At 69.0% G+C, this 54422-nt stretch carries 54 protein-coding genes and 1 riboswitch (2 of these 55 running past the window's edge); of the genes, 19 read left to right on the forward strand and 35 right to left on the reverse strand.

Annotated features, from left to right (window positions below; all coding sequences use genetic code 11):
* Window positions 1–257, forward strand: the 3' portion of a protein-coding gene (locus AC3WQY_RS11105; RefSeq protein ID WP_285234851.1) for a hypothetical protein. 136 nt of this gene lie to the left of the window's left edge; only the last 257 of its 393 coding nucleotides appear in the window; its start codon lies off the left edge, out of view; the stop codon is at window positions 255–257.
* Here AC3WQY_RS11105 and AC3WQY_RS11110 read toward each other — a convergent pair.
* The 4 genes from AC3WQY_RS11110 to AC3WQY_RS11125 all read right to left on the reverse strand — a co-directional run bounded on the left by AC3WQY_RS11110 (window position 254) and on the right by AC3WQY_RS11125 (window position 4981).
* Entirely contained in the window at window positions 254–1258 is a 1005-nt protein-coding gene (locus AC3WQY_RS11110) for an NAD-dependent epimerase/dehydratase family protein (protein ID WP_492708306.1), read from the reverse strand. The genes AC3WQY_RS11105 and AC3WQY_RS11110 overlap by 4 nt on opposite strands.
* A 70-nt stretch (window positions 1259–1328) precedes the next feature.
* Window positions 1329–1688 (reverse strand): hypothetical protein, encoded by a 360-nt coding sequence (locus AC3WQY_RS11115; RefSeq protein WP_492708308.1) that lies wholly within the window; start codon window positions 1686–1688, stop codon window positions 1329–1331.
* Between the two features lie 21 nt (window positions 1689–1709).
* Window positions 1710–4427 (reverse strand): serine/threonine-protein kinase, encoded by a 2718-nt coding sequence (locus AC3WQY_RS11120; protein ID WP_492708310.1) that lies wholly within the window; start codon window positions 4425–4427, stop codon window positions 1710–1712.
* Window positions 4424–4981, reverse strand: a complete 558-nt coding sequence (locus AC3WQY_RS11125; protein ID WP_492708312.1) for an ECF-type sigma factor — start codon at window positions 4979–4981, stop codon at window positions 4424–4426. The genes AC3WQY_RS11120 and AC3WQY_RS11125 overlap by 4 nt, the downstream gene beginning before the upstream one ends.
* Window positions 4982–5200: 219 nt before the next feature.
* Here AC3WQY_RS11125 and AC3WQY_RS11130 point away from each other — a divergent pair, with 219 nt between their 5' ends.
* The gene (locus AC3WQY_RS11130; protein ID WP_492708314.1) at window positions 5201–5743 is read left to right on the forward strand and encodes a diguanylate cyclase domain-containing protein; all 543 of its coding nucleotides are present in this window, start codon (window positions 5201–5203) and stop codon (window positions 5741–5743) included.
* Between the two features lie 20 nt (window positions 5744–5763).
* Window positions 5764–6615 (forward strand): AraC family transcriptional regulator, encoded by an 852-nt coding sequence (locus AC3WQY_RS11135; RefSeq protein ID WP_492708317.1) that lies wholly within the window; start codon window positions 5764–5766, stop codon window positions 6613–6615.
* On the opposite strand, the gene AC3WQY_RS11140 is transcribed toward AC3WQY_RS11135, so the two are convergent.
* On the reverse strand, window positions 6554–7456 hold the full coding sequence (locus AC3WQY_RS11140) for a LysR family transcriptional regulator ArgP (protein ID WP_492708319.1): 903 nt from the start codon (window positions 7454–7456) through the stop codon (window positions 6554–6556). The genes AC3WQY_RS11135 and AC3WQY_RS11140 overlap by 62 nt on opposite strands.
* An 88-nt stretch (window positions 7457–7544) precedes the next feature.
* On the opposite strand from AC3WQY_RS11140, the gene AC3WQY_RS11145 reads away from it, so the two are divergent.
* Window positions 7545–8168, forward strand: coding sequence for a LysE/ArgO family amino acid transporter (locus AC3WQY_RS11145; protein ID WP_492708321.1), 624 nt, complete (start codon window positions 7545–7547; stop codon window positions 8166–8168).
* A 49-nt stretch (window positions 8169–8217) separates the two neighbouring features.
* Window positions 8218–9177, forward strand: a complete 960-nt coding sequence (locus AC3WQY_RS11150; RefSeq protein ID WP_492708324.1) for a DMT family transporter — start codon at window positions 8218–8220, stop codon at window positions 9175–9177.
* Here the strand turns inward: AC3WQY_RS11150 and AC3WQY_RS11155 are convergent.
* From AC3WQY_RS11155 to ypfJ, 7 genes are all read right to left on the reverse strand, one after another.
* Window positions 9164–10699, reverse strand: a complete 1536-nt coding sequence (locus AC3WQY_RS11155; protein WP_492708326.1) for a methyl-accepting chemotaxis protein — start codon at window positions 10697–10699, stop codon at window positions 9164–9166. The genes AC3WQY_RS11150 and AC3WQY_RS11155 overlap by 14 nt on opposite strands.
* A gap of 116 nt (window positions 10700–10815) precedes the next feature.
* Window positions 10816–11436, reverse strand: coding sequence for a CDP-diacylglycerol--serine O-phosphatidyltransferase (gene pssA, locus AC3WQY_RS11160; protein ID WP_285234862.1), 621 nt, complete (start codon window positions 11434–11436; stop codon window positions 10816–10818).
* Between the two features lie 44 nt (window positions 11437–11480).
* The gene (locus AC3WQY_RS11165) at window positions 11481–12596 is read right to left on the reverse strand and encodes a nucleotidyltransferase domain-containing protein (protein ID WP_492708328.1); all 1116 of its coding nucleotides are present in this window, start codon (window positions 12594–12596) and stop codon (window positions 11481–11483) included.
* A complete protein-coding gene (locus AC3WQY_RS11170; RefSeq protein WP_492708330.1) occupies window positions 12593–13531 on the reverse strand; it encodes an HprK-related kinase A in 939 nt (312 codons plus the stop codon). The genes AC3WQY_RS11165 and AC3WQY_RS11170 overlap by 4 nt, the downstream gene beginning before the upstream one ends.
* Window positions 13525–13806, reverse strand: coding sequence for a hypothetical protein (locus AC3WQY_RS11175; RefSeq protein WP_492708332.1), 282 nt, complete (start codon window positions 13804–13806; stop codon window positions 13525–13527). The genes AC3WQY_RS11170 and AC3WQY_RS11175 overlap by 7 nt, the downstream gene beginning before the upstream one ends.
* A 28-nt stretch (window positions 13807–13834) precedes the next feature.
* On the reverse strand, window positions 13835–14410 hold the full coding sequence (locus AC3WQY_RS11180) for a hypothetical protein (protein WP_492708334.1): 576 nt from the start codon (window positions 14408–14410) through the stop codon (window positions 13835–13837).
* A 227-nt stretch (window positions 14411–14637) separates the two neighbouring features.
* On the reverse strand, window positions 14638–15516 hold the full coding sequence (gene ypfJ, locus AC3WQY_RS11185) for a KPN_02809 family neutral zinc metallopeptidase (RefSeq protein WP_492708336.1): 879 nt from the start codon (window positions 15514–15516) through the stop codon (window positions 14638–14640).
* A gap of 141 nt (window positions 15517–15657) precedes the next feature.
* On the opposite strand from ypfJ, the gene AC3WQY_RS11190 reads away from it, so the two are divergent.
* Window positions 15658–16461 carry a head GIN domain-containing protein gene (locus AC3WQY_RS11190; protein ID WP_492708338.1) on the forward strand — a complete coding sequence of 268 codons (804 nt, stop codon included), beginning with the start codon at window positions 15658–15660 and terminating at the stop codon, window positions 16459–16461.
* An 18-nt stretch (window positions 16462–16479) separates the two neighbouring features.
* On the opposite strand, the gene AC3WQY_RS11195 is transcribed toward AC3WQY_RS11190, so the two are convergent.
* From AC3WQY_RS11195 to AC3WQY_RS11240, 10 genes are all read right to left on the reverse strand, one after another.
* Complete coding sequence (locus tag AC3WQY_RS11195; protein ID WP_492708414.1) at window positions 16480–18309, reverse strand: ABC transporter ATP-binding protein; 1830 nt, start codon at window positions 18307–18309, stop codon at window positions 16480–16482.
* 14 nt (window positions 18310–18323) lie between these two features.
* On the reverse strand, window positions 18324–20084 hold the full coding sequence (locus tag AC3WQY_RS11200) for an alkaline phosphatase family protein (protein ID WP_492708340.1): 1761 nt from the start codon (window positions 20082–20084) through the stop codon (window positions 18324–18326).
* 276 nt (window positions 20085–20360) lie between these two features.
* A complete protein-coding gene (glcF, locus tag AC3WQY_RS11205; RefSeq protein WP_492708342.1) occupies window positions 20361–21611 on the reverse strand; it encodes a glycolate oxidase subunit GlcF in 1251 nt (416 codons plus the stop codon).
* The gene (gene glcE, locus AC3WQY_RS11210; protein WP_285234871.1) at window positions 21611–22690 is read right to left on the reverse strand and encodes a glycolate oxidase subunit GlcE; all 1080 of its coding nucleotides are present in this window, start codon (window positions 22688–22690) and stop codon (window positions 21611–21613) included. Before glcE ends, glcF begins: the two co-directional genes overlap by 1 nt.
* Window positions 22690–24159: an FAD-linked oxidase C-terminal domain-containing protein gene (locus AC3WQY_RS11215; protein WP_285234872.1), complete on the reverse strand. Its 1470-nt coding sequence runs from the start codon at window positions 24157–24159 to the stop codon at window positions 22690–22692. The genes glcE and AC3WQY_RS11215 overlap by 1 nt, the downstream gene beginning before the upstream one ends.
* Window positions 24160–24180: 21 nt before the next feature.
* On the reverse strand, window positions 24181–25839 hold the full coding sequence (locus tag AC3WQY_RS11220) for an L-lactate permease (RefSeq protein WP_492708345.1): 1659 nt from the start codon (window positions 25837–25839) through the stop codon (window positions 24181–24183).
* A gap of 159 nt (window positions 25840–25998) precedes the next feature.
* On the reverse strand, window positions 25999–26880 hold the full coding sequence (locus AC3WQY_RS11225) for a LysR substrate-binding domain-containing protein (RefSeq protein WP_492708347.1): 882 nt from the start codon (window positions 26878–26880) through the stop codon (window positions 25999–26001).
* On the reverse strand, window positions 26877–28058 hold the full coding sequence (locus AC3WQY_RS11230) for an FIST signal transduction protein (protein WP_492708349.1): 1182 nt from the start codon (window positions 28056–28058) through the stop codon (window positions 26877–26879). Before AC3WQY_RS11230 ends, AC3WQY_RS11225 begins: the two co-directional genes overlap by 4 nt.
* Before the next feature lie 16 nt (window positions 28059–28074).
* On the reverse strand, window positions 28075–28767 hold the full coding sequence (locus tag AC3WQY_RS11235) for a PhaM family polyhydroxyalkanoate granule multifunctional regulatory protein (protein ID WP_492708351.1): 693 nt from the start codon (window positions 28765–28767) through the stop codon (window positions 28075–28077).
* A gap of 24 nt (window positions 28768–28791) precedes the next feature.
* The gene (locus AC3WQY_RS11240; RefSeq protein WP_492708353.1) at window positions 28792–29769 is read right to left on the reverse strand and encodes a TraB/GumN family protein; all 978 of its coding nucleotides are present in this window, start codon (window positions 29767–29769) and stop codon (window positions 28792–28794) included.
* A gap of 43 nt (window positions 29770–29812) precedes the next feature.
* Between AC3WQY_RS11240 and AC3WQY_RS11245 the strand changes: the two genes are divergently transcribed.
* The gene (locus AC3WQY_RS11245) at window positions 29813–30226 is read left to right on the forward strand and encodes a VOC family protein (protein WP_492708355.1); all 414 of its coding nucleotides are present in this window, start codon (window positions 29813–29815) and stop codon (window positions 30224–30226) included.
* Here the strand turns inward: AC3WQY_RS11245 and AC3WQY_RS11250 are convergent.
* The 3 genes from AC3WQY_RS11250 to AC3WQY_RS11260 form a co-directional block, all read right to left on the reverse strand.
* Window positions 30223–32523, reverse strand: a complete 2301-nt coding sequence (locus tag AC3WQY_RS11250; RefSeq protein WP_492708357.1) for an ATP-binding protein — start codon at window positions 32521–32523, stop codon at window positions 30223–30225. The genes AC3WQY_RS11245 and AC3WQY_RS11250 overlap by 4 nt on opposite strands.
* A gap of 127 nt (window positions 32524–32650) precedes the next feature.
* On the reverse strand, window positions 32651–32938 hold the full coding sequence (locus tag AC3WQY_RS11255; RefSeq protein ID WP_285234880.1) for a BTH_I0359 family protein: 288 nt from the start codon (window positions 32936–32938) through the stop codon (window positions 32651–32653).
* A gap of 171 nt (window positions 32939–33109) precedes the next feature.
* On the reverse strand, window positions 33110–34108 hold the full coding sequence (locus AC3WQY_RS11260) for a DUF3108 domain-containing protein (RefSeq protein ID WP_492708360.1): 999 nt from the start codon (window positions 34106–34108) through the stop codon (window positions 33110–33112).
* 47 nt (window positions 34109–34155) lie between these two features.
* On the opposite strand from AC3WQY_RS11260, the gene AC3WQY_RS11265 reads away from it, so the two are divergent.
* From AC3WQY_RS11265 to AC3WQY_RS11280, 4 genes are read left to right on the forward strand one after another with little or no spacing between them, the layout of a single operon-like run.
* Entirely contained in the window at window positions 34156–35097 is a 942-nt protein-coding gene (locus AC3WQY_RS11265; protein WP_492708362.1) for a fumarylacetoacetate hydrolase family protein, read from the forward strand.
* Complete coding sequence (locus AC3WQY_RS11270; protein WP_492708364.1) at window positions 35094–36029, forward strand: nucleoside hydrolase; 936 nt, start codon at window positions 35094–35096, stop codon at window positions 36027–36029. Before AC3WQY_RS11265 ends, AC3WQY_RS11270 begins: the two co-directional genes overlap by 4 nt.
* 22 nt (window positions 36030–36051) lie before the next feature.
* A complete protein-coding gene (locus AC3WQY_RS11275; RefSeq protein ID WP_492708366.1) occupies window positions 36052–36717 on the forward strand; it encodes a DUF4197 domain-containing protein in 666 nt (221 codons plus the stop codon).
* Window positions 36714–37355, forward strand: a complete 642-nt coding sequence (locus AC3WQY_RS11280; protein WP_492708368.1) for a pyridoxamine 5'-phosphate oxidase family protein — start codon at window positions 36714–36716, stop codon at window positions 37353–37355. The genes AC3WQY_RS11275 and AC3WQY_RS11280 overlap by 4 nt, the downstream gene beginning before the upstream one ends.
* A 10-nt stretch (window positions 37356–37365) precedes the next feature.
* On the opposite strand, the gene AC3WQY_RS11285 is transcribed toward AC3WQY_RS11280, so the two are convergent.
* Window positions 37366–37944: a general secretion pathway protein GspB gene (locus AC3WQY_RS11285; RefSeq protein ID WP_492708370.1), complete on the reverse strand. Its 579-nt coding sequence runs from the start codon at window positions 37942–37944 to the stop codon at window positions 37366–37368.
* 10 nt (window positions 37945–37954) lie between these two features.
* The gene (locus AC3WQY_RS11290) at window positions 37955–39589 is read right to left on the reverse strand and encodes an ExeA family protein (RefSeq protein WP_492708372.1); all 1635 of its coding nucleotides are present in this window, start codon (window positions 39587–39589) and stop codon (window positions 37955–37957) included.
* Window positions 39590–39655: 66 nt separating this feature from the next.
* On the opposite strand from AC3WQY_RS11290, the gene AC3WQY_RS11295 reads away from it, so the two are divergent.
* Complete coding sequence (locus AC3WQY_RS11295) at window positions 39656–40720, forward strand: homocysteine S-methyltransferase family protein (protein WP_492708374.1); 1065 nt, start codon at window positions 39656–39658, stop codon at window positions 40718–40720.
* Here AC3WQY_RS11295 and AC3WQY_RS11300 read toward each other — a convergent pair whose 3' ends face one another.
* Both AC3WQY_RS11300 and AC3WQY_RS11305 read right to left on the reverse strand, forming a co-directional pair.
* Window positions 40721–41452 (reverse strand): substrate-binding periplasmic protein, encoded by a 732-nt coding sequence (locus tag AC3WQY_RS11300; RefSeq protein ID WP_492708376.1) that lies wholly within the window; start codon window positions 41450–41452, stop codon window positions 40721–40723.
* A gap of 51 nt (window positions 41453–41503) precedes the next feature.
* Window positions 41504–42700, reverse strand: a complete 1197-nt coding sequence (locus AC3WQY_RS11305) for an HD-GYP domain-containing protein (protein ID WP_285234890.1) — start codon at window positions 42698–42700, stop codon at window positions 41504–41506.
* 126 nt (window positions 42701–42826) lie between these two features.
* Window positions 42827–42925: riboswitch (S-adenosyl-L-homocysteine riboswitch) on the forward strand.
* A 53-nt stretch (window positions 42926–42978) separates the two neighbouring features.
* On the opposite strand from AC3WQY_RS11305, the gene metH reads away from it, so the two are divergent.
* The 4 genes from metH to AC3WQY_RS11325 all read left to right on the forward strand — a co-directional run bounded on the left by metH (window position 42979) and on the right by AC3WQY_RS11325 (window position 47456).
* Window positions 42979–45714, forward strand: coding sequence for a methionine synthase (metH, locus tag AC3WQY_RS11310; RefSeq protein ID WP_492708379.1), 2736 nt, complete (start codon window positions 42979–42981; stop codon window positions 45712–45714).
* A 107-nt stretch (window positions 45715–45821) separates the two neighbouring features.
* The gene (locus tag AC3WQY_RS11315) at window positions 45822–46328 is read left to right on the forward strand and encodes a glycine zipper 2TM domain-containing protein (RefSeq protein ID WP_492708381.1); all 507 of its coding nucleotides are present in this window, start codon (window positions 45822–45824) and stop codon (window positions 46326–46328) included.
* Window positions 46328–46834 carry a phosphoglycerate mutase family protein gene (locus tag AC3WQY_RS11320; protein WP_492708383.1) on the forward strand — a complete coding sequence of 169 codons (507 nt, stop codon included), beginning with the start codon at window positions 46328–46330 and terminating at the stop codon, window positions 46832–46834. Before AC3WQY_RS11315 ends, AC3WQY_RS11320 begins: the two co-directional genes overlap by 1 nt.
* Window positions 46835–46922: 88 nt before the next feature.
* Window positions 46923–47456: a PEP-CTERM sorting domain-containing protein gene (locus AC3WQY_RS11325; protein WP_492708385.1), complete on the forward strand. Its 534-nt coding sequence runs from the start codon at window positions 46923–46925 to the stop codon at window positions 47454–47456.
* A gap of 4 nt (window positions 47457–47460) precedes the next feature.
* Here AC3WQY_RS11325 and AC3WQY_RS11330 read toward each other — a convergent pair whose 3' ends face one another.
* Together AC3WQY_RS11330 and merR are read right to left on the reverse strand one after the other, a co-directional pair.
* Window positions 47461–48057, reverse strand: a complete 597-nt coding sequence (locus AC3WQY_RS11330) for an ATP-binding protein (RefSeq protein WP_492708386.1) — start codon at window positions 48055–48057, stop codon at window positions 47461–47463.
* Between the two features lie 416 nt (window positions 48058–48473).
* Window positions 48474–48887: a mercury resistance transcriptional regulator MerR gene (gene merR / locus AC3WQY_RS11335; RefSeq protein WP_492708388.1), complete on the reverse strand. Its 414-nt coding sequence runs from the start codon at window positions 48885–48887 to the stop codon at window positions 48474–48476.
* On the opposite strand from merR, the gene AC3WQY_RS11340 reads away from it, so the two are divergent.
* The 3 genes from AC3WQY_RS11340 to AC3WQY_RS11350 are packed head-to-tail and all read left to right on the forward strand — an operon-like array spanning window position 48886 to window position 49818.
* Window positions 48886–49302, forward strand: coding sequence for a mercuric transporter MerT family protein (locus AC3WQY_RS11340; protein WP_492708390.1), 417 nt, complete (start codon window positions 48886–48888; stop codon window positions 49300–49302). The genes merR and AC3WQY_RS11340 overlap by 2 nt on opposite strands.
* Window positions 49303–49310: 8 nt before the next feature.
* Window positions 49311–49598, forward strand: a complete 288-nt coding sequence (gene merP / locus AC3WQY_RS11345) for a mercury resistance system periplasmic binding protein MerP (RefSeq protein WP_492708392.1) — start codon at window positions 49311–49313, stop codon at window positions 49596–49598.
* 1 nt (window position 49599) lies between these two features.
* The gene (locus AC3WQY_RS11350; protein WP_492708394.1) at window positions 49600–49818 is read left to right on the forward strand and encodes a GDCCVxC domain-containing (seleno)protein; all 219 of its coding nucleotides are present in this window, start codon (window positions 49600–49602) and stop codon (window positions 49816–49818) included.
* Here AC3WQY_RS11350 and AC3WQY_RS11355 read toward each other — a convergent pair.
* The 4 genes in view from AC3WQY_RS11355 to AC3WQY_RS11370 are tightly spaced (at most 3 nt apart) and all read right to left on the reverse strand, a layout consistent with a single transcriptional unit that may run on beyond the window.
* Window positions 49785–52022, reverse strand: a complete 2238-nt coding sequence (locus AC3WQY_RS11355) for an AAA family ATPase (RefSeq protein WP_492708396.1) — start codon at window positions 52020–52022, stop codon at window positions 49785–49787. The two genes, AC3WQY_RS11350 and AC3WQY_RS11355, sit on opposite strands and share 34 nt — an antisense overlap.
* Window positions 52019–52516, reverse strand: a complete 498-nt coding sequence (locus tag AC3WQY_RS11360) for a hypothetical protein (protein ID WP_492708398.1) — start codon at window positions 52514–52516, stop codon at window positions 52019–52021. Before AC3WQY_RS11360 ends, AC3WQY_RS11355 begins: the two co-directional genes overlap by 4 nt.
* A gap of 3 nt (window positions 52517–52519) precedes the next feature.
* Window positions 52520–53047 (reverse strand): hypothetical protein, encoded by a 528-nt coding sequence (locus AC3WQY_RS11365; protein ID WP_492708400.1) that lies wholly within the window; start codon window positions 53045–53047, stop codon window positions 52520–52522.
* Window positions 53044–54422, reverse strand: the 3' portion of a protein-coding gene (locus tag AC3WQY_RS11370; protein ID WP_492708402.1) for a hypothetical protein. The gene runs 880 nt beyond the window's last position; only the last 1379 of its 2259 coding nucleotides appear in the window; its start codon lies off the right edge, out of view; the stop codon is at window positions 53044–53046. The genes AC3WQY_RS11365 and AC3WQY_RS11370 overlap by 4 nt, the downstream gene beginning before the upstream one ends.

Genomic DNA, 54422 nt, shown 5'->3' on the forward strand with positions numbered 1-54422 from the left:
GTCTCTACCCCGATTTGTTCTCCGCCATGTTCGTCGTCTCGGCCACGCATATGGCGGTGTCGCGCGAGATGCTGGCGATGGCGCTGAAGCAGTTCCGGCCCGATGCCGCGGCGCTCAGCCAGGAGGACGTGCAGAGCCTGCTGGTCAGCATCGTGAATGGCGCCAACCAGGCCTTCGAGGCGGTGCTGCGCACGCGCAAGAACCAGGAGCGCAAGGGCGGCGGCGCGGCGCTGCCCTGGGGGCGGGACACTGATTAGTCCAGGCCCAGCAGCGCCCGTTCGCGCTCGCGCGCCAGACCCTGCGGCGCCTGCGCCGGTTCACCGCGCAGCCAGGCGGCGGTGTCGTGCAGCGTCTCGGCCAGCGGCCGATACTGCAGGCCGGCGGCCAGGGCGGTGGTGTCGCGGATTTCCATCATCGCGTTGTCGGCCTCGGGCAGCCAATAGGGCAGGTCGGCAAAGGGCTGCACGCCGGCGGCCAGCAGCTCGGCGTCGCTGCGCCAGTGCAGCTGCGCGCTGGCGCCGCAGGCGATGTTGGCGGCCTGCAGCAGCTGGCCCATGCTGAGGCCGTCGGCGCCGGCGGTGTTGAACACCCCGGAGCGGCGCTGGGCGGCCTGCCGCAGCGCGAAGTCGGCGATGTCGCGCGCGTCGATCATGCGCACGGCGCGCTCGGGCCGGCCCGGTGCCAGCACCGCGCCGCCCTCGGCCAGGCGCGTGAGCCAGTAGCGCAGGCGCGGGCTGAAGTCGTAGGGGCCGACGATGAAACCGGGGCGCAGCACCAGGGTGCGGTCGGGCAGCAGGGCCTGCACGGTCTGTTCGCACAAGGCCTTGAGGCCACCATAGGCCGCGCCATAGCCACCGCCGTTCTGCGAGGAGCCGCTGCTGGCCTGGGCCTCGGCGGCCTCCAGTTGCGCGGCGCTGAGCGTCGCCACAGGCGAACTCTCCACCGTGTCGGCATCGATGTGCGGATAGACCGAGATGCTGCTGATCAGGCAGTAATGCTCCACCGCATCGCGCAGCGTCTCGGCGGCGCGCTGGGCGGCGCTGGGCAGGTAGCAGCCGGCGTCGAACACGGCATCCCAGCGGCGGTCGTGCAAGGCGCTCAGGTCCTGCAGGCGGTCGCCATGCAGCTGCTCGACCTCGGGGAAGAGGCCGGCGCGGCTGCCGCGGTTGAAGAGCGTGAGCTCGTGGCCGGCCGCCAGCGCGGCGTCAACGAAGTGGCGGCCCAGGAATTGGGTGCCGCCAAGGATCAGGAGTTTCATGGGCAAGGGCGGAAGTGGTAGCGACGGCGCATTGTCCGGCGCGGCCTTGCCTGCCCAGGCGCTCGGCAGCTCAATCCGGATCGTTGTTGATGCCGGGGTCGTAGATTTCTTCCTTTCCAGAGACTGAATCGGTGACGTAAACCGTGTACTTGAAGTAGGCCTTCTTGGTGTTGTTGTCCAGCACCGATGCCTGGCTGTCGCTGTTGCGGATGACGGGGCCGAATTCGGTGCTGGCGCCGTCACCGCTGATGACGATGGGCTTGGTGGTCGAAAGCACCCAGGGCGCCGGTGCAAGCAGATTGAACAACAGGGTCACCCCCTTGTGCTTGACGGTGAGCGGATCCGGATTGGCGCTCCACGGCTGCGGGCTGCCGGGCGAATAGTTCACCGTGATCGACTGGGTCTTCTTGGCTTCGCTGTCGGCTGTCATGGACATCTCGCTGGTTGGGGGCTAAGGGGGTGCCGCCGCCAGCTGCAGGCGCTCTCTCAGCCATAGATTCATGGGATGCAGGTAGCTGGCGGATAAGGCGTTTTCGGCGAACGGACGCGCTTCTTGAGGGCGCCCCAGCCGCAGCAGCGCATGCGCCGTTAGGCAATTGACGCGGGGCTCGGCGTTGCCGTCAGGATCGACCATTTGCCGGCTGATCTTGTAGGCACGCTCCCAATGCAGCGCGGCGTCGCCAGGCGCCGCGCCTTGCGCGAAGGCATCGCCCAGGGCCAGTTCGGCGCTCGCAAACGCCCATAGCTGCTTGCTGTCGGCCGCCAGGGGGCTGCGCTCTTGCAGGAATTGACTCAATGCATTGCGCTGGGCGGCAAGCTCGGCGTCGTTGCTGAGCTGCACTCTGATCGTTAGCCAGCGTGCTGCCAGGGTGGTGCGGCGGGCGGGCATCGGGCCGGATGCCTGGCGCAGCTGCAGAACGCTGGCGGAAAGTTCCTGCGCAAGCGCGCGGGCCGGCCCACCATGGCCGGTGGCGAGCCAGACTTCGGCCAACTGCAGGCCGGCCAAGGCCAGGTTTTCCGAGGCCTCGACATTGCTCGAGTCCAGCGCCGCCAGGCTTCGATAACCATCCCAGGCCTGCTTGGCAGCGTCCACCGCTTCATCGGGGCGTCCCACGCTGAGATAGAGCCGGCTCATCGCGACCTGCGTGGCATGCAGCAGTTGCTGCGACTCGCGGTGCCGATCCAGCTCGGGCAGGCCGCGAATGGCAGCCAGTTTTTCTTGGTTCGTCTGCAAGGCGTTGGTGAACTGCCCCAGCACCTCCTGGGCCTCCGCGAGCCAGCCCAGGGTCCGGATCAGGTCGTTCGCGACGGACGCGTCCTGGCGCATGAGTGCGACCCAGTCCGCCTTGGCCTCCAGCAGCGCGTCCAAAGCCTGCCGCGGCTGGCCGCCCCGCACCAGCAGTACGCCGATATTCCAGCGCGCAAATGCCTGTTCCTGCCGCCACTTGGGATTGGCGGGGTCAATGCCATGCAGACGGTTGGCCAGGTTCAGATAGGCATCGAACTGGGTGCGCGCGGCGTCCATGTGGCGGCGCTGCCAGGCGATGTCGCCCAGCCAGTAAAGGCTTTGCGCGTGGTCGAAGATGCGCTGCGGATTGTCTGGGTCGCGGCCCAGCAGCTCGCCGGTGCTATCGGCGGCCTGCGCGAACAGCTGCGCCGCGGGCTCGAACTTGCGCTGCTTCAGTGCCACTTCACCCATCAGATGGAGAGCCCTTGACCTGCGCCCCAGCGAGTCGGCGTCCGTGCGACCCAGGTCCTGCTGCGCGTAATAGTCCAGCGCCTTTTCGCCCACCGCGTCGAGCACGTCGAGCCGACCCACCGGCTCGAGCTTCTTGCGCAGATCGCCGAGCATGAACTCGATCAGGCTCTCGGCCTGCACGCGCTGCTGATGCGCTTCGCGGGCCTTCCAAAGCGCCACGCCGGCGCCGGTCGCAACCGCCAAGCCGGCCAAAGTGCCCGCGGCCACGCCGATGCGGTGCCGCCGCACGAACTTGGCAATCCGGTAGCCCGCGCTGTCCGGCCGCGCCTGGATGGGCTCGTGCGCCAGCCAATGCTTCAAATCCGCGGCCATCGCCTCGGCGTTGGCATAGCGCTCGGCCGGGGCCTTCTTGAGCGCGCGTGCGACGATGGTGTCGAGGTCGCCGCGCAGCTCGCGCGCGCGCCTGGCGTCCAGCGTGCCACGCGCCTGCTCGGACAGGCGCCGCGGCTCCACGTCCAGCACCGCCTTCATGCGTGCCAGCGGGCTGTCGTCATTGGCAATCGCGCCCGCGGTGGGGTGCTGGCCGCTCAGCAGCAGGTAGAGCAGCACGCCCAGCGCATAGACATCGGTGGCGGTGGTGACATCGCCGCCCTGCACCTGTTCGGGCGCGGCGTACTGCAGCGTGAAGGCGCGCCCGGCCTGCTGGGTGAGTTCGGTGGCCGCGGCGGGCTGGGTGGCGTCGCCCAGCAGCTTGGCGATGCCGAAGTCCAGCAGCTTCACCTCGCCGGCCTGGTTCACCAGGATGTTGGAGGGCTTCAGGTCGCGGTGCAGGATCAGGCGGTTGTGCGCGTGCGCCACGGCGGCCAGCACGTCCAGGAACAGCGTCACGCGCGCCCGCACATCGAGGGCCTGCTGCTCGCAGAAGCGGTCGATGGGCTGGCCGTCGATGTATTCCAGCACCAGATAGGGCGGGCCGGCGTCCTGCGCCACACCGGCGTCGAGCAGGCGGGCGATATGCGGATGGGCCAGGCGGCCGAGGATCTGGCCCTCGCGCGCGAAGCGGCCGCTGTCGCCGCGGCCCAGCAGGCCGGAGGTGAGGAACTTCACCGCCACCTGTCCCTCGTAGCGGCCATCGGTGCGGCGCGCCAGCCAGACCGTGCCCATGCCGCCCTGGCCGATCTCGCGCTCCAGGGCATAGGGGCCCAGTTGCTGGCCGGGCTTGAGGGTGGGCAGCTGGGCCAGCTGCGCGAGCACCGGGCTGTCGAGCACGGGGGCGCGGGCCATCGCGGCGTCGCGTGCCAGCAGCTCTTCCAGGTCCTCGGCCAGGGCCAGGTCTTGCGCGCGCAGCTGGGCCAGGCGGGCGGCGCGCGCGGCCGGCTCCTCCAGGTCTAGCAGCTCGTCCAGCAGCGGGCTCAGCTCGGGCCAGCGGGATTTGTCGATTTCGCGCTTGGGCGCAGGCGTGGCGCTCATTGCAGTGAGAGGGAGAGGAACAGGCGCGCCTTTTGCCAGTCGCGCTGCACGGTGCGTTCGGTGATGCCCAGGGCCGCGGCGATCTCGGCCTCCAGCAGGCCGCCAAAGTAGCGCATCTCCACCACCTGGGCCAGGCGCGGCTCCAGGCGCGCCAGCTCTTCCAGCGCCTCGTGCACGCGCAGGATCTCGTCGTCGCGCTGCGGCGGCAGCTCGGCGATGGCGGTGTTGAGCGTCACATGCGCGGCGCCACCGCCGCGGCGCTCGGCCTCGCGGGCGCGCACCAGGTCCACCACCACGCTGTGCATCACGCGCGCGGCGTAGGCGAGGAAATGGTTCCGATCGGCGAAGTCCAGCTTGCCCTGTTGCTGCTGCAGGCGCAGATAGGACTCGTGCACCAGGCCGGTGGCATCCAGCAGGGTCAGCTCGCCGCTCTGGCGCAGGCGGCTGCGCGCCAGGCGCTGCAGGTCGGCGTAGAGCAGGGCGATGGCCTGGTCGGCGGCCCGGGCGTCGCCGGACTGGGCGGCGCGCAGCAGGGTGGTGATCTCGGAAGGCATGGGCAAGCGGGGAAGCTGAGCGCACTCTAGCCGCCCCCGCCGCCCGGCCTGACCGGCAGTGGAAAAAAAATTGGCTGCGCCTGTCGGGTTTGGGTGCGGCGCTGCGTTTTATCAAGAGAGAGCGGAGTGGTGGGCCGGACAGGGAGGTCCCGGGCACGGCTCAGGGAATGCTGGTCGGCCGTTTCGTTCTCACCCGTCTTGATCCAACAAGGATTGCCCGTGAGCGCCAGCCCTTCCTCCAGCCCCGTCATGCCGGTCGCCTCGCCGCCGGAGGCCCGCCAGGCCCAGGCGGTGGCCTGTGAGCCGATCGTCCTGCCCGATGGCGAGCATTTCGCCGCGCTGGTGAGCCGCGAGCTGGCGCAGAGCCGGCGCTTCGGCAAGGGCATGGGCGTGCTGCTGATCGACGCCTGGCCGCATCCGCCGCAGGGCGATGCGCTGGCCGGCACGGCCCTGCTCAAGCTGCGCCAGGCGGTGGCGGCGCGCCTGCGTGCACGCGTGCGTGGCAGCGATGTGGTGGCCACGCTGGGCGAGCAGCGCTTTGGCGTGATCCTGATGAATGCCGGCCGCAAGGAGGCCGAGCTGGTGCAGGCGCGCCTGCACAAGGCGCTGGGCGGGCCCTATGGCGTCGACGAGCACCACCTCTACGTCCGCCTGGTGATGGGGGCTGCCGCGTTCCCGGAGATGGGTGCCAGCGGGACCGAGCTGGTGCGCGGCGCCGAGGCCGCCCTGCTGCGCAATACCGGGCTGCCGCTGCGCGCCTGACGTATCTGCCATGATGCGGCATGGCCGCGCCGCATCCACCGTTTGAAGAGGCCACCGACCGGGCCCAGTACCGCCGCCCCGCGCACCGCGCCGGGGTGGAGCTGTACCACGCCAGCATCCTGCACCATCGCTTCGAACCCCATGTGCACGAGGCCTATGGGCTGGGCGCGATCACCGCCGGGGTGGGGCGCTTCCTGTGGCGCGGCGGCCAGCATCTGGCGCCGCGCGCCACCCTGATGCTGATGAATCCCGAAGACCTGCACACCGGCCAGGCCGAAACCGAGGCCGGCTGGGGCTACCGCATGCTGTACCTGGACGAGCCGGTGCTGCGCGAGCTGAGCGGCGGCGAGGCCTGGTGGTTTGACGCCGCGGTGGCGCACGACGCCGGCAGCGCGGCCGAGGTGGCGGGGCTGATTGCCGGGCTCTGGCATGCCGAGGAGCCGCTCGCCTTCGACAGCCAGCTGCTGCAGCTGGTGCAGGCCTTGCACCGTCATGCGCGGGTGGGCGGCCGCAGCGAGGGCAGCGCGGCGGCGCTGCGCTACGGCGCGGTGTTCGACTACATGCGTGCCCATCTGCATGAGCGGCTGAGCCTGGAGCAGCTGGCCGCGGTGGCGGGGCTGAGCCCCTTCCACTTCCTGCGCAGCTTCAAGGCGCAGCGCCATGCCACGCCGCAGCAGGCGCTGATGGCCTTGCGCCTGTTCGAGGCCAAGCGGCTGTTGAGCCAGGGCGAGGCGCCCGCTGCGGTGGCCGCGGCCGTGGGCCTGACCGACCAGGCGCACCTGAATCGCACCTTCCTGCGGCGCTATGGCGTCACGCCGGGGCGCTACCAGGCTCAAGTGTGGCCCGGGCGGCGGCCAGCACCCGGGCCGTGATGCGTTCCAGCATCGGCAGGGCCAGGCGGCTGGCCTGCCAGTAGAGCGGCACCCGCAGCGGCGCGCCCAGCGCCACCAGCCGGCCATCGGCCAGTGCCTCGCGCACCAGGCTCGCCGGGTTCATGCCCCAGCCCAGGCCGGCGCAGGCGGCGTCCACAAAGGCCTGGCTGGCGGGCAACCAATGCGTGGGCAGGGTCAGGTCTTGCCCAAGCTCCTGTTGCACCCATTGCGCCTGCAGGCGGTCCTGCCGGTTGAAGCTGAGGCAGGGCGCGGCGGCCAGGGTCTGGGCCGTCAGGCCGGCGGCGAAATGCTGGCGCGCGAAGGCGGGGCTGGCGGTGGCGATGTAGCGCATCGCGCCCAGCGCATGGCTGCGGCAGCCCTGCACCGGCGCGGCCAGGGCGGTGACGGCGGCCAGCACCTCGGCGCTGCGCAGCCGCTCGGCGGTATGTTCCTGGTCCTCCAGGCTGAGGTCCAGCAGCACCGGTTCGCTGGCGGCGATCTCGGCCGCGGCGGCGATGAACCAGGTGGCCAGGCTGTCGGCATTGATGGCCAGGCGCAGGGTGATGCGGCCCTGCGCGTCGGGGGCCAGCGCGGGCAGATCGGCCAGCAGGTCCTGCTCCAGCATGCCCACGCGCTCGGCGTGGCGCGCCAGGCGCAGGCCGGCCTCGGTGCCCGTGCAGGGCGGGCCGCGCTGCACCAGCACCTGGCCCATGCGCTCTTCCAGCAACCTGATGCGCTGCGAAACCGCCGAGGCGCTCAGATGCAGGCTGCGCGCGGCGCGCTCGAAGCTGCCCTCGCGCAGCACGGCGGCCAGGGCGGCGAGCAGGGAGTAGTCGAGCATGCCAGGGCCTGGATTCGTTAGCGTTGCTGCAGCGGGTGAAGCAAGTCTAACTGGCGCCCCGCTGCCGCCGCGGGCATGCTGCGCCCCCATGCATCCCCCTTCCGAACTCGCTTCCAGTGCCCTGAGCGGCCTGGCCCTGAGCCTGAGCCTGATCGTCGCGATCGGTGCGCAGAACGCCTTTGTGCTGCGCCAGGGCCTGCGGCGCGAACATGTGTTTCCTATCGTGCTGGCCTGCGGCCTGAGTGACGCGTTGCTGATGGCCGCTGGCGTGCTCGGCCTGGCGGCGATGATCAGCCAGCAGGCGGCGCTGGCACGCTGGCTGACGCTGGGCGGTGCGGCCTTTCTGATCGTCTACGGCCTGCGCGCACTCTGGCGGGCGCGGCGGCCGGAGAGCCTGCGGGCCGGTGCCGGCCCCTCGGTGACGCTGCGCCAGGCCCTCATGCAGCTGGCCGGCTTCACCTTTCTGAACCCGCATGTCTACCTGGACACGGTGCTGCTGGTGGGCTCGGTGGGCGCCCAGCAGCCCGGCGCAGTACGCGCGCTGTTCCTCACCGGCGCGGCCAGCGGCAGCCTGCTGTGGTTTGCCGCGCTGGGCTTTGGCGCGCGCTGGCTGGCGCCCTGGTTCGCCAGGCCGCGCGCCTGGCAATGGCTGGACGCGCTGGTGGGCCTGACCATGCTGGTGCTGGCGGCGCAGCTGCTGCGTCAGGCCTGAGCGCAATCCCGTACAAGACGCCGCCGGCCCGGGCGGGCAAGATCGGCGCATGTTTGCTGGTGTCCTGTTTGCCCTTGCGGCCGGCCTTCTGTGGGGTCTGGTCTTTGTCGCGCCCCTGATGTTGCACGAGTACCCGGCGGCCATGCTGGCGGCCGGCCGCTATCTGGCCTTCGGCCTGATCGCGCTGCCGCTGGCGCTGATGGACCGGCGCGAGCTGCGCGCGCTGGGCCGCGCTGACTGGCTGGAGGCCTTCAAGCTCAGCGCCATCGGCAACTTCATCTACTACCTCTGCCTGGCGGCCGCCATCCAGCGCGCCGGCGGGCCCCTGCCCACCGTCATCATCGGCACCCTGCCGGTGGTGATCGCGATCAGCTCCAACATCCGCGACCATGCGCGCGACGGCCGCCTGCCCTGGCTGCGCCTGCTGCCCTCGCTGGCCCTGATCGCCGCCGGCATCGCCTGCGTCAACCAGGTGGAGCTGGCGGCGCTGGCCGGCAGCAGCGCCGGCGACATGCGGCGCTATGCGCAGGGCGCCGGCCTGGCGGTGGTGGCGGTGGCCTGCTGGACCTGGTATCCGATCCGCAATGCCGACTGGCTGCGCGCCCATGCCGAGCGCAGCCCGCGTGCCTGGGCCACGGCCCAGGGCCTGGTGACCCTGCCGATGGCCCTGCTGGCCTTCGCGCTGATCGCGCTGCTGCAGGCCGTGGGCCTGCCCCTGCTGGCGCGCGAGTTCACCCTGCCCCTGGGGCCGCGCCCCTGGGCCTATATGGGGCTGATGCTGGCGGTGGGCCTGTTCGCCTCCTGGATCGGCACGCTGTGCTGGAACGAGGCCAGCCAGCGCCTGCCCACCACCCTGGTGGGCCAGCTGATCGTGTTCGAGACGCTCTCGGCCCTGGCCTATGCCTTTGTGCTGCGCGGTCAGGCGCCGCAAGCCCTGACCCTGGCCGGCATCGCGCTGCTGGTGGCGGGCGTGATCTGGGCGCTCAGGATCAGGCCTAGCCGAGCTTGAAGGAGCCGACGATGTCGGCCAGCGCGCGCGCCTGCTGCTTCAGGCTCTCGGAAGCGGCGGCCGATTCCTCCACCAGGGCGGCGTTCTGCTGGGTGTTGTGATCGAGCTGCGAGACGGCGGTGTTGACCTGGGCAATGCCGGCGCTCTGCTCGCGCGTGGCGGTGGAGATCTCGCCCAGCATGGTGGTCACATGCCGCACCTGACCCACCAGTTCTTCCATGGTGCGGCCGGCCTCGGCCGCCACCTGCGAGCCGCTCTCGACCTTGCTGACGCTGTCGCCGATCAGGGCCTTGATCTCGCGTGCGGCCTGCGCGCTGCGCTGGGCCAGCGTGCGCACCTCGCCGGCCACCACCGCGAAGCCACGGCCCTGCTCGCCGGCACGCGCGGCTTCCACCGCGGCATTCAAGGCGAGGATGTTGGTCTGGAAGGCGATGCCGTCGATCACGCCGATGATGTCGGCGATCTTCTTCGAGCTGCCATTGATCTCGTCCATGGTCGTGACCACGCGGCCCACCGCCTCGCCGCTGCGCTCGGCGGTGCGCGAGGCCTGGTGCGCCAGCTCGTTGGCCTTGCCGGCGGTCTCGGCATTGTTCTTCACCGCGGCGGCCATCTGGTCCATCGAGGCGGCGGTTTCCTCCAGCGAGGCGGCCTGCTGCTCGGTGCGCGCGCTCAGGTCATTGCTGCCCAGCGAGATTTCGCCCGAGGCGCCCGACACCGCCACGGCGCTGTCGCGGATCTGGTTCACCGTCTGCGCCAGCTGCTGCTGCATGCTCTGCATGGCGGCCAGCAGCTGGCCCATCTCGTCGTCGTTGCTGATTTGGATGCGGGCGCTGAGATCCTTGTTGCTGATCATGCCGGCCACCTGCAGGGCCTCGCGCAGCGGCCGCGTGATGGAGGCGATGATGCGCCAGGCCAGCAGCACGCCCGCCGCCAGCGCCACCGCGAAGGTGATCAGCACCACCCAGATCGAGAGCTTGTAGGTCTTCTCGCCTTCGGCGAATTCCTGCTCGGCGACCTTGAGCTGCTCGTCCACCAGATCCGAGACGGCGCCGGTGAAGGGGTCGATGGCGGGGTAGAGCTCCTTGCTGGCGAAGGTCTCCAGCGCGTCCGCGTTCTGCGCCTGCAGGATCTCCTTGAGTTTGGCGGTGGCGGCCTGGGCGGCGGCCTTGAGCGACTGCGCCTTGGCCAGCAGCAGCGCCTCATTGCCCTCGATCTTGGTGGCCGTATAGGCGGCCCATTGCTTGGCCACCAGTTGCTCGGCCTCGTTCACCAGCTTCAGCCCGCTGGCCGCATCCAGGCTCTTGGCGCGCACCTTGTGTGTGGTGTCCACCACGTTCACCGCGTAGGCGTCCGAGACCTGCTTGAGCTGCTTGAGCGGCACCACGCGGTCGCTGTAGACGGTGTCCAGCGCGGCCTCCATCTGGCCTAGCGCCCTGATGCCCCAGCCGCCCACCAGGGCCAGCAGGATCAGCAACAGGAGCGCAAGCATCACCAGACGTGTCTTGATGCTATTCATCCGCATGGCGAACTCCTCAAGATGGCGTGCTCCGACTCTAGCGCCATCGGGCTCACCCAAAAGGGGGATATGCGCGGACTGTGTCAATTCGGCTGCAGCGCAGCCAGGCCCTGGAGCTCGGCCTAGAGCTTGGGGATGCGCAGCCGGCTCACCATCAGCGAGCCCGAGACGGCGAACATCAGCACCAGCGGGTGCAGGGTGAAGCCGCCGATGAGCAGCTTGCCGCCCCAGAGTTCGCTGCTGCCCACCGCACCCTGTGCGGCCGCGAACCACAGCGCCAGCACCAGCAGCAGCGAGGTGGGGATGGGCGTGCCCTCGAAGTACTTGACCTTGTCGCCACCCTCGGACAGTGCCTCGGCGGTGACGTTGAAGCGTGCCAGGCGCGAGACGCCGCAGGCGACGAAGAACACCAGGATGATGCGGTCCCACAGGCCCTGCATGCCGAAGCCGTAGGCGATGGCGGCGGGCGCGACGCCGAAGGAGATCACGTCCGCCAGCGAATCGAGTTCGCGCCCCAGCACCGAGCTCTGCTGGCGCCAGCGCGCGATGCGGCCATCGAGGATGTCGAACACCAGCGCGGCCGGGATCAGCGCGCAGGCGTAGTGCAGGTGCAGCAGCTGCTGCGTCTGCAGATAGGTCATCACCGAGAACAGTGCGCCCATGCCGCAGAAGGCATTCGCGAGGGTGAACCAATCGGCGAGGTGGAACTCGCGGATCATCGAGAAGGGCTTGGGTCGGTTCATGTGAGCAGAATAACTGACCGTGGCCCCGCCGGCCCACTGCCCTGCTAGGGCGCGGCGGTGGCGGGGGCCGGCTTGTCCGGGCTGAGCCGCTTCCAGGCCTTGACGCTCAGATGCCGGGCCAGCATCAGCGGCGGCATGCGCAGCCAGTGTGCACGCATGTACAGCGCCAGCTGGGCCGGCCCGGTGCCGGGCAGGGAGGCGCTGGCGTGCGGCGTGCGCAGGCCGCGGCGCCAGAGCATGGGCATCCAGGTGGAGACCGGCCAGGACGGGCCCATGCCGCGGCAATGCGCCGCGAAATCGGCGGGCATGGGCGTGTCGAAAAAGGTCTGGGTGGCCCAGGCGCCGTAGTGCAGCGAGCGCTGCAAGCCGAGCGCAGCGGCGCGTGCCAGCAATTGCTCCCAGAAGCCGGGCAGGGCGGAGAAGTGGCGCAGCAGCGCATCCAGATCCGAGAGGTCGCGCAGGCCGTGGCTCAGGTCGTCGTTGTGGAACAGATGGGTCATGCTGTGCAGCACCATGTCGGGCGGCGCGAGCACGCTGGCACCCGGGCATGACTCGACGCGGCGGGCGTCGCGCAGCAGCAGCGCGGCATCCGGTGGATGGCGCGTCGTCAAGGGCAGGATGTTGTGATGCACGTCCAGCACGGTGTGCCGCTGCACATGCTCCATCGGCGGCAGCTCGTGCATCCAGACGCGATAGTAGTGCTGGTCGTAGTCGTCATGGTGGCCGCCCATCCAGCCGTGCATCATCAGATGCCCTTCGACCGCCTGGATGGACTGCCTGGGCACGAGGATGTCGGTGTCCGAGAACAGCCGGCCTTCGGCGGCGGGCAGGCCGGCCAGCACATAGGCCGCGCCCTTGAGGAAGATCAGCGGGATGTCGAGCTGGCTGAGCGCGGCGCAGATGAGCATGGCCTCGCGCCGGACTTCGCCGGCCTGGGCCCGGGCCAGGGTCAGCGCCGTCTGCAGATGGCTGCGGGGTGCCGCCGGCACGGCCTCGAGCAGGCCGTGCGCTTGCAGGCGTGCCGCAACGCGCGCCAGCACATCGGCGCGGCGCGCCTGGCGGATCAGCAGTTCCCAGCTGGGCATGTCGAGCGTGGGCAGGCGCTCGGGGTGCTTGAGTGCCCACAGGGCCAGGTCCGCGCGTGGTGTCAGCCCGCTCATGCCAGCGCCTCCGTCACGGGCGCGCCGCTGGCGAGCCTGTCAAACAGCGCGACGGCCTCGTCCAGCGAGCCATAGCTGAACTCGTGGCAGTCGCTGGCGGTGACGAATTCCGCCAGGCGTTCGAAGCCGGCGCGCTGCTGTACGTTGTAGTTGAAGGCGTTGTCGAGCAGGCGCATCAGGCAGCGCCCCTTGGACACGGGCGTCAACAGTGCCGGCGCCTCTGGCACGTAGCGCGGGAACACCACCCAGCCGGGGCGGGCCAGCTCCTCGGCGCGGCGCAAGGCTTCGGCGGGGGCGCTGAAATGGCCGACCACGCCCTTGCTGGTGTCGTGCACGATGGAGCCGAACTGCAGGTCGGGGCCGGCGAAGCGCTGGATGACATCGATGGAGGCGTTCTTCAGGCTCACCGCGCGCGGCAGGGGCACCAGCTGGCCGTGGCCCATGTCGATCAGGGCCAGTTCGTCCGAGAGCAGGCGCCAGCCATGGAACAGCAGGGCCGCGCACAGCGTGCTCTTGCCCGAGCCGGAGGGGGCGGGCATCACCAGCGCGCGGCCGTTGCGCTCCAGTACCGCGGCATGGAGGATCAGGTATTGATGGCAGGAGCCCGAGATGCACCAGTTCATGCCCCACTCGAGCATGGGCATGCCCTGATCGCCAGGAAGGGGCGCGAAGGCATCGTCGCCATCGATCAGGAAGGACAGCTGCGGGCGCAGCCAGCGCCGCAGGCCGGCACGGTGTTGCACGGCGATGTGGAAGTCGGCAAAGGTGTCGGCATCGACCACCTCGTAATGCCCGTACAGCTTGGTGAGGCCTTGCAGGACCTCGGGCACTTTTGAACGGATGCAGAACACCAGGGGGCCGGTGCGCAGACGCAGCCCGTCACCGCTCAGACGGTGGCGCAGCATGCCTTCTGGCAACTGGGCCAGTGTCAGCATGGGGTTTCGGCCAGCACGTTCAGGCGCAGCAGTTCCTGCAGCAGGGTCTCGAGCGCAGCGATTTCGTCCGGGGCTGCCGCCTGATCCGGCTCATCGCTGCCGAGCAAGACCTGTCGAAGCGCGTCGAAATCGCGCGGCTGGTCCAGGCAGTCGAGCACCGCACCGGCGGCCCAACTCAGCAAATGGGTTTCGAAGCGGGATTCGACGTAGACGACGGTGTCGTCGTCCAGCTTGCGCCAGCTCACGCCCGGTGCAATCAGGTAGCAGCCCGCCATCGCGGTGAGATCGCTCCGGGGAGATGGCTCAGGCGGACATCTGACTCTTCAGCCAGATCAGGGCCAAGGGCTCGTCCCAGGCCGGCACCACGGTGGGATAGGCACTGATGCCGGCGGGCAGGGTCGTGCCTTTGATCGTCGCCCAGAAACCGCGCGCCTGGTTGACGGTGATCGAGAAGCCCCCCGCGCTGGCATTCAGGTATGCGGCGACGCAGTAGCGATCAAACTCGGTGGTGGCCCCGTTCAAAACGTCGGAGAGTTTCACGCTGTTTGAATAGCTGCCTCCGAATACGTCCTTGAACTTGCTCGTGTAGGGGGCGCTGTTGGTGATCTTGCCCTTCCAAAAGCTCGGGCCGTTCGTGGTGCAAACCGTCGCGCCGGGGTGGCGGCTGTTGAAGGTCGTAACGGAAATAAAGCCGGAAGGATTGACGCAGGTGCCGGCCGCATGCACGGGGCGGCTGACGGCGGTGAGCACAACAGGCGTGATCGCCCCCAGCTTGATCAGCCGACGCCGGCGCGCGGAAGCCAAGGTCTGAGCCTCAGCGACCTCTGCCGGAGCGGTGTCGGGCTCTTGCGGCTTGTGATTTTCGCTAGGAATGTTCATGACTCTGCTTTCGACAGCTATGGTGCGGTCCGCCGAGGGCTAACCTGATGAAGACGATGCTAAACCGAGCGGACCGACTCTTGATGGCAGTGTTTCACACAAAGCCTCACCGAGATAGCCGAACTCACCCCTCGAACGGGTGGTGAACTTTGCGCTGTGCCAAGGCGTGCACGGTTACTCAAAACGATACCGAGGGTTTACCCTCAGTATCGTTTGATGTTGATCAGTCAGAGCTGTTTCGCCCTGAACGTGTCGCAGGCCGCGAGTTCGCCCTGCGCGAGCCCGCGCTTGAACCAGCTCACGCGTTGCGCGCTGCTGCCATGGGTGAAGCTCTCCGGCACCACCCGGCCCTGGGCCTGGCGCTGCAAGGTGTCGTCGCCGATCTTTGAGGCGGCATTCAGGGCCTCGGCAATATCGCCCTGGTCCAGCCAGTCCTTGCTGCGCTGTGAATGGAAGGCCCAGACACCCGCATAGCAGTCGGCCTGCAGCTCCAGCTTCACGCTCAAGGCGTTGTAGACGGTCTGCGACACGCGCGCACGTGCCTGCTCAAGCTTGTCCGTGGTGCCCATCAGGTTCTGCAGGTGGTGGCCCACCTCATGGGCAATCACATAGGCCTGGGCAAAATCGCCGGGTGCGCCCAGCCGGTCGCGCAGCGTGGCATAGAAGTTCAGGTCGATATAGACCTTGCGATCTGCCGGGCAGTAGAAGGGGCCCATGGCCGCCTCGCCGGTGCCGCAGCCGGTGGGCCAGTGATCCCTGAACAGCACCAGCTTGGGTGCCTCGTAGCGTTGCTGTTTGCTGCCGAAGTAGCCGCCCCAGACGTCTTCGGTATCGGCCAGCACGGTGGCGACGAAGCGCGCGCCCGGGTCCTGCGGTTTGGGGCCGGGCTTGCTGGCCTGCGCGCCCGGACTCTGCGGCAGCGCCTGACCGCCATCCAGCAGCCCCAACACCGTCATCGGGTTGATGCCGAAGGCCCAGGAGGCCAGCAGGGCGATGACGATGCCGCCCAGGCCCAGCCCGCGACCACCCAGCATCGGGCTGCCGGCGCTCTGCTGCTCGCGCATGTCCTCGACGTTGTCGCTCTCGCGCTGGCCTTCCCACTTCATCGCTGCTCCCCGCATGAATGGCGTGATCGTATGTCAAGCCTGCAGCCTGTGGCGGCCAAGATGCAGATCGTCGCAAGCGAGGTGGCCGGCGCTGGGTGCTCGGGCACAGTGCGGAGCGTGGCAAGCAGCTGGAGCACGGCAATGCAAATCAACAAGTCATGGATGATGGGGCTGGGCCTGCTGGCCTGTTCGCTGGCCGCCAGTGCCGGCGAGGCCGACTGGACCCTGCGCATCAAGCAGGAGGCCAAGCACCTGGCCATCACCCTGGGTTCCACCCATCAGTACGGCCCGAACGCCGGCCGCATCAAGGGTTCGGGCAATCTGGTGGAGAAGAAGCGCGAGATCGGCAGCTTCAGCAAGCTGCGCATCGAGGGGCCGCTGGACGTGCAGCTGAACCAGGGCGCGACCGAGACGCTGAGCATCAGCGCCGAGGACAATATCGAGCCGCTGATCGAGACCCGCCTGGACGGTGATGCGCTGGTGATCGCGCTGAAGGGCGGCGCCGGCTTCACCACCCGCAAACCGCCGCGGCTGATGCTGGGATTCCGCAAGCTGAACGCGGTGCAGATCAAGGGTTCGGGCGATGTGTCCATCGACCAGCTCAAGGCCGAGCAGTTCGCCGTCAACATCAGTGGCTCGGGCGATCTGGACATCGGCCTGCTGGAGGCGCGCGAGCTCAGCGCCAGCATCAGCGGTTCGGGTGATGTGCACATCGCCGGCCGTGCCGAGCAGCAGAACTGGAGCCTCAGCGGCAGCGGCGACGTCAGCGCCGCCAGCCTGAGCGGCCGTGCGGCCAAGGCCCAGCTGTCCGGCAGTGGCGACCTGAGCCTGGGCGTGCTGGAGCAGCTCGATGCCAACCTTAGCGGCAGCGGCGACCTGAGCTATGCCGGCCGCCCCAAGCTGACGCAGAAGATCAGCGGTTCGGGCGAGATCAGCGGCCGCTGATCCCGGCCGGCCACGAGCTCAGGCCTCCTCGCCCAGGAAGCCGCCGCTCTGGTGTGCCCAGAGCCGCGCGTACAGGCCGCCCTGGGCCAGCAGCTCGGCGTGGCTGCCCTGCTCGACGATCTCGCCCTGGTCCATCACCACCAGCCGGTCCATCGCCGCGATGGTGGAGAGGCGGTGCGCGATCGCCACCACGGTCTTGCCCTCCATCAGCCGGTAGAGGCTGCGCTGGATGGCGGCCTCGACCTCCGAGTCGAGCGCGCTGGTGGCCTCGTCGAGCAGGAGGATGGGGGCGTCCTTGAGCATCACGCGCGCGATCGCGACGCGCTGGCGCTGGCCGCCGCTGAGCTTGACGCCGCGCTCGCCCACATGCGCGTCATAGCCGCTGCGGCCCTTGGGGTCGCTGAGCGCGAGGATGAATTCATGCGCCTCGGCGCGCTCGGCGGCCGCCATCATCTGCGCATCGCTGGCGTCGGGGCGGCCGTAGAGCAGGTTGTCGCGCACCGAGCGGTGCAAGAGCGAGGTGTCCTGCGTCACCATGCCCACCTGGGCGCGCAGGCTGTCCTGCGTCACCTTGGCGATGTCCTGGCCGTCGATCAGCACGCGGCCCTGCTCGATGTCGTAGAAGCGCAGCAGCAGGTTCACCAGCGTCGACTTGCCGGCCCCCGAGCGCCCCACCAGGCCGATCTTCTCGCCCGGCTTGATGAGCAGCTGCAGATCCTTCAGCACCTGCTTCTTGCCGCCATAGGCGAAGCCCACATGCTCGAAACGGATCTCGCCCTGGCTCACCTGCAGCGCCGCGGCGCCCGGCGCATCCTGGATGGCGACGCTGCGCGAGAGCGTGGTGATGCCGTCCTGCACCGTGCCGATGTTCTCGAACAGGCTGGCCATCTCCCACATGATCCAGTGCGAGATGCCGTTCAGGCGCAGTGCCATCGCGGTGGCGGCCGCCCCCGCGCCCACGCCCACCTCGCCGCGCGACCACAGCCACAGCGTGGCGCCGGCGGTGCTGGCGATCAGGCCCATCGAGAGCGCGTGGTTGATGACCTCGAAGCCGCTGATCAGCCGCATCTGGCGATAGGCCGTGGCGAGGAACTCCTGCATCGCGCCGCGTGCGAACAGCGCCTCGCGCTGGCTGTGCGAGAACAGCTTGACGGTGGAGATATTGGTATAGGCGTCGGTGATGCGGCCGGTCATCAGGCTGCGCGCATCGGCCTGGGCCGCGGCCGCCTTGCCCAGGCGCGGCACGAAGAACCACAGCGCCAGCACGTAGCAGAGCAGCCAGGCCAGGAAGGGCAGCAGCAGGCGTGCATCGAAGCCGCCCACCACGCCCAGCATGGTGAGGAAGTAGATGGTGATGAAGACCAGGATGTCGGTGACGATGAGCACGCATTCGCGCACCGCCAGCGCGGTCTGCATCAGCTTGGCCGAGACCCGCCCCGCGAACTCGTCGGCAAAGAAGCTCATGCTCTGGCCGAGCAGGTGGCGGTGGAACAGCCAGCGCAGCCGCATCGGGAAATTGCTGGACAGGCCCTGGTACTTGCACATCGCCTGCAGGGCGATCAGCAAGGGGCTGGCGAGCAGGATGGCGGCCAGCAGGGCGAGCCGGTCCTTGTGCTCGGCCCACAGCCGCTCGGCCGGCACCTGGCTGAGGAAGTCCACCACCGAACCCAGCATCGCGAACAGCAGCGCCTCGAAGGCGCCGATGCCGGCGGTGAGCAGGGTCACGCCCAGGATCACCGCCCGCATGCCCTGCGTGCCGGCCCAGACGAAGCGGAAGAAGCCTGCCGGCGGCTGCGCGGGCGCGGCCTCGGGGAAGGGATGGACGAGGCGCTCGAACCAGCTGAACAGCAAGGGTGTTCCGATCAGGGTTGACGCTGGAGCGGCAGGGGCAGGGGCTTGCCCTGCGCCTGGGCCGGCGCGCGCAGGCCCAGGATGCCCGCCAGCGTGGGGGCGATGTCGGCCACCTCGACGCGCTGCGCCACCTCACCGCGGCCCACCCAGGCGGGGCCCCAGGCCAGGATGGGCACATGGGTGTCGTAGGCGTAGGGCGTGCCATGCGAGCTGCCCACCGGGCGTGAGCCGAACAGCCGGCCCTCCTTCATGATCACCTGCACCGGTGCGGCGCGCTCGGGGTGCCAGGACTTGCGCATCTGCTCCAGCAGCGGTGTGCCGGGCTCCTGGCCGGCCAGCTCGTCGGGCGTGTAGACGGCGGCCACGTCGGGCATTTGCAGCATCACGCGCTTGGCCTCGGCGTAGACGGCGGCCGGGCGCAGGCCGCGCGCGGCGATCAGCGCCTCGTCGAACAACAAGCCCATGGCCGAGAGCTGGGTCACCCAGGGGCCTTCGCCGAAGGTCTTGCCGAGACCGGCGTTGGCAAAGGCCAGCAGCTGCGCGCCGGGCAGGCGGGCGGTGTCGCGGCCCTGTGTCCTAGCCCATTCGGGCGTGTCGGCAAAGCCATGATCGGCCGTCAGCATGGCCATGTAGTTGCCCTTGCCCAGCCTGGCGTCCAGGTACTGGAAGAAGGCCTGCAGATGGCGATCCAGCTGCAGCACATGGTCGTGCGAAAGCCGCGACTCGGGGCCGAAGGCATGGTTCACATAGTCGTGGCTGGAGAGGCTGACGCTGAGGATGTCGGGGCTGGCGTCGGCGCCCAGGGCCTCGCCCTCGATGGCGGCGCGCGCGAAGGCCAGGGTCAGCTCGTCGCCATAGGGCGAGGGCAGGATGTTGCCGTAAAAGCGCGGGCCCGGGCCGTCCATGCCGGCGCCCAGCACGGCGGGCAGCCGGTTGCCATTGCCGGCATTGCTCTGCCAGGGCTGGCCGTCGGGCACCGAGCGCGCGTAGGCGCAAGCAGGCGCTGGGCCGCCCTGAGCCTGCTTGACCCCCTCGGGGGGCGGCGACTGCGCGGCAGTCGCCTGGGGGCAGTCATATCCGGGCAATACGGGCGACCAGCTCTTGCCGAATAAGGCATCGGCCGGTTTGGCGGCGTTGAAGCGCTGCACCCAGGCCGGGTGGCTCTGCATGTAATAGGTGCTGGAGGCGAACTGGCCGCTCTCGCCCATATACATATAGGCCGTGCCCTTGTGGCCGGCCGGCAGGATGGCGCCACGGTCCTTGCCCGAGATGCCGATCACCTTGGCGGCCGGGTCGGCGCCGCGCAGCACATCGCCCACCGTCTCGGCCAGCAGCATGCGCGGGCTGGTGCCGGCCAGCGGCGCGGTCGGGCTGCCGATGTACTGGTAGTCGGCGTCCATGGTGTTGTAGACCTGGCCGCGGGTCTTGGGGTCCACCCATTCATTGCTGATGATGCCGCTGCGCTGCGGGTAGGCGCCGGTCAGCATGGTCGCGTGCCCGGCGGCCGTCACCGTATGGGCATGACCGTAATGCGCGTTGGCGAACCAGGCGCCCTGGTCCAGGAAGCGCCGGAAGCCGTCGGGCTGGAGTTGGTCGCGGTAGCCCAGCACCTGGCGCATCGGCAGGCCGTCCACCACCATGAAGACCAGCAGCTTGGGCTTGGCAGGGGTAGCGGGCGGGCTGGCGCAGGCGCTCAGCAGGCCCAGGGCCAGCAGCAGGGCGGCGGAGGCGCCGTGCGGGAGGGGCGAGCGGAACAGTACTTGGCGGGCCATGGCGGAGGGTGTGACAGGGAAGGGCGCGCGCAGTATCGCGCAGCAAGGCCGCCAGAAATAAGTAGGCCGGACATCCTTGCGTTGGCAAGAAGGCCCGGCCTGTTTCTTGATGCGGTGAACCTGTTCTTGTTTCACCCAGCTGGCCATGCTGGCTGGCCGCTTCCCCTCCTCAAGGTTGGCGCCATTGTGTAAAGAACCATTTCTATGCAGGCGCGGGTTTCCACCCGGTTTGGCGCTATGCGCACAAGTGGCGCAGCGTTGGTGCGCGGGCGGCGCTCAAGAACGCAGATCGGCGTCCAAGACCTCGATCCAATGCCGCACCGGTGTGCGGCTGGCGGACTGCAGCTGCTGGATGCAGCCGATATTGGCCGACACGATGGCCTCCGCCTGCAGCGGTGCCAGGGCCTCGAGCTTGCGATCGCGCAGCTGCTTGGAGAGCTCGGGCTGCAGGACCGAATAGGTGCCGGCCGAGCCGCAGCAGAGGTGGCTGTCGCAGGGCGCCAGGTTGATGGTGTAGCCCAGCGCGCGCATCAGACCCTCGACGCCGCCGCGCAATTGCTGGCCGTGCTGCAGCGTGCAGGGCGGGTGGTAGGCCAGCTTGGCGCGGGCCTTGGCCTGGCCCAGTTTGGATTGCAGCGCGGGCAGCAGGCCGGGCAGGAATTCGCTCAGGTCCACGCACAGCTCGCTGATGCGCCTGGCCTTCTCGGCATAGGCGGGGTCGCGGGCCAGCGCATGGCCATATTCCTTCACCGTCACGCCGCAGCCCGAGGCGTTCATGATCAGGGCCTCGACCTTGCCGGCGGCGGTGAGCCCCTGCACCAGCGGCCACCAGGCGTCGATATTGCGGCGCATGTCGGCCAGGCCGCCCTCGTGGTCGCCCAGATGGCTGCGGATCGCGCCGCAGCAGCCGGCGCCGTCGGCCACCACGGTCTGCACGCCGGCGGCGTCCAGCACGCGTGCGGTGGCGCTGTTGATATTGGGCATCATGGCCGGCTGCACGCAGCCCAGCAGCATCAGCACCTTGCGTGCATGCGTGCGCGTGGGCCAGTCATGCGCATGCGCGGGTTGCGGGCCGGGCACCTTGTCTTGCAAGGCCTTGGGCACGAGCGGGCGGAACCATTGGCCCAGCTTCATCGCCGGACCGAAGGCGGCCGAGGTCAGGCCCTCCTTGAGGGCCCAGCGCGTCGCGCGTTCGGCGGTGGGGCGCTCTACCTTGGCCTCCACCACGGCGCGGCCGATCTCCAGCAACTGGCCGTACTGCACGCCCGAGGGGCAGGTGCTCTCGCAGTTGCGGCAGGTCAGGCAACGGTCCAGGTGCAGCTGGGTGCTGCGCGTCGGCGTGGCGCCCTCCAGCACCTGCTTGATCAGGTAGATGCGGCCGCGCGGGCCGTCCAGCTCGTCGCCCAGCAATTGGTAGGTCGGGCAGGTGGCGGTGCAGAAGCCGCAATGCACGCAGCGGCGCAGGATGGCCTCGGCATCCTCGCCGGCGGGCGTGCCTTGGAATTCGGGGGCGAGTTGGGTTTGCATCAAAGATCCGGATAGAGACGCCCAGGATTGAAGATGCCCTGCGGGTCGAAGGACTTCTTCAGCTCGCGATGGATGCGCAGCAGCGGGGCCGATAGTGGCGTGAACACCCCCGCCGACTTGTCCAGCGAGCGGAACAGCGTGGCATGGCCGCCCGCCGCCGCCACCGCCTCGCGCAGCTGCGCGGCCGGCAGGGGCGTGGTGACCCAGCGCTGCGCGCCGCCCCATTCGATCAGCTGTTCGCCCGGCAGCTTCAGTTCCGGCGCGGTGCTGGGCAGGGAAAGCCGCCAGAGCTTGGCGCCGCCCTGCACGGCGCGCTCGGCGCCCTGGAAGAATTCGTCGCTGTGGTCGCGCAGGCCCTGCCAGAAGGCGGCCGCCATGGCCTCGGGAATCACCTCGCCGCCGAGCTGCGCATGCGCCGCGCGCACCGCCGCCTCGGCGCCGGCCAGGCGCAGCACCAGCGCACCATCCCACCAGGCGCTGGCATGGATGGGCAGGGGCAGGCCGCCCCAGCGATTCAGCTGCTGCAGGGCCAGGTCTTGCCTGAGATCGAAGCGCAGCGTCGCCATCGCCACCGGGCGCGGCAGCACCTTCAGCGAGACCTCCAGGATCAGCCCCAGCACGCCCATCGAGCCGGCCAGCACGCGCGAGACGTCGTAGCCGGCCACGTTCTTCATCACCGTGCCGCCGAAGTTGAGCGCCTCGGCGCGGCCGTTCAGCATCGCCACGCCCAGCAGATGGTCGCGCAGGCTGCCCATGCTGACGCGCGCCGGGCCCGAGAGGCCCGCGGCCACCATGCCGCCCACCGTGCCGCCACCGCCAAAGCGCGGCGGCTCGAAGCCGAGGTGCTGGTTCTGCGTGGCCAGCAAGGCCTCCAGCTCGGCGATCGGGGTGCCGGCCTTGACGCTGACCACCAGCTCGCTGGGCTCGTAGCTGCTGATGCCCGTGAAGCCGCGCATGTCCAGCAGCTCACCGCCGGCTTGCTGGCCGTAGAAGGCCTTGCTGCCCTGGCCCCGCACCTGCAGCGGGGTCTGGCTGGCCGCCGCCGCGCGCACGCGTTCCCGCAGATCGGACAATTGCATCAGAAGCGCTCCAACTCGGGGAAGGCCAGCAGGCCGCGTTTCACATGCATGCGGCCGTATTCGGCGCAGCGGTGCAGGGTGGGGATGACCTTGCCCGGGTTGAGCAGCTCGGCCGGGTCGAAGGCGCGCTTGAGTGCCGCCATCTGCGCGCATTCCTCGGGCGAGAACTGCACGCACATGGAGTTCAGCTTCTCGATGCCCACGCCATGCTCGCCGGTGACGGTGCCGCCCATCGCGACGCTGGTCTCCAGTATCTCGGCGCCGAATTGCTCGCAGCGGTGCAACTGGTCCGGGTCGTTGGCATCGAACAGGATGAGCGGATGCAGGTTGCCGTCGCCGGCATGGAAGACGTTGGCGCAGCGCAGGCCGTACTTCTTTTCCATCTGCTGGATTGCCAGCAGGATGTCGGCCAGGCGCTTGCGCGGGATGGTCGAGTCCATGCACATGTAGTCGGGGCTGATGCGGCCCGAGGCCGGGAAGGCGTTCTTGCGCCCGCTCCAGAAGCGCAGGCGCTGCGCCTCGTCGGCGCTCACCGCCACCTGGGTGGCGCCGCTTTCCAGCAGCACGGCCTGCATGCGGCCGATTTCCTCGGCCACCTCCTCGGGCGTGCCATCGCTCTCGCACAGCAGGATGGCCTCGGCCGTGAGGTCGTAGCCGGCGTGCACGAAGTCTTCCACCGCCGCGGTCATGGGCTTGTCCATCATCTCCAGCCCGGCCGGGATGATGCCGGCGGCGATGATGTTGGCCACCGCGTCGCCGGCCTTGCGCAGGTCGTCGAAGCTGGCCATGATGCAGCGCGCCAGCTGCGGCTTGGGGGTGAGCTTGACGGTCACCTCGGTGATCACCGCCAGCATGCCCTCGCTGCCTACCACCAGGGGCAGCAGGTCCAGGCCGGGCGCGTCCAGCGCCTCGGAGCCGAACTCCACTGCCTCGCCCTCCACCGTGAAGCCGCGCACGCGCAGCACGTTGTGCAGGGTCAGGCCGTACTTGAGGCAGTGCACGCCGCCCGAGTTCTCGGCCACATTGCCGCCGATGGTGCAGGCGATCTGGCTGCTGGGGTCGGGCGCGTAATAGAGGCCATGCGGCGCCGCCGCCTCGGAGATGGCCAGGTTGCGCACCCCGCATTGCACCCGCGCCGTGCGCGCCAGCACATCAATGCCGACGATGCGATTGAACTTGGCCAGCGCCAGGGTCAGACCTTGCCCGTGCGGCAGCGCGCCGCCCGACAGCCCGGTGCCGGCGCCGCGCGCCACCACCGGCACCTTGAGCCGGTGGCAGGCCTGCAGCAGCGCCGCCACCTGGGCCTCGGTCTCGGGCAGGGCCACCGCCAGCGGGCGCTGGCGGTAGGCGCTCAGGCCATCGCACTCATAGGGCGTGGTGTCCTCGGGCGTCCACAGCAGGGCATGGGCGGGCAGCAGCGGCTGCAGCGCTGCCACCAGCTCGGCTTGGGTGGTGGGGTGAGGCGACATGGGCTCCGACTGTAGCGCCGCTCAGTGCACCAGCAGCGTAAAGGGCGGGACATAGGCCTGCAGCGTCACCAGCAGACCGACCAGGCAGGCGAGCGCGATCGAGTGGAAGAACACATAGCGCAGGATGTCGCCCTCATGGTTGAACCAGCGCGTGGCGGTGGAGGCCACCACGATGGACTGGGCATCGATCATCTTGCCCATCACGCCGCCCGAGCTGTTGGCCGCGCCCATCAGATTGGGGTTGAGCCCGAGCTGCTCGGCCGCCACCTTCTGCATGCCGCCGAACAGCACGTTGGAGGCAGTGTCCGAGCCGGTCAGCGCCACGCCCATCCAGCCCATCAGGGTGCCGAAGAAGGGGTAGAACACGCCGGTGGTGGCGAAGGCCAGGCCCAGGGTGGTGTCGAGGCCGGAGTAGCGCGTCAGCGTGCCCAGGGCCAGCATCAGCACGATGGTGAGCAGCGAGTAGCGCACCAGCCAGATCGTCTTTCCGAACTGGCGCAGCAGCGCCGGCAGGCCATAGCCCATCACCAGCCCGCCGATGATGGCGGCCAGCAGGATGCCGCTGCCGGTGGCGGAGAGCAGGTTGAAGGTGTACTCGGCGGCCTCGGTGGCGGGCGTGGCCACCACCGGTGCGACCTTCTGCACCAGCTTGTGCAGGCCCTCGATGGCGAACTTGGGCGCGTAGATGCCGTTCAGCGCCGTCTTGGTGACCGGCAGACCCCAGGCGAACACGAAGGCGGTGAGGATGACCCAGGGGGTCCAGGCCTTCACCACGGCAGCGCGCGGATGCACGGCCGGGGCCTGCGGCGCCTTGGCCTCGCCGCCGTCGGCCTCATGGCCGCGCAGCGACACCGAGGTCCAGATGCGCTTGGGCTGCCAGACGCGCAGAAAACCCACCAGCGCCGCCATCGAGCACATCGCGGCGATCACGTCCACCAGCTCGGGGCCGATGAAGTTGGAGACCAGGTACTGCGGGATCGCGAACGACAGGCCGGTCACCAGGATGGCGGGCCAGATCTCCCACATCGCCTTGCGGCCGGCGAAGGCCCAGATCAGCCAGAAGGGCACCAGCAGCGAGAAGAAGGGCAGCTGGCGGCCGATCATGCCGGACACCGCCATCAGGTCGTAACCATGCACCTTGGCCAGGGTGATCACCGGCGTGCCGAGCGCGCCGTAGGCCACCGGCGCGGTGTTGGCGATGAGCGAAAGCCCCGAGGCCGCCAGCGGCGAGAAGCCCAGGCCGATCAGGATCGCCGCGGTCACCGCCACCGGCGTGCCGAAGCCGGCCGCACCCTCGAAGAAGGCACCGAAGGCAAAGGCGATCAGCAGCAGCTGCAGGCGCCGGTCCTGGGTGATGCCGGCGATCGAATCCTGCAGCACCTTGAAGCTGCCGTTCTGCTCGGTGAGCTGGTGCAGGAAGATGATGTTGAGCACGATCCAGCCGATCGGCAGCAGGCCGGTCAGCCCGCCCAGGATGGCGGCGCGCCCGGCCATGCCGGCGGGCATGCCGAAGGCGAACACCGCGATCGCCAGCGCGCTGGCCAGGCCGGCCGCGGCGGCGATATGCGCCTTGAGGTGGAACACGCCCAGACCCAGCAGCATCACCACCACCGGAACGGCGGCCATCAGCGTGCTGAGCAGCATGTTGTCGAAAGGGTTGTATACCTGCTGCCAGATCATGGCTTGTCTCCGTCTTAGTTCGATTGGGACGGATGGTGGGGCGCAGGCCGCCCGCCGTGCGTGAAAGCTAGCATGGCCGCGTTTGAGCAAATTTCAAACGGCGGACCGACACAGGGTCAACCATGAGGGCCGCTGTCAGGCCCGGTTCAGTCGCTTTGTTTAAGCGAGCGCGCGCCTGAGCCAGTCGGCAAAGGCCGCGCATTCCCAGCGTTCCATCGCACCGGGCTTCCAGCACAGGAAGTGGTGGTAGGGCGAGGCCACGGTATGGCTGGACAGGCGTATCAGCCGGCCGCTGTCCAGCCACATGGTGCCCAGCTTCATGCGCATCAGGGCCACGCCAAAGCCGGCCGCGGCGGCGTCCAGCACCAGGCCGACGTCGTTGAACTGCGCGCCCGCGCGCGGCTCGTCGAGCTGGATGTCATGCGCGGCGAACCAGGTGCTCCAGGGATCCAGGGGGCTGCGTATCAGGCGCGCGCGGCCGATCTCGGCGCTGGTCTCGAAGCCTTCGAAGGGCCCGAATTCGTGCAGGTACTCGGGGCTGCACACGGGGGTGAGCTCGTCGCTCAGCACGCGCACGGCTTCCAGCCCCGGGTAGGGGCCCATGCCGTAGCGGATCTCCAGGTCGGCGTCCTCGCCCTTCACGTCCAGCAGCGGGATCGAGACCTGCATGCTCAGCTCCACCTCGGGGTAGGCGTGGCGGAACAGCGCCAGCTTGGGCAGCAGGATCTGGCGCGAGAAGGTGGGCGTGACGGCCAGGCGCAGGCGCACGCCGCTGGGCTTGTGGGCCGCGTGCCCGGGCACCTGCTGCAGCGACTTCAAGCCCTGGCGCACCGGCGTGAGATAGGCCTTGCCGTCCTCGGTGAGGGTGAAGTCGCGCGCGAACAGCTTCAGGTCGAGCTGCGATTCCAGCTGGCGGATGCGGTGGCTGATGGCGCTGGGCGTGACGCTCAGCTCCTCGGCCGCCAGGCTCACGCTGCGCAGGCGCGCCAGCGCCTCGAAGGCCTGCAGGCATTGGATCGGAGGGATGCGCGGTGGGCTCATGACGGCTGCAGGAACACCGTCAGCACGCCGGTATAGCCGTAGAGCTTGTCATGGGCGATCTCGCCGCCGGCGAAGAAGCCCACCAGGGGCACCTCGCCCAGGGCATGGCGCAGCCATTGCAGCTCGGCCGAGGGCGCGCCGAAATGCGGGCCGCCGCGGCCGGCGCAGCTGATGTAGACGGCGCCCGCGATGCGGCCGCTGCCCGCCTGCTCGGCTTCCAGGGTTTCGCAGGCGTCGCGGATCTCGGTGCAGATGCGCATCAGGTCGCGCCGCGCGGCCTCGGCGTTGCGTTCGCAGAAGCTCAGCAGCTGGCCCGGCCGCGGCTGTTCGGCCACCGCCACGCCGCGCTGCGCGGGGTCGATGCCGATCAGATGCCGTACCAACACCTCCGGCCCGTAGGCGCGGCCGTGCTGCGCCGTGCTGCCGGCGTCGCGCAGCCCCACCAGGGTGCGGCGCAGCCGCGGCAAGGCCTCGCGCAACTCGGCCGGCGCGGTCAGGGCCGGCAGGCCCAGGTCCTGCAGGAGCGCGGCCAGGGCCGGCTGCTCGTCCAGGCCGGTGATCAGATTGCCGTCGCAGCTGCTGATGCGGCGTTCGGGCCCGAGCGCCTGGCAACCCTGGCTGACGCGCGAGATCAGCCGCACGCCCGCACCGAACGCCACGCCGGACAGCCCGCCCTGCCAGACACCATCGGCGATCTGCAGCGCCTGGCGGCGCCCCGAGGCCAGGCCGCCGAACAGATAGCCGGCCTGCGTCAGGCCGGCCAGTTCGGCCAGCAATTCCTGCAGCTCGGCGCTGCCGCCATCGGCATGCACCTGCGCGCATTCGGCCGGCCAGGCGCCCAGCGGCCTGGTGCCGGAGAAGACGCGGAACTGCTCGCGCGGCAGCTCGGCCAGCATCAGGGCCAGCGCCGGCTCGTCAAAGTACTCGACCCCGGCCGCGCACACGCCCACGCCGCTGGCGCCCACCCAGGCCACGCCGGGCCAGCGCAGCTGCAGCTCGGCCAGCAGGGCCGCGGCCTGGGGCGCATAGGCTTCGGTCAGGTAGATCCAGCCCAGCGTGGGGCGCAGGCCGCTGCTGCTACCGTGGGGGCTGCGCTGAGCCTCCAGCTGCGCTGCGGCCAGCGCCAGCGCCATATGGGCGTCGGGGTGGGTCGCATGGGCATGCGCGAAGGCTGGCATGGTGCTCGCGCGAGGGTCAGGTCTTGCGCTTGCGCGCTGGCGCCGCGCGCGCGCCACTGCTCTTGGCCGCGGGTTTGGTGGCCAGCGTCTTGCCAACGGTCTCGGCCATGCTGCCGACCACCGCACCGGGCATGGAGGCGGCCTTCTTGAGGGTCTCGCCGGCGGCGTCGAAGCTCTGCTTGACGATGGCGCCGGCCAGGTTCTTGGCGGCGTCGGTGGCGCTGTCCTTCATGGCATTGGCGGCCAACTGGGTGAACTGCTGGCTCAGCGCGCCCCACCATTGCATCGGGTCGACCACCGGCGCGGCCGGCTTGGCGGCCTCCTCGGCTTCGGCCTTGGGGGCCGGCTTGGCGGCGGCCTTCTTGGGCTTGGCCACGCCGGGCGGCACGCCGGGCCAGCTGCTCAGATCGGGCGTGGGCACCTTGAGCGCGGCGCTCAGCTCGTTGATGGGCACGTTCATGGACTTGAGGGTGGACAGCGTCATGCGCTGCACCTCCAGGGCCTGGATGGTGGCGCCCAGCATGCGGGCGTTCTGCTCCAGCCAGAACTGCACCGTGCGCAGCTCCTCGATGCGCTTGCTCAGCTCCTCGGGATTGATGGTGGGGGCCACCCATTGCCCGATGCCGGGCAGCGCCGCGCCGGCGTTCTTCACCAGCCCTTGCAGGAACTCGAAACCGGGAACGAATTTGGTGAAGCTGTTGTCGGCCATGTTGTCTCCGTGTTGGGTAGAGCGCTATCTCGGCGATGGTAGTCCTTGGCCGGCGCCAGCGGGCGCGGGATGCAGTGCCTGCACCACAAATCCCTGCTGTTCGAGCAGGCGCGGCAGGGCATGCGGGCCCGTCATGTGCAGGGCACCGACGGCCGCCAGCAAGGTCTGACCCCGGGCGTGCAGGGCGGCGATGCGCGCGGCCAGCATGGGGTTGCGATCGTCGTTGAGGCGCTTGAGTTCGGCGCGGTCGGCGGCGTCGGCCACGCATTCGCACCAGCGGGCGTAGTCGGCGAGCTCGGCCAGGTCGCCGCGCTCCCAGGCCGCGGCGAGGCGGCGCAGCACCGGGCGCAGGCTGCCGTCCTCGAGTTGCGCCAGGCCCTGGCGCAGCGCGCGCAGCGCCGGCGCGGCACGGCGCGGCACCAGGGCGCGCAGCTGCTCATCGGCGTTTTCCAACGCCGCGATGGGGCGGCCCTGCTCGGCGGCCCAGCCGCCCAGCATCAGCTCCTGGCCATAGGCGGCGTCCAGCCCTTCCCAGCGCCCGGCCAGCAGGCTGAGAGTGGCCAGCTGCAGCAGCGGGTGCAGGGCGGCCAGCGCCTGCTCGGGCAAGCAGGCGGCGCGCGCCTGGGCCTGCAGGCGCGCCTGGGTGCCGGCATCCAGCCTGAGCGCATCGGCATGGCGCGGGCCGCGCGCCAGCAGGCGCTGCGTCTCGGCGTCAGCGAGGTCGAGCTCCAGTGCGATCAGCTCGCTGTGCGCCAGCGCCTCGCGCAGCAGCGGCCCGGGATAGGCCCATTCCGGCCTGCCCACATGCAGGCTGGCAAACAGATAGGCGCTGCGGCCGTCGCGCGTGAGGCGCCACAGCATGCCGCGGTCGGGCGCGGCGGCGGCAAGCTGCTCGGGCGTGGCAGCGGCCCGCGGCATGGGCGGGCATTGCGCCCAGGCCGGCGAGACGAGCAGCGCGGCCAGGCCGGCGGTGAGGAAGTGGCGCAGGGAATTCAGCAGCATGCCGCTACCATGCCACAGCCGCCGACCCCTGGACCCCGACACCATGCAGAGCATCTTTCACCTGGCCTTCCATGTGCGCGACCTCGACCAGGCGCGCGCCTTCTACGGCGGCCTGCTGGGCTGCCGCGAGGGCCGCAGCACCGCCAGCTGGGTCGACTTTGATTTCTTCGGCCACCAGATCTCGCTGCATCTGGGCGAGCCCTTTGCCAGCAGCAACACCGGCCAGGTCGGCGACCATTGGGTGCCGATGCCGCATCTGGGCGTGATCCTGGCGCTGCCCGACTGGCAGGCGCTGGCGGCGCGGCTGGAGGCTGCGGGTCAGGCCTTCGTGATGGCGCCGCAATGCCGCTTTGCCGGCCAGCCCGGCGAGCAATGGACCATGTTCTTCCTCGACCCCTCGGGCAACCCGATCGAGGTGAAGGGGTTCAAGTCGCTGGATACCGTGTTTTCGAGCTAGTGCAGCTTGAAGCCGATGCCGCGGCGCGAGCGCACCTCGGGCTTGAGCTTGTGCTCGGCCTCCAGCTGGCAGAGGAAGTCGTCGGGCGCCAGCGCCTCGCCCAGGATCGCGATCTGCTGGCGCACCGCGGCAAAGTCGCCCGGCGTGAGTGAATCCAGCGCGGCGAGGCGCTCGCGCTGCTCGTCACCGGCCGCCTGGGCCGCGGGCAGGGCCTCGCGCTCGAACATGCGCAGGCGCTGTTCCAGCGTGAGCGGCTTGAAGCGGATCTTGAAGGCGAAGCGGCGCAGTGCCGCGTCGTCGAGATCCTCGAACAGATTGGTGGTGCAGATGAAGATGCCGGCAAAGCGCTCCATGCCGGCCAGCATCTCGTTGACCTCGCTGACCTCGTAATTGCGCTCGGCCATGCGGCGGCTGCGCAGGAAGCTGTCGGCCTCGTCAAGCAGCAGCACCGCGCCCTCCTGGCTGGCGCTCTCGAACATGCGGGCCATGTTCTGCTCGGTCTCGCCGACGAACTTGCTGGCCAGGTCGCTGGCCAGGCGCACCATCAGCGGCCGCTGCAGGCGCTGGGCGATATGCTCGGCCAGGGCGGTCTTGCCGGTGCCGGGCGGGCCGTAGAAACAGAGGTTGCCGGCGCCGCGCTTGGCCAGGGCCTCGACGATGCGCGGCACCTCGTAGCGCGACTCGCAGTTCAGCAGGTCCAGCGCGTATTGCGTCACCACCGGGCGCAGGCCATGGTCCTGCGGCTTGCTGCCCAGGGCCTTGTCGGCGCCCTGCAGCTGGCGTTCGATCAGGGCCTCGGCCTCATGCGCCTCGCCCGCCAGTTCGGCAAAGCGCACCGCGGTGCGTATCTGCGCCGGCGTGAGGCCGCGGCGCTCGGCCAGGCGGGCGGCGAACTCGGCGCTCACCTGCACCGGCCCCAAGGCCTTCTGCACCAGGCCCAGGCGCGCGCCGGGCGGCGGCGACTTGAGCTCCAGGTGGTACTGGAAGCGGCGCCGGAACGCCGGGTCGATCTGCTCGATGCGGTTGGTGACCCAGATCACCGGCACCGGGTTGGTCTCGAGGATCTGGTTGACCCAGGCCTTGCCGCTCACCGAGCCCGAGCTGGGCGCATCCAGCGTGGCATCGAGGCGCGCGATCAGATGGGTGGTGTCGCTGGACAGCGGCGGGAACACGTCCTCCACCTCGTCGAACAGCAGGGCGACATTGGCGCTTGCCTTCAGGAACACCTGGCTGATCTGCAGCGAGCGGTAGCGGTCGCGGCCGGACAGCGAGTTGCCATCGCGATCGGCATATTCGACCTCGTAGAGATTCAGGCCGGCGGCCTCGGCCGCTACCTTGGCGAGTTCGGTCTTGCCGGTGCCGGGCGGGCCGTAGAGCAGCACGTTGACGCCCGGCTGGTGGCGCGCCACCGCGTTGCGCAGCAGGCTGCCCAGCAGGCGCAGTTCCTCGGCGATGAAATCGAAATCGGGCGGTTGCAGCTCGGTCAGCGTGGCGGGGCGGGTGAACACCGCCATCAGGTCCTGCGGCCCCTGGTACTCGCGCATCAGCACCGGCGGCAGTTGGTCGCTGACCTTCATCAGGTCCGCCAGGTCGGTGATGTTGTGCTCGGAGATCAGGTTCTCCACCATGCCGATGCGTTCCAGGCGCGAGCCGGCGCGCAGGGCCTCGGCCACCTCCTGCTCGTTCACGCCCGCCACCGCGGCAATCGCCGCAAACGCCTCCTGCGCGGTGTTGACCTTGAACTCGACCAGCGCGCCGCGCAGCTCGCGCTGGTAGCGTGCCAGCGTGCCGTAGAGCAGGATGGCGCGCTCGGCCGGGTTCAGCTGCAGCAGATTGCCCAGCGCGGCGATGTTCTTCTCCACCAGGGTGGATTCGCGCTTGAGCTGGCGGTCCAGCACCTCGCAGGTGGTGGCCAGCAGGGCCAGCATGTCCTTGGGCGCGTCCTTGATGTACTCGTCGAGATAGAAGAACAGCGTGGCCTCGGCAAAGGGGCCGTTCCAGACGCCATGGCGCTCGAGGAACTGCTCGTCGCCGAGCGCCTCGTGGCCGTTCCAGAGTTCGTTGTTGCGGCAGCGCTGGGCCAGGTATTCGCGCAAGCGCGTCAGCACGCGCAGCGGCCACACCAGGTGGCGGCCGGTGAAGGAGAGCAGGCCGTTGAAGTCGCGGCGCAGGTTGAAGCGGCCGGCATGCTTGACGGTGAGCGTCAGCACGAAGTGCGAGCACATGCGATCCAGCACCGGGGCCTCTTTGAGCCCGGGCGATGCCAGTACATGCGTGTCCGCCAGACGCTTGACCATGGGCAGCTCCTCGCAAGGGTGCGGCCAACCCGGCTTATTCCGGGCGGCCGCCCCATCTTGGCGCAGCGGGGGCTTCAGTACAAGTGGCTATGCGCGGCTTTCGCGGGCCTTTTCCTGGCAGGACTGCTCAATGCATCACGACCGGTTGATGGCCGAAATTGGCGTAGCGCTCGATGAAGTCATCGAGATCCTCTTCGCTGGGGTCCTGCTCGATCAGCGCTTCCACACCTTCCTGGAACTGCTGGGCCAGCGCGCCCTCGATGAAGATTTCCTTGCGGGTGAACTTGTCGACGATCTCGTAGCCGCCGCGCAGCAGCGGCGGGTGCTCGGTGCCTGCGCCATCGGTGCGCAGGGCTTCCACCGGGACCTCGAACTGGACCACGATGAAACTGGGGGAGTTGTAGAGCATGTGCATGAGGTACTCCTGTGTCCCGCAACTGTGGCCAGTCGCAGCGGTTTCAAGAGATCCCGCTGCCCCGATGGCGTCGGCCACGCACAAATAGTGTCAGAAAGCCGGGCTTCTTGAGGCTTGGCTGCGGGAGATTTGTGGTGGGAGCGTCACAAGATCACGCTCACGCCCCCGTGCTCAGGGATTCGGGCTATCGTCCGACGCTGCGGGCTCGGCGAGCCGCTCATCCAGGCGCCCCTCGAGTCGCATCTCCCAGCGCTCCTCCTCGCCCACGCTCTGGCGCACCCGCACCGGCAGGTAGCGGCGCTGCGGGTCCAACCAGATATCGAGCCTGGCGTCGTAAGGCCCCAGTGCCTGGCGGCTCAGATGCCAGAGCCCGTCCTCCTCGCGACCCTCGACGTGGAACACCCAGTCCACCGCCATGCCGCGCAGCGCGGCCACCGGCAGCACCAGCTCCTGGCCGGCCACCAGGCGTGCGGGCTGCGCCGCCAGCAGGGCCGGCAGCTGCAACCACCAGGAGAGACGGTCCTGCACGCCCTCGGGCAGGGCCTGCAGCTCGGCGCTGGCCGAGAAGCTGATCAGGCCCTGCTCGCGGCGGAAGTTGATGGCCTGGCGGTCGCGCCCGCCGCGCTGCACCGCGAAGCGCGCCGGCGCCAGACCCTGCTGTGCATCCAGCCGGCCCTCGCTGCGCCAGGCCGGCAGGGCCCGGCCCGCCAGCTCGCGCTCCAGCCGCAGCTGGTAGGCGTGCTCGCCCAGCTGCCAGCTCAGCAAGGCCTGGCCCTCGGCCTGCCCCTGCGTGTAGCGATAGCTGAGGCGGCCCTCACCCCGCAGCGGCAGCGGCAGGGGCGGCGGCAAGGGTTCGGCCGCCGCGGACGGTGCTGCGGGTGGCGCTGCGGATGGTGCGGGCTCGGCGCTGGTGCTCGGCGCGGGCCGAGGCGCGGTGACGACTTCAGGCGGCGCTGCTGCGGGTGGCGCCGCAGCCGGTAGCGCCGTCGGTATCGTGGCCGGTGTGGCGGCCGGCAGGGTGCGTGTCTGCATGGCCAGGCGCGCGCCGCCGCCATGCCAGACGGGCGGCGCCGGGTGCAGCAGCCGCCACAGGCCGGCATGAAGGGCCAGCGCGCACAGCAGGGCCACGGCGATCGAGCGCCGGGCGGACTTCTTGACTTCCCTGAGCATGTTCTGGCTTGGACTGACAATGCGGCGAATCGGATTCGGGACAGCCCATGAAACTCGCCACCTATCGAGACGGATCGCGCGACGGCCAACTGGTCGTGGTGTCGCGCGATCTCGCCCAGGCGCACTATGCCACCGGCATCGCCACCCGGCTCCAGCAGGTGCTGGACGACTGGAACTTCATCGCCCCGCAGCTGCAGGAACTCTCGCAGACGCTCAACCATGGCAAGGCGCGGCATGCCTTCAGCTTCGACCCCAAGCAGTGCATGGCGCCGCTGCCGCGCGCCCATGCCTATCTGCTGGGGGCGGCCTATGCCCGCGAGGGCGGCGCTGCAACGCTCGGCCAGGCGGCCAGCGATGGGCTGCAGGGCCCCTGCGAGGCGGCGCGTTTTGCCTCCGAGTCGCTGGGCATCGATTTCGGCGCCGGCCTGGCGGTGCTCACCGGCGACGTGGCGATGGGCAGCACGGCCGAGGCCGCGCTGGAGTCGGTGCGCCTGCTGCTGCTCAGCAACGACTGGGCCCTGCGCAGCCTGCCGCCGGGCCATGTGCAGCCCTGCGCCGCCTTCGCGCCGGTGGCGGTGACGCTGGACGAGGCGGGCGAGGCTTGGCAGCGCGGCCGCCTGCACCTGGGCCTGCAGACGATGTGGAACGGCCGCAAGGTCGGGCTGTGCGAGGCCGGGCCGGAGATGGGCGTCCACTTCGGCGAGTTGATCGCCCAGGCGGCCAAGACCCGCAAGGTGCAGGCCGGCAGCCTCATCGGCTCGGGCACGGTGAGCAACCAGGACGGCAGCAAGGGCTATGGCAGCATCGCCGACAAGCGTGCCCTTGAGGCCTTGGAGTCGGGTGAACCCAAGACCGAGTTCATGCAGTTCGGCGACAGCCTGCGCATCGAGGTCAAGGGCCGCGATGGCCTGAGCCTGTTCGGCGCCATCGACCAGGATGTGGCGTCCTGGCACGAGGCGGCCGCGGCGCGCGAGGAGGCCCAGCCATGACGCAGCAAATCATCATCGACACCGACCCGGGCCAGGACGACGCCGTCGCCATCCTGCTCGCGCTCGCCAGCCCCGAGCTCGAGCTGCTGGGCATCACCACCGTGGCCGGCAACGTGCCGCTGGCCTTCACCAGCCGCAATGCCCGCATCGTCTGCGAGCTGGCCGGGCGCCGCGAGCTGAAGGTCTTTGCCGGCGCCGACAAGCCGCTGGCGCGCCCGCTGGTGACGGCCGAGCATGTGCATGGCAAGACCGGGCTGGACGGCCCGGTGCTGCCGGCGCCGAGCATGGCGCTGCAGCCCGGCCATGCGGTGGACTTCATCATCGAGACCCTGCTGAACCGGCCCGCCGGCACGGTGACGCTGTGCCCGCTGGGCCCGCTCACCAATATCGCCCTGGCCCTGCAGCGCGAGCCGCGCATCGCCGCGCGCATCCGCCGCATCGTCATGATGGGCGGCGGCTTCTTCGAGGGCGGCAACATCACGCCCACGGCCGAGTTCAATTTCTATGTGGACCCCGAGGCCGCGGCCCTGGTGTTCGGCGCCGGCGTGCCCATCACCATGCTGCCGCTGGACTGCACGCACCGCGCCCTCACCACGCGCGCGCGGGTGGCGGCGATCCGCGGCATCGGCAGCCATCTGGCCGAGGTCACGGCGCAGTGGCTGGAGTTTGCCGAGCGCTTCGACGAGCAGAAATACGGCACCGAGGGCGGCCCGCTGCATGACCCCTGCGTGATCGCCTGGCTGCTGCGGCCGGCGCTGTTCCAGGGGCGCGAATGCAATGTCGAGATCGAGACGCAGAGCCCGCTGACCCTGGGCATGAGCGTGGTCGATTGGTGGGGCGTGACGCAGCGGCGCAAGAATGCGCTCGTGATCAAGGATGTGGACGCCGATGGTTTCTATGCGCTGATCGCCGAGCGGCTGGCGCGCCTCTGACTTTTAGCTGGGAGTGATGGCAATGCAAAGACGAATGCTGCTGCTGGCCGCCGGCCTGCTGCCCCTGGGCAGCGCCCGGGCCCTGGGTGAGAGCGATGCCGCCAGCGGCGTGCGCGCGGCGCTGGAGCGCGGCGCGGTGGCGGCGATCGGCACGCTGGGGCGCACCGACGGCTTTCTCGGCAATCCGGCGGTGCGCATCGAGCTGCCCGGCTATCTGAAGGACGCGGCCAAGCTGCTCAAGGCCACCGGCCAGGGCAGGAAACTGGACGAGCTGGTGACGGCCATGAACCGTGCCGCCGAAGCGGCCATGCCCGAGGCACGCCAGCTGCTGGTGGGGGCGGTCAAGTCCATGAGCGTGGAAGACGCCGTCAGGATCGTGCGCGGCGGCGAGGACTCGGTGACGCAGTTCTTCGCCGGCAAGACGCGCGCGCCGCTGACGCAGAAGTTCCTGCCCATCGTCACCCGCGCCACCGAGAAGCAGGGGCTAGCCGACAAGTACAACGCGGTGGCCGGCAAGGCCGCGGGCTTCGGCCTGCTGCGCCAGGAAGACGCCAACATCCAGCAATACGTGACCGCGCGCGCGCTGGACGGCCTCTACTTCATGATCGGCGAAGAGGAAAAGAAGATCCGCCAGGACCCGGTGGGCACCGGCAGCGCGATCCTGAAGAAGGTGTTCGGCGGCCTATGAGCGACAGCACGGCACCCTGGCAGGACCGCAGCCACGATGTGCGCGATGTGGATGCCTTGCGCGGTCTCTACGGCTGGCCCGGCGAAACCTCCACCAGCAAGGAGAGCGATCACATCCACCCGCTCTACCGGCCCTATATCGAGGCCGCGCCTTTTGCAGTGCTGGCCACGCGCGGCCCGCATGGGCTGGACACCTCGCCGCGCGGCGACCGGCCCGGCTTTGTGCAGGTGGCGGACGCGCGCACCCTGCTGCTGCCCGACCGCCGCGGCAACAACCGCATCGACAGCCTGCGCAATGTGCTGCACGACCCCGCGGTGGCACTGCTGTTCCTGATCCCCGGTGTGGGCGAGGCCTTGCGCGTCAACGGCCTGGCCCGCATCAGCAGCGCCCCTACGCTGCTGCAACGCTTCGAGGTGGATGGCAAGCTGCCGCGTTCGGTGTTGGTGATCGAGGTGAAGCTGGTGTTTTTTCAATGCGCGCGCGCCATCAAGCGTTCGGGGCTCTGGGACGCGACCGTGCAGATTGATCGCAGTCGCCTGCCTTCGCCCGGCCTGATCCTGCAGACGCTGAGTGGAAGCATCGACGGCCAAGCCTATGACGCGGCGCTGCAGGAGCGCCAGCAGCAGACGCTGTACTGAGGCCCCCGCCTTAGTAGCTGATGCTGAAGCGCTGGCCCTGGAAGGCCAGCACCGCGCTGTTGAGCTTGATCTGTTCCAGCACCAGACCCGGCGCCACCGTGGCACCCTCCTGGTAGAGCTGGCCATTGATGATGAGCATGCGCTTGGCCGGCGTGTCCGAGTACATCGCGCCGCCGGTTTGCAGCGGCGGCAGCTGACGGCGCAGGGCCTCGGGCAGGGCACTCAGCGCGAGCGGCTGCGCGGGGCGTGACGCCGGCGCTGCGGCCACGGCCGGCAGGCCGGGCGGCGGCAGCCTCACCAGCTCGGGCGCGGGCAGCGGCGGTGCAGCGCGCGCAACCGCCGCCGGTGGTGCGAGCGGTGCCGGCATGGGCGCAGGCGCGGGCACGGGCGCGGGCGCCAGCCAGCGGGCGGCCAGGGCGCCCAGCAGCAGCAAGGCCAGGGCGGCGGCCGCGGCCAGCAGCCAGACCCGCTGGCGCTGGCCGGCACCGGCCTGCGCATCACCGGGTGCCGGCTGGGTGTGCACCCCGGGCACCTGGCCGCGCTCGCGCTCGGATTCGGCGCGGCGCAGGGCATCAAGAATGTAAGACATGGTCCGGGCCTTATGGCGCTGCCGCCTGGAGGCTGTCCAGGCGTGGTTCCTGGACACCCGCCGCGCGGTTGAGCTGCATCAGCGTGATGGGGCCGATCAGGCCGTCCACTTTCAGGCCCTGGGCGCGCTGGAAGGCAGCAATGCGTGCCTGCAGGGCGGCGTCGTAGCGGCTCGGGCCGTGCGGCGCGGGCTCGTCCGCCGCCTTGGCCAGTGCGGCGGCCAGCCAGCTGGCATCCTGCCCGGCGCCGAGCTTGCCGGCATAGGCCTCGGGCCAGCGCCACAGCGTGGCGAACTCGCCCTGCCATTGCCGGGCCAGCGTGCTCAGGCTCACGGTTTCGCTGCTGCCGCCGGCGCGCACGGTGGCGCTCTGCGCGCCCAGCTGCACCAGGGTCACATAGGAGGGCTGGCCGGCGCCGTCGCGCAGGGTCAGGATGGCGGGACGGTCCAGCAGGCGCAGCACGGCCAGGCCGCCCTCGCTGCGGAAACAGGCCAGCCGGGCGGACCTGAAGGCGCGGCAGGCGTCGGGCTCGTCGGGTGCCAGCGTGGTCTTCCAGGCCGGGGCCAGGTCTTGCCAGGCGGCATGCTCGCCGCGCCAGGCCAGGCTGATGCGGCCGGCCAGCGCGGGCGCCGCCGGCGCCGCTGCGGCCAGCGATGCGGCACTGGCGGCGCTGGCGGCAGGCGCCGGCCTTGGCATGGCCGGCCGTGGTTCGGGCGGCTGTGGTTGCGATGGTTGGGTGCGCAGCAGCAGCGCGCTGGCGCCGGCGGCGGCCAGGGCCAGGCCCAGCGCCCAAACCCAGCGCATGGGGCGCTGGCTCGGTGGGCTGGCCTGATCGAACACTTCGGCCGCGGCCTTGTTCAGGGTGGCACGTTTCACCTGCCGCTGGCCTTGCGCATAGGCGCCGAGCAGGGCGCGGTCGCACAGCAGGTTGATGCGCCGTGGCACGCCGCGCGCGAGCTGATGGACGCGCCGCAGCGCGGCGGCGTCAAAGGGCGAGGGGCCGGCGAGCCCCGAAACCTCGAGCCGGTGCTGCACATACTGCGCCGTCTCGGCGGCACTCAGCGCCTGCAGATGGAAGCGTGCGATCACGCGCTGCGCCAGCTGCTCCAGCGCCGGCTGCGCCACCATGCTGCGCAACTCGGGCTGGCCGATCAGGATGATCTGCAGCAGCTTGCGCTCGCTGGTCTCGAGGTTGGTGAGCAGGCGCAGCTGCTCCAGCACCTCGGCCGAGAGGTTCTGGGCCTCGTCGATGATGAGCACATTGTTCTGGCCCACCGCATGCGTCCTGAGCAGGAACTCGTTGAGCGGGTCGAGGTATTGCTTGACCGTCTCGACGTCGCCCGTCGGCGCCACATGCGGGATGTGGAATTCCTCGCACACCGTCTTCAGCAGCTCGATCACGCTGAGCTTGGGGTTGAAGATGTAGGCGACGTTGCAGCGCGGCGGGATCTGCTCCAGGAAGCAGCGGCACACGGTGGTCTTGCCGGCGCCGATCTCGCCGGTCAGCAGCACGAAGCCGCCGCCGCCGCGCAGGCCGTAGAGCAGATGCGCCAGCGCCTCGCGGTGACGCTCGCTCATGAACAGGTAGCGAGGGTCGGGCGCGATCGAGAAGGGCTCCTGGCCGAGGCCGAAGAATTTCGCGTACATGGCGGCGGCATGGTAACGGTTGGCCGGCGCTGCATGAGGTCTTGCCGGGTTTTCTACAATGCCGCCATGAACGCATCCACCTCCCAAGGCTACACGCGCGGCGCCCAGCTGCCCGAGCTTCTGCAGCAACGCATCCTCATCCTCGACGGTGCGATGGGCACGATGATCCAGCGCTACAAGCTGGGCGAGGCGGATTTCCGCGGCACGCAGTTCGCCGATCACCCCAAGGACCTGAAGGGCAACAACGACCTGCTGCCGCTCACCAAGCCCGAGGTGGTGCGCGAGATCCACGAGCAATACCTGGCGGCCGGCGCCGACATCATCGAGACCAACACCTTTGGCTCGACCTCGGTGGCGCAGGAGGACTATGGCCTGCAGGACCATGCTTACGAGATGAATGTGGCGGCGGCCCGCATCGCCCGCGAGGCCTGCGCCAAGTACAGCACGCCCGAGAAACCGCGCTTCGCAGCCGGCGCCCTGGGCCCGACACCACGCACCGCCAGCATCAGCCCGGACGTGAACGACCCGGGCGCCCGCAATGTCGATTTCGACACCCTGCGCGCCGCCTACTACGAGCAGGCCAAGGGCTTGCTCGATGGCGGCGTGGACCTGTTCCTGGTTGAAACCATCTTCGACACGCTGAACGCCAAGGCCGCCATCTTCGCGCTCGACGAACTGATGGAGGACACCGGCGAGCGCCTGCCGGTGATCGTCTCCGGCACCGTCACCGATGCCTCCGGCCGCATCCTCTCGGGCCAGACCGTCACCGCCTTCTGGCATTCGGTGCGCCATGCCAAGCCATTGGCGATCGGCCTGAACTGCGCGCTCGGCGCGACCCTGATGCGGCCCTATATCGAGGAGCTGGCCAAGGCCGCGGGCAGCACCGCGATCAGCTGCTACCCGAACGCTGGCCTGCCCAACCCGATGAGCGACACCGGCTTCGACGAGACCCCCGAGGTCACCGGCAGCCTGATGGCCGACTTCGCCAAGAGCGGCTTCCTGAACATCGCCGGCGGCTGCTGCGGCACCACGCCGGCGCATATCGCGGCGATTGCCAAGAACGTCTCGGCCTACAAGCCGCGGCCCTGCGGCGCCAAGCTGTTCAGCGGCCTGGTGCAGCAGGCGGCCTGATCAGGCCGCGCCGAAACGCTGCAGCAGGGCCTTGACGCGGCCCTCGGCGCGCAGCCGTTCGAGCGCCTGTTGCAGCCGGGCGGCCAGGGCGGGCGCGGCCCCGGCGTTGAGGGCGTAGTAGTAGGCCCCGCCGTCGCTGAGCATCAGCAGCTTGTGCGCCGCCGCGGGTTGGCCGGCCTGGCGCAGCTGCCAGGCGGCCGAGAGTTCGGTGTCATAGAAATAGTCCACACGGCCGGCCAGGAACTTCTGCACCGCGTGGCCGATGTCGGTGCTGGGATCCAGCAGCCTGGGCGGCACGCCCGAGCTGAGCAACTCGTCGATGGCGGCATCGCCGCGCACGGTGGCAATGCGGCCTTGGATCAGCTCAAGCTGCGGCGGGCGGCTGCCCGGCCGGCCGTAGAGCCAGAGCTGGCGTGGCGCCAGCGGGCCGATCCAGTGGAAGCGCGGCTCGCGCTCCGGATTGCGTGCGGTGGGAAAGATCAGCGCGTCGCGCTCCTGCTCCGCATAGCGCAGGGCGCGCTTCCAGGGCAGCAGTTCGATGCTCAGCCCCAGCTCGGCCAGGCCGGCCATCTCGCGCAGCAATTCGACCGCATAGCCGGTGCTTCGCTCGCCCTCCTGGTAGCAATAGGGCGGCCAAACCTCGGCATAGGCCCGCAAACTGCTCTCGGCATGGGCAGCGAAGCTGGCTGCGCTGCCCGCGGCCAGCCGAGCCAGCAATTGGCGACGGTTCACCGAGCCCCCCACTTGTTGCAAGCGCTGTGGAAGACCAATTGTGCCGCCCGTTCAGCTCACCTTCAGCAGCTTGTCCATGTTCACGAACAGCTTGAGTTCGTGCGGGGCCAGGCTGGCGGCGATGGCCTGGCTGGCCAGGCGGGTGTCGCGGGGCACCGGGTCGCTCAGGGGCGCGCCGCTCTTGCCCAGCAGCGCCGCGACGATGGGTTCGTTGGCGCTGTGGCCGCGTTTCACGACGATGCCCAGCTCGCCGTTGGCCAGCCGCACCAGTGAACCGGGCGGGTAGAGGCCCACGGCCTTGATCAGCGCGGCACCGGCCGGGTCGGGCTGCTGCAGCTCATCCAGGAACACCGCGCGCGCCGCGGCCGCGCCCGCCATGGCCTTGCGCGAGCGGCGCGGGCTCAGGCGCGCACCGAAGATGTCGACGCGGCGCAGCAGGCGCGCCAGCTGCTCGGCCGGCGCGCGCCCCTGCAGCGGGCCGGGGCCGGCGTCGTGGTGCAGGCGCACCGCACCCAGCCAGAGCTCGTCGCTCACGCCCAGCTTGCGCAGGAGTTCGGCGCTGCGGTCGCCATGGCCCATCAGCTCGTCGCGCTGCCGGGCGCTGAGCTTGTCTTCCTGGCCGGCCAGGCGGTCCTGTGCCACGCTCATGCTGAGGTTCATACTCAGCGCCGCCTGCGTCAGGGCGCTCTGCTCGGCCGCGCCCAGCGCCAGCTGGCGCCCCAGCAGATCGGCCAGCACCAGGCTCAGCAGGGCATGGCGCGAGCTGTAGTCCTGAAAGCCCTGGCTGGCGTCGAAGATTAAGAGCGTCAGCACCGCATCGGGATGCTGCTGCAGCCGCGCCAGTGCCGCGTCATGCAGGATCTGCAGGCGCTGCAGAAAGTCCTCGCGCTGCGGGTCGCGCAGTAGGCTGCGGGCATGCAGCTGCAGATCGGCCCAGGCGGCGGATTCGCTCAGCTCGGCGGCGCGCGTGCCGCGGTCGGGGCGAAACTGGGTCTCGGCCTTGACGATGTCGGCCAGCACCGCGCCCTGGTGCATCATGGTGTCCATCTTGTGGGCCAAGGCGCGCTGGTATTCCTTGGTCTCATGCGCATAGGCATAGGCGCCGCGCTCGATCAGCGCATGCACCAGGCCCGTGTTGGGCAGCACCTGGCCGGCCGCGAACAGCAGCTTGCCCTCCGCATCGCGCACGGCAAAGGTCAGCACCTGGCCGACGCGCAGGGCTTTGGGTGGGAGATGTATCAGGTCCAAGGTGTGGCGCTCGAAAGCCCTGGCGATGGCCAAGGGCACGCATGGTTTTCGGTTGTTGCGAGCATAAGCTTGAGTTGACCCGGCCGGCGTGGGTAGCTTCCCCGGGCTTCAGCGTAAAATCCCCGACGGTTCGAGGAGCGTTGCGACGGCTTGCCCACCCAGGCGCCGCCAGGCTCGGACCGGAGCCCGGCGCACCCGCCCGCTCAGCAACGACGCTCACCGAACCATGATTTCTTGTGGCCGCGGTGAGTTCGCGGCCCTGTCCACCGAGGCCGACAATGACCGATACCAGCACCGCCACCACCCCTCCGCCGATGAAGCTCTCGGGCCTGGAGCCGGTGCAGATCGGCGCCGGCACCCTGTTCGTCAACATCGGCGAGCGCACCAATGTCACCGGCTCCAAGGCCTTTGCTCGCCTGATCCTGAACGGCCAGTTCGAGGAGGCGCTGGCGGTGGCGCGCCAGCAGGTTGAGAACGGCGCCCAGGTGATCGACATCAATATGGACGAGGCCATGCTGGACAGCAAGGCCGCGATGGTGCGCTTCCTCAACCTGATCGCCTCCGAGCCCGAGATCGCGCGCGTGCCCATCATGATCGACTCCTCCAAGTGGGAGGTGATCGAGGCCGGCCTCAAGTGCATCCAGGGCAAGGGCATCGTCAACTCGATCTCGCTCAAGGAGGGTGAGGCCGAGTTCAAGCGCCAGGCCAAGCTGGTGCGCCGCTATGGCGCGGCCGCGGTGGTGATGGCCTTCGACGAGAAGGGTCAGGCCGACACCTTTGCGCGCAAGACCGAGATCTGCGCGCGCGCCTACAAGGTGCTGGTGGACGAGGTGGGCTTCGACCCCGAGGACATCATCTTCGACCCCAATATCTTCGCCATCGCCACCGGCATCGAGGAGCACGACAACTACGCGGTGGACTTCATCAATGCCACGCGCTGGATCAAGCAGAACCTGCCCGGCGCCAAGGTCAGCGGCGGGGTCTCGAACGTGAGCTTCAGCTTCCGCGGCAACGAGCCGGTGCGCGAGGCCATCCACACCGTGTTTCTCTACCACGCCATCCAGGCGGGCATGGACATGGGCATCGTCAACGCCGGCATGGTGGGCGTCTATGACGACCTGGAGCCGGTGCTGCGCGAGCGCGTGGAAGACGTGGTGCTGAACCGCCGGCCCGACTCCGGCGAGCGCCTCATCGAGGTGGCCGAGAGTGCCAAGGGCGCCGCCAAGGACGACTCCGCGCGCCTGGCCTGGCGCGCCGGCACGGTGGAGGAACGGCTCTCGCATGCCCTCGTGCATGGCATCACCGACTTCATCAACGAAGACACCGAGGAGGCCTACCAGGCCATCCTGGCCAAGGGCGGCCGGCCCCTGCATGTGATCGAGGGCCCGCTGATGGCGGGTATGAATATCGTCGGCGACCGCTTTGGCGCCGGCAAGATGTTCCTGCCCCAGGTGGTGAAGAGCGCGCGCGTGATGAAGAGCGCGGTGGCGCATCTGGTGCCCTATATCGAGGAGGAGAAGCGTCAGCTGGCGGCGGCCGGCGGCGATGTGAAGCCCAAGGGCAAGATCGTCATCGCCACCGTGAAGGGCGATGTGCACGACATCGGCAAGAACATCGTCACCGTGGTCCTGCAGTGCAACAACTTCGAGGTCGTGAACATGGGCGTGATGGTGCCCTGCCAGGACATCCTGGCCAAGGCCAAGGTCGAGGGCGCCGACATCATCGGCCTCTCCGGCCTGATCACGCCTAGCCTGGAAGAGATGCAGCATGTGGCGGCCGAGATGCAGCGCGACGATTACTTCCGCATGAAGAAGATCCCGCTGCTGATCGGCGGCGCCACCTGCAGCCGCGTGCACACGGCGGTGAAGATCTCGCCGCATTACGAGGGCCCGGTGGTCTATGTGCCCGATGCCTCGCGCTCGGTGGGCGTGTGCTCGGACCTGCTCTCGGACGAGCGCGCTACGCGCTTCATCGATGAGTTGAAGAGCGACTACGAGAAGGTGCGCGAGCTGCATGCCAACAAGAAGCAGACCCCGCTGGTGACGCTGGCGCAGGCGCGCGCCAACAAGACCAAGCTGGACTGGGCCAGCTACCAGCCGCCCAAGCCCAAGTTCATCGGCCGTCGCGTCTTCAAGAACTACGACCTGGCCGAGCTGGCCGCTTGCATCGACTGGGCGCCGTTCTTCCAGACCTGGGACCTGGCGGGTTCATTTCCGGCCATCCTGAAGGACGAGATTGTCGGCAGCGAGGCGCAGCGCGTCTTCAGCGACGGCAAGCGCATGCTGCAGCGCCTCATCGAGGGGCGCTGGCTGCAGGCCAGCGGCGTGATGGGCATCTACCCGGCGGCCCAGGTGAACGACGACGACATCGAGATCTACAAGGACGAGAGCCGCAGCGAGGTCTTGATGACCTGGCGCGGCCTGCGCATGCAGAGCGAACGCCCGGTGGTGGATGGCGAGCTGCGGCCAAATCGCTGCCTGGCCGACTACATCGCCGCCAAGGGCAGCGTGCCGGACTACATCGGCCTGTTCGCCGTCACCGCCGGCCTGGGGGTGGAGAAAAAGGAGGCCCAGTTCATGGCCGACCACGACGACTACTCGGCCATCATGCTGAAGGCCCTGGCCGATCGACTGGCCGAGGCCTTTGCCGAGCGCCTGCACCAGCGCGTGCGCATGGAGCTGTGGGGCTATGCGGTCGACGAGACGCTCAGCAACGAGGCCCTGATCGCCGAGCAGTACCGCGGCATCCGCCCGGCGCCGGGTTATCCGGCCTGCCCGGATCACCTGGTCAAGCGCGATCTGTTCCGCGTGCTGGTGCCCGAGGAGATCGGCATGGGCCTCACCGATGCGATGGCGATGACGCCGGCGGCCAGCGTCTCGGGCTTCTATTTCTCGCACCCCGAGGCGAGCTATTTCAATGTCGGGCGCATCGGCGCCGATCAGCTGAAGGATTGGGCGCAGCGCTGTGCCCTGGATGAGGCGGCGGCGCAGCGTGCCCTGGCGCCGCTGCTCTGATTGCTAGTGTTTGTTACAACTTCGGCCGCCGGCTTTGCCGGTGTGCGTGCGTCGGCTGGCATGCTGATGCCCCCGGCCCTTGCGGGCCATGCATGAGGAACAAGTCCATGTCCATCAAGTCCAGTCAGATCGTTGCCGGCGTGGCCGTGGCCGCGCTGATGTTGGGCGGTGCCTATGCCGTCGGCCGTTCGCAGTCGCAAGCGCAGCCGGCGCCAGATCCCGTGCTGGCGCAGGCGGCGCCCGTGGCCAAGCCTGCGGCCAAACCGGCCGCGGCCAAGACCTGCCCTGATTGCGCCACCGTCAGCGAGGTGCGCACCGAAGAACGCCAGGGCAAGGCCAGCGGCCTGGGTGTGATCGGTGGCGCGGTGGTGGGCGGCCTGCTGGGCAACCAGGTGGGCGGCGGCAGTGGCAAGAAGCTCGCCACCGTCGGCGGTGCTGTGGCCGGCGGCTATGCCGGCAACGAGATCGAGAAGCGCAGCAAGTCGCACAAGGTCTGGATCGTGCGCCTCAGCTACAAGGACGGCAGCACGCGCACGTTCGAGCGCAACCAGGATCCGCAGCTGCGCGTGGGCGATTTGGTGCTGGAGCGCGATGGCCAACTGACACGCCAGTGATGATTTGGCGTCGCCGCCTGCTGGCGCTCGGTCTCGCGGCACTGCTCGGGGCCACGGCAATGCCGGCGGCGGCCCAGCCGCTTGTCTATCTGGTGCGCCATGGCGAGAAGCTGGACCTTTCCAACGACCCCGGGCTCTCGCCGACCGGCGAAGCGAGGGCGCAGCGCCTGGCAACGATGCTGGCCGACGCCGGCCTGCGGGCCATCTACACCACTCCCTACCGGCGCACCGTCGCACATGCCGCGCCGACGGCGCAGCGCCTGGGGCTCACGCCCGTGGTGCTGCCGGCACGCGACACCGAGGCCTTGCTGGCCAGGCTGCGCGCCCATGGCAGCGGCGAGGCTGTGCTGGTGGTCGGCCACAGCAACACCCTGCCGGCGATCCTGCGTGGCCTGGGCTACCAGGCCGAGGTCACGATAGACGAGGACGAGTTCGACTGGCTTTTCGCGCTGACGCCTGGTGTGCCGGGCGGCGCCGCGCCGGCGCTGGTGCGCTTGCGCTACTGAAATCTGCCCTTCCTAGGGGTGGCAGGCCACCCTGCGCGAGCCTAGTATCCGCGGACGGGGCTGTAGCCGCCCCGGTAAGGGGCAAGCCGTGAAGCCACAGTTCCGCAACGCCGTTCTCGCAGCGTCCCTGGCAGGCCTGGTGGGCCTGGCGCCGGCGCATGCGGCCAACACCGTCACCTCCTTCGTCGATACGCTCACCGATCTGAGCCTGGGCTGGAACTGGAATGCGGCCGGCGGCACCGCCACCTACAACGGCGTGTTCTGGGATGCCGAGCTGACGGCGACCTTTGCCAACAACCAGTGGACCGTGAGTGGCTGGTACCAGCATCTGTCGGGCCCGCATGGCGAGACCCTCGAGGCACCGCATCTGCTGGCGGGTGTGTTCGCACCCTTTGGCTCGTTCTCCCAGGCCGGTGTCGATGACCACCTGGGCCTGCCGGGTCTGGCGCCCCAGCATCTGCAGGCGCACAACTGGCAGTTCGGCGCCTTCGGCTCGACCTTCACCGGGCTCTCCGTGCTGCAGGTGGCCCACCCCGTGCCCGAGCCGAGCCCGGCTGCGATGCTGATCGCGGGCCTGCTGGGCGTTGGCTTCTACCTGCGCCGGCGCGGCCTGGAGCGCTGAGCGCTCAGCCCACGCGGCCGAGGCCGCGCCGCCACTGGATCGCTTCACTCAGGTGGCCGATGGCGATATCGGCGCTGCCTTCCAGATCGGCGACGGTGCGCGCCACTCTCAGTACGCGGTGGTAGCTGCGCGCCGACCAGGCGAGGCGATTCGCCGCCTTGTGCATGAACTCGGTGGTGGCCTGATCGATGCGCGCCACGCCATCGAGTTGCCTGACACTCAGCCTGGCATTGCTGCAACCCTGGCGCGCCAGCGCCAGTTCGCGCGCCCGCGCCACCCGCGCGGCGACCACGCTGCTGGCTTCGCCCCCGCTGGCATCCGCCAGCACCTGGGCCGGCAGCACCGGCACCTCCACCAGCAGATCCAGGCGGTCGAGAAAGGGGCCGCTGAGCCGCCCCTGGTAGCGTGAGATCTGCTCGGGCGTGCAGCGGCAGCTCTGCACCAGGCTGCCGGCATGGCCGCAGGGGCAGGGGTTCATGGCCGCGATCAGCTGGAAGTCGGCGGGGAACTCCGATTGCCGCGCGGCGCGCGAGATCTGGATGTGGCCGGTCTCCATCGGTTCGCGCAAGGCCTCCAGGGCGCTGCGGCTGAATTCGGGCAACTCGTCGAGATTTATGTTTTGCGCAACACTAGCCAAGTCTCCCAATTCCCTCTATAGCTTCACTTGGCTATCGCATGACCCACAGCCACAACCAGAAGGGCACCCTTCGACCTGATGTTGTGGCTAGCACCAAAATCCCCTTCCCCCCGCCCTTCCCCTTTGGGGAAGGGAGCGCTCCCACCGGGCCGCAGGGCCCTCGGGGCAGCCGGCATTGGGGCTTTCAGCCCCACTCCGTCTGCCCTTCGGGCAAGGCTACGTGCCTTTGCACGCGTCAATGGCAAGCCCCGTACTCACCCGTTCGGTGCTCGGCCTGCGGCCTGCGCTCCGCTGCGGCTTCCGTGCGGGGTCGGGGCCTTGCCCCGACCATTGACCCGTTCCAAGTCAAGCGGCGACATAGCCAGCGCCGTACAACTCGGCTACATCGCCGTTTCATCGACGCGCATCAGCGTGTCGATGAGTGGACAGCTCACCTTGCGCTTGGTCGATGCGCACTGACGTACCAGGCTCTGAAGGGCGTCTTCCAGTGCCCGCAGCGTCTGGATGCGCTGTCGTACATCGGCCAGCTTGTGCTCGCCGATGCTGCGTGCTGCTGAGCACGCCTGACCGTCGTCAAGCGACAGAAGCGCCTGCACATCATCGAGCGAGAACCCCAGCGACTGAGAGCGTTTGATGAACCGGAGCCGCGTCAGCGCCGTCGGCGAGTAGCGCCCGATGCCACCCGTCGGACGCTCTGGGACCGCCAGCAACCCGCGGCGCTGGTAGTAGCGGACCGTCTCGACATTGACCCCCGCCGCAAGAGCGAGTTGGCCGATAGTCATCTGTTCCAACATGGGCTTGACTCCGTACTTGGGTACGTACCTAGACTACCCTCAATCGAGCTTTGAAGGAACCCGCGTGGCGCGACCTTGGACTACATCAGGCTCTGTCCTAGCCGGAGCGGCAGCGGCCATCGGCGCATCTGCGTGCTGCGCGGGCCCGCTCCTGCTGGTCGTGCTCGGTATCGGCGGCGCTTGGGGCTCTCGTCTGGTGGCCCTCGAGGCCTATCAGCCGTTCTTCATGGCCGCCGCGTTGGCGTTCTTCGGCTTTGCGTTCTATCGGCTCTACCGCAAGCAAGAGGAGTGCGCTCCCGGAGAGGCTTGCGCGGTGCCCGTGGTGCGCCGACGCCAGCGGGTCATCTTCTGGGTTGTCGCGGTCATTGCTGCTGCACTGATGGCGTTCCCGCTCTACGCTCCACTCTTCTACTGAGGTATTCCATGAACAAGTTGCTTGCCCTTCTGCTGTTGACTCTGCTGACCTCCGTTGCCGCAATGGCGGCGGGCAAGCAGACCGCGACGCTCGACGTGACCAACATGGATTGCGCCGTGTGCCCGATAACCGTTCGCAAGGCGCTTGAGAAGGTGCCCGGGGTGGAGACCGCCAAGGTGGACTTCAAGACCAAGCGTGCGGTCGTCGCCTTCGACCCCGCGAAGACCACGCCTGATGCACTAGCGAAGGCCACTGCCGATGCCGGCTTCCCCTCGTCCGTCAAGCAGGTGCAGTGAGATGCGCGACGTCGTTCTGGAGTCGACCATCACGTGCCCGGAGTGCGGCCACTCGAAGGAGGAGGTGATGCCTACCGACGCGTGCCAGTGGTTCTACGAGTGTGAGCAGTGCCATGCGGTGCTGCGCCCGAAGGCTGGCGACTGCTGCGTGTTCTGCTCGTACGGCACGAACAAGTGCCCGCCAATTCAAGCCAGCCCCACCTCCTGTTGCGCAGGCTGAGCAATCGCCGGAAGGCCTGTTGAGTTCCGGGTCGGCAGGCGGAACCCTGTGGTTCTAGCGGTTCGACGCTGCACTGCTTTCTCCAGCGCGTCGTTGTCGCAGGCCAGGAGTACGAGGTGCTTGCCGCGTGTCAGCGCCGTGTAGAGCCACTCGCGAGTCACGAGCGGCGAGTCCTCCACGACGACAACCACCGCATGCGCCGAACTGCCTTGGGCCTTGTGGCAAGTGATGGCATAGGCGAGCTCCACATCGCCTTCGGCCTCCGTTTGCAGCGAGCGAGGCTCCTCTTCACCGTCCCAGAGCACGTCGATGGTCGGACCGTCGATGGCGGTGACTACGCCCAGGAGGCCGTTGAAGAGCCCATCCTGGTAGCGGTTCGCGGTCATCACGACGGGGTCAGCCACGGCCACTGTTGCCAGAGGACCGAGGCGCCGTGTCGGTGCGCCGGCAGGTCGACTCACGAATGAGTCCGTGTCGTTGATGTCGGCGACCGTCGCCCGCTTGGCGGCAACGACCATCAACTCGCCTTGTGCGCGCAAGCGGCGTTGAGCCGTTTCGCGGCCGGCGGGCGGCACAAGGAAGACCCCTGCCGCCTCGCCGGTCCAGACATCCAGCTGCGGGACGCACCCTTGGCGAACCAGCAAGGACACCTTCGGGATGTCGCTGTCGGCCGCTTGCCGCAGCACCTTGGTCAGCCGAGCAACGCGAGAGCCTTCGGCCACAAGGTCGTGGAAGACCTTGCCGATGCCCACTGGCGGCAACTGCCCCTCGTCGCCCGCGAAGAGGACTCTCGCGCCTTCGGGCAGCAGGCCCAGCAGCGTGTGGAGACTGGGCGTGTCCAACATGCCCGCCTCGTCAATAACCAGGAGAGTGCGCGAGGTGAACGTGACATCGGACGCAGGCCGCTTGCGCTCCGGGGCGGTCTCCTGTTCGTGCTGGCGCTGCAGCATTCCGATGAGCCGTGCGATGGTGTAGGCCAGTCGAGGGCGAGCAGGTGACGAGGCGCCTCGCGACAAGGTCAGCGCTGCCTTGCCGGCGAGGGCGCCCATCACGACGTCGCCGCCGGCGAACTCCCAGGCCGTGGACAGAACCTTCATCACGGTGGTCTTGCCGACGCCGGCGCCACCTTGAAGGGCGGCCACCGGCAGCTCCAACAGATTCACCACTGCGGCGTGCTGCTCCTCGGTCAGCTGCAACCCCGTCGCGCTCTCGGCGTCATAGACCAGCGCATCCAGAGCGTTGCCCGTAGGCAGGGCGACGCTCGGTTCGCGTCTCTCGATGGCCAAGAGCGCTGCGCTGACCTGGTCTTCCAGCCATGCGGCCCCTGGCACCCTCAGCAAGGCACCAGAACGTCGCAGGAGGCCGCGCTCGTCGGCAAGGGCGAGGGTGGCGGCGGGTTCGGCGCCGCGGGCCTCCAAGAGCGCTTCAACGCGTTCTTGCGTCGCGGCAGTATCTCCATCGCTGAGAAGCTCGCGCCAGGCGCTGTTCAGCGCGCCCAGGAGGCGGCTAGGGTGGCCGTGCAGGTCGGAGCCTTCGTCGGCCGCGCGCAGCAGCCGCTGGCCGACGCGGTCGGCCAGCTTCCAATCCATCAGGCTTGCCGGCACGTACGGGTTGCGGCGAAGTCGGTCGGCGGCGTCCACGCCCGCCATGAAGCGCCACAGCTGACCCGCGGCGCGGGACTCTCGGATGCCCAGCTTCTCCAGGAACGTGAGGAACTCGACCTCGGCAGCCTTGACCTTGTCGGCGCCCGCCTGCGCGGCCACTGCAGCGTAGACCTGGGCCGCTATCTTGGCCGCGAGCGCAGGTTTGTCGGGCTCGATGAGGGCTGCGACCTCGCCCATGCGCGTAGGGTCGGCCAGCACGGCGGCCAGGTCGTGGCCGAAGGCCTCCACGAGCCGCTGCGCGCGCACCGCGCCGATGTTCGGTAGTCGCTCCAACCACGGGCGCAGCAGGTCGCCCTGGCGGATGGTGCGCTTCATGCGCTTGCTGTCCACCTGCGCGACGGACTTGCCGAAGCGGTCTCGGTAGCTCGACAGCTGGCCCTTGACCTCGAAGGCATCGCCGGGCAGAGGCTGCGTGTCTCGACCAGCGAACTTCACGCGCAGGACGCTGCCGTCCTCGCGTCGACCGGTGAAGATGCAGCCGCCATCGAGTTGAGACAGAACCCTCTCGACGACGACAATGCCCGCAAAGTTCTCGCTCAATCTTCGACCCTCACGAACATCCCGGTGAGGATGGCATCGAGCTGGGCGTGCAGCCGCGCGTTCTCGGCCTTGAGTATCTCGATGTCAGCCACGGCCGCTTTGAGCTTGTCCAGCAACTCGGCGTGGACGGCCTGCGCCTCGACCGCAGCTTGTGCTGCGGCCTTCGCGGTCTGGGCCTGACGCACCATGCGCTCCTTGAGCGCCTTATCGCCGGCCTCTTGCATGAGCCGCGCGCCGATGGGCAGCAGCCCCTGGCCTTCGGCCATCAGGTTGATGAGCTGACTCAGCTCATCGCGTTCGTAGAGGTACTTCTCCTGTGTGACCTTGAGGTCGATGGCCTGGGCGACCGCGCGCACATTGACCTTGCCGTCGGGTGTCGCCGGCAAGGTCGGCGTTCGCTGCTGGTCAGGCTGGGCCTGGTATGCAACCTCACGCTCGTTCAGGTACGCCTCGAGGCGTACGCGCACTTGGGGTATGACGCTGGGCCGTGCCACGGGTCAGCCCTTCTTCGGGCGCAGCGGCACGACCTTCAACGTCGCTTGCTCTGCCACCCTCTGGCGTAGTTGGTCGTTCTCCTGAAGGACCTCTTTTAGCCGTGCCTGGGCGTGCTCCAAGTCGGTCTCGCTGATGCGGTGCGTCTCCAGCAGGTCCTCGTAGAGCTTCTTCCATTCCTGGACGCGGGTCCCCAGTTCCTTGCGGACCCGCCCTCGACCGACAACTCCTCCTTGCTTCAGCGTCTCCAGCCACGCCTTCACTTCTTTGCCGAGTTCAACGTAGCGCGGCTTGTGAAAGGTGAAAGGGTGAATCTGCGCGCGCCGTGCGACCTCGGCCATCGACACCGCGCCCTTGTTGTTGGGATAGATGCCTTCGTTGCCGGCCATCTCCTTCTGGATGGTCTTCATGACCGCGCGCACCCGCTCATGGGCCTGCTCTGCTTCACTGTCGTAGCGGGCAAGTGCGGCGGCGCGCATGCGCTCAATCGCATCGGTCGAGTAGGTCCGCTTCGCCTTTGACTTCTCCTTCATACGGTCACCTTACCGTTCTCGTTGCCGACCAGTGCCCGCACCGTCGGGTTGACCATCCACTTCGCCTGCAGGTCGGCGAAGCGCGGCACATGGGCACGTACCTGGGCAGCCCAGTGAGCGGCCGTCAGGCTTTCCTCATCGGCAACTGCCGCCTCGTAGGCGGCCAGCGCATCGCGGATTGACCCATCAACGTCTTCGCGCAGGAAGGCCTCTTCGAGACGATGACCACAGGTGCTCTGGCACTTCGAGGGCTCGGGTCGTCCCTTGCTCTTGTTGCAAGGCCCGGCCTCGCCCGGAAACTTGGTACAGAGCACTCCTGGGCGGACTTGCTCCCACGCTTTGCCCTGCAAGGTCAGTAGCTCGGCCAACTCCATGACGTTGTTCGCGCCCCATTGGTCGCCACGGCGGTGCACGCGCTCGCGGTGAACACCGATGGCGTTGTGCAGGGATACCGCCGCGAGACCACCGTACCCGCCCAGGTTGGCGCTATCCGCACCTTGCGAGGCCAAGTCCGCCTCAACCATCCGTTCGACCACCTCCTTGGCACGCATCACGCGCAACTCGCGCGAGACCGTCTCGATTTCAGCGCGGAGGTCTTTGTCGGTGAGGATGTAGTAGAGGGTCATCTCAATCGACTTGTGCCCGAAGACTTCCATGAGCAACTTTGGCGCTTGGGTCAGTGCCAGAGCCACAAGACGCGCCAGCGTCTTCCGGAAGCGATGTGGTCGCAGGGTCTGGCCGCCAGGCGTGGTGTCCAAGTCGAGCGTGCGCGCATAGGCCAACAACGCCTTGTTGACGTCGGCAAGCGGCTTCGTAGCATCGCTTTGGTTTGCCGCAGATACCTGCGCCCACAGGTGATGCGAGCCCGTGTTCGACGCCGCACCAAGGGTCGTCTGTGCTGGTGTGAGGAATGCGATGCGCTCGGCAACCTCCACGAGTCGCGCTTGCTGTGCGAGGGCATCGACTGCAGCCTCAGGCAACTGCCAGTCCCTCCACTCGCCCTCATGTCGTTGCACGAGCTTGTAAGTCTTGCCGTTTGCATACGGCCGGCCATCGACCGAACGCACGACACAGGCCCTCTGCAGTCCAAGCGCTTCGGACTTGCGCGCACCGATACTGATGCCGGTAATGAAGTAGTGAGCCATCTGCACAGTGCCGAGCAGGGCCATGACATCCCGATACGATGTCGGCGGCCAGCGCAACTCTCCGTCGGCTTCGCCGCCACCCTTCGATATTGCGAAGCCGCTTTGCTCGGGAAGGCTGATGTGAAAGGGCGGACGGTCGAACGTGCGACCCTCGTGGTCTAGCCAGCGGTGAGCGGAGAGCAGCCTACTGATTCCGGCTCGTCGCTTGTCTCGTATCGTCTCGGCAGACC

The sequence above is a fragment of the Roseateles sp. FW301-B2 genome, assembly GCF_058788955.1.

Bases quoted from the DNA above. Each gene is read 5' to 3' on its own strand.
- AC3WQY_RS11110 (WP_492708306.1), bottom strand. From the start codon at position 1,258: ATGAAACTCCTGATCCTTGGCGGCACCCAATTCCTGGGCCGCCACTTC.
- AC3WQY_RS11115 (WP_492708308.1), bottom strand. From the start codon at position 1,688: ATGACAGCCGACAGCGAAGCCAAGAAGACCCAGTCGATCACGGTGAAC.
- AC3WQY_RS11120 (WP_492708310.1), bottom strand. From the start codon at position 4,427: ATGAGCGCCACGCCTGCGCCCAAGCGCGAAATCGACAAATCCCGCTGG.
- AC3WQY_RS11125 (WP_492708312.1), bottom strand. From the start codon at position 4,981: ATGCCTTCCGAGATCACCACCCTGCTGCGCGCCGCCCAGTCCGGCGAC.
- AC3WQY_RS11135 (WP_492708317.1), top strand. From the start codon at position 5,764: ATGGCCGCGCCGCATCCACCGTTTGAAGAGGCCACCGACCGGGCCCAG.
- AC3WQY_RS11140 (WP_492708319.1), bottom strand. From the start codon at position 7,456: ATGCTCGACTACTCCCTGCTCGCCGCCCTGGCCGCCGTGCTGCGCGAG.
- AC3WQY_RS11145 (WP_492708321.1), top strand. From the start codon at position 7,545: ATGCATCCCCCTTCCGAACTCGCTTCCAGTGCCCTGAGCGGCCTGGCC.
- AC3WQY_RS11150 (WP_492708324.1), top strand. From the start codon at position 8,218: ATGTTTGCTGGTGTCCTGTTTGCCCTTGCGGCCGGCCTTCTGTGGGGT.
- AC3WQY_RS11155 (WP_492708326.1), bottom strand. From the start codon at position 10,699: ATGCGGATGAATAGCATCAAGACACGTCTGGTGATGCTTGCGCTCCTG.
- pssA (WP_285234862.1), bottom strand. From the start codon at position 11,436: ATGAACCGACCCAAGCCCTTCTCGATGATCCGCGAGTTCCACCTCGCC.
- AC3WQY_RS11165 (WP_492708328.1), bottom strand. From the start codon at position 12,596: ATGAGCGGGCTGACACCACGCGCGGACCTGGCCCTGTGGGCACTCAAG.
- AC3WQY_RS11170 (WP_492708330.1), bottom strand. From the start codon at position 13,531: ATGCTGACACTGGCCCAGTTGCCAGAAGGCATGCTGCGCCACCGTCTG.
- AC3WQY_RS11175 (WP_492708332.1), bottom strand. From the start codon at position 13,806: ATGGCGGGCTGCTACCTGATTGCACCGGGCGTGAGCTGGCGCAAGCTG.
- AC3WQY_RS11180 (WP_492708334.1), bottom strand. From the start codon at position 14,410: ATGAACATTCCTAGCGAAAATCACAAGCCGCAAGAGCCCGACACCGCT.
- ypfJ (WP_492708336.1), bottom strand. From the start codon at position 15,516: ATGAAGTGGGAAGGCCAGCGCGAGAGCGACAACGTCGAGGACATGCGC.
- AC3WQY_RS11190 (WP_492708338.1), top strand. From the start codon at position 15,658: ATGCAAATCAACAAGTCATGGATGATGGGGCTGGGCCTGCTGGCCTGT.
- AC3WQY_RS11200 (WP_492708340.1), bottom strand. From the start codon at position 20,084: ATGGCCCGCCAAGTACTGTTCCGCTCGCCCCTCCCGCACGGCGCCTCC.
- glcF (WP_492708342.1), bottom strand. From the start codon at position 21,611: ATGCAAACCCAACTCGCCCCCGAATTCCAAGGCACGCCCGCCGGCGAG.
- glcE (WP_285234871.1), bottom strand. From the start codon at position 22,690: ATGCAATTGTCCGATCTGCGGGAACGCGTGCGCGCGGCGGCGGCCAGC.
- AC3WQY_RS11215 (WP_285234872.1), bottom strand. From the start codon at position 24,159: ATGTCGCCTCACCCCACCACCCAAGCCGAGCTGGTGGCAGCGCTGCAG.
- AC3WQY_RS11220 (WP_492708345.1), bottom strand. From the start codon at position 25,839: ATGATCTGGCAGCAGGTATACAACCCTTTCGACAACATGCTGCTCAGC.
- AC3WQY_RS11225 (WP_492708347.1), bottom strand. From the start codon at position 26,880: ATGAGCCCACCGCGCATCCCTCCGATCCAATGCCTGCAGGCCTTCGAG.
- AC3WQY_RS11230 (WP_492708349.1), bottom strand. From the start codon at position 28,058: ATGCCAGCCTTCGCGCATGCCCATGCGACCCACCCCGACGCCCATATG.
- AC3WQY_RS11235 (WP_492708351.1), bottom strand. From the start codon at position 28,767: ATGGCCGACAACAGCTTCACCAAATTCGTTCCCGGTTTCGAGTTCCTG.
- AC3WQY_RS11240 (WP_492708353.1), bottom strand. From the start codon at position 29,769: ATGCTGCTGAATTCCCTGCGCCACTTCCTCACCGCCGGCCTGGCCGCG.
- AC3WQY_RS11245 (WP_492708355.1), top strand. From the start codon at position 29,813: ATGCAGAGCATCTTTCACCTGGCCTTCCATGTGCGCGACCTCGACCAG.
- AC3WQY_RS11250 (WP_492708357.1), bottom strand. From the start codon at position 32,523: ATGGTCAAGCGTCTGGCGGACACGCATGTACTGGCATCGCCCGGGCTC.
- AC3WQY_RS11255 (WP_285234880.1), bottom strand. From the start codon at position 32,938: ATGCACATGCTCTACAACTCCCCCAGTTTCATCGTGGTCCAGTTCGAG.
- AC3WQY_RS11260 (WP_492708360.1), bottom strand. From the start codon at position 34,108: ATGCTCAGGGAAGTCAAGAAGTCCGCCCGGCGCTCGATCGCCGTGGCC.
- AC3WQY_RS11265 (WP_492708362.1), top strand. From the start codon at position 34,156: ATGAAACTCGCCACCTATCGAGACGGATCGCGCGACGGCCAACTGGTC.
- AC3WQY_RS11270 (WP_492708364.1), top strand. From the start codon at position 35,094: ATGACGCAGCAAATCATCATCGACACCGACCCGGGCCAGGACGACGCC.
- AC3WQY_RS11275 (WP_492708366.1), top strand. From the start codon at position 36,052: ATGCAAAGACGAATGCTGCTGCTGGCCGCCGGCCTGCTGCCCCTGGGC.
- AC3WQY_RS11280 (WP_492708368.1), top strand. From the start codon at position 36,714: ATGAGCGACAGCACGGCACCCTGGCAGGACCGCAGCCACGATGTGCGC.
- AC3WQY_RS11285 (WP_492708370.1), bottom strand. From the start codon at position 37,944: ATGTCTTACATTCTTGATGCCCTGCGCCGCGCCGAATCCGAGCGCGAG.
- AC3WQY_RS11290 (WP_492708372.1), bottom strand. From the start codon at position 39,589: ATGTACGCGAAATTCTTCGGCCTCGGCCAGGAGCCCTTCTCGATCGCG.
- AC3WQY_RS11295 (WP_492708374.1), top strand. From the start codon at position 39,656: ATGAACGCATCCACCTCCCAAGGCTACACGCGCGGCGCCCAGCTGCCC.
- metH (WP_492708379.1), top strand. From the start codon at position 42,979: ATGACCGATACCAGCACCGCCACCACCCCTCCGCCGATGAAGCTCTCG.
- AC3WQY_RS11315 (WP_492708381.1), top strand. From the start codon at position 45,822: ATGTCCATCAAGTCCAGTCAGATCGTTGCCGGCGTGGCCGTGGCCGCG.
- AC3WQY_RS11320 (WP_492708383.1), top strand. From the start codon at position 46,328: ATGATTTGGCGTCGCCGCCTGCTGGCGCTCGGTCTCGCGGCACTGCTC.
- AC3WQY_RS11340 (WP_492708390.1), top strand. From the start codon at position 48,886: ATGGGCTTGACTCCGTACTTGGGTACGTACCTAGACTACCCTCAATCG.
- merR (WP_492708388.1), bottom strand. From the start codon at position 48,887: ATGTTGGAACAGATGACTATCGGCCAACTCGCTCTTGCGGCGGGGGTC.
- merP (WP_492708392.1), top strand. From the start codon at position 49,311: ATGAACAAGTTGCTTGCCCTTCTGCTGTTGACTCTGCTGACCTCCGTT.
- AC3WQY_RS11350 (WP_492708394.1), top strand. From the start codon at position 49,600: ATGCGCGACGTCGTTCTGGAGTCGACCATCACGTGCCCGGAGTGCGGC.
- AC3WQY_RS11365 (WP_492708400.1), bottom strand. From the start codon at position 53,047: ATGAAGGAGAAGTCAAAGGCGAAGCGGACCTACTCGACCGATGCGATT.